This window comes from Streptomyces goshikiensis, assembly GCF_014650555.1.
Classification (GTDB): domain Bacteria; phylum Actinomycetota; class Actinomycetes; order Streptomycetales; family Streptomycetaceae; genus Streptomyces; species Streptomyces goshikiensis.
In genome coordinates this window covers 1,047,220-1,104,890 of record NZ_BMVE01000002.1, presented here as the reverse complement: position 1 = coordinate 1,104,890, position 57,671 = coordinate 1,047,220, and the positions used below count along the sequence as shown (strand labels likewise).

Below are 57,671 nucleotides of genomic sequence, written 5' to 3'. Positions count from 1 at the left end.
CTGTGCTCCTCCGGGTACGCTCCCGAACGCGAGCACTCCGTCAATCCGCTCGACCCGGACCTCGGAATCGTGTGGCCGGCCGACATCGAGCCGCTGCTCTCCGACAGGGACAAGAACGCCCCGACCCTGGCGACCGCCGAACGTCTTGGATTGCTTCCGACCTATCAGGCGTGGCAGGAACAGCAAAAGGCGGAGGCATAGGGCGTCCGAGCACGGCCGGCCGTACCGGAGACCGTTCCGGCGCAGGAGGCGCGGCCATGGTTCCTTTCCTCGCCGCCGCCTGAGAATCCCCCGCGGTTCGGAAGCGCCGCGCCGCCTCGCGGCAGACCGAAAGGCACTCCTCATCCTCGACATTCACGACACCGCATTCCTTGTGTTCGGATTACGGGTCCCGGGTCGGGGTGAATGCTGTCTGCCGCTGTGTCCGCGAGGCGATCGCCGGTCCGGCCGGTCCCTTCGGACAGCGTCTCCACCCCCCATATCGGCAATACATGCCCCGGAGGACCAACCGTGTTCGAGACACCGCCGAAACGCCCCAAGGTGAGGGGGATAATCCTCGCTGGGGGCAGCGCCACTCGACTGCAGCCGCTGACCGGTGCGCTTTCCAAGCAGCAGTTGCCCGTTTATGACAAACCCATGATCTACTATCCGCTGTCGGTACTGATGCTGGCCGGAATCCAGGACATCCTCATCATCTCCTCGCACCAGCACGTGGAGACGTTCCAGGTCATGCTCGGCGACGGCTCACGCCTCGGTATCCACCTCGACTACGCGGTCCAGGACGAGCCACGCGGTGTCGCCGACGCGTTCCTGGTCGGCGACAAACACATCGGGAACGACCGGGTGGCGCTCATTCTGGGCGACAACGTCTTCCACGGCCCCGGATTCTCCACCGTCCTGAAACACTCCCTCCAACGTCTCGACGGATGCGAACTGTTCGGTTATCCGTCCAAGTCGCCCGATCGCTACGGCGTCGCCGAGATCGACGAGCAGGGGAACCTGTTGTCGCTGGAGGAGAAACCGAGCCGTCCCCGCTCCAACCTCGCGGTCACCGGGCTGTACTTCTACGACAACGACGTGGTGGAGCTGGCGAAGGACCTCAAGCCTTCCACTCGCAACGAGTTGGAGATCACGGACATCAACCTCTCCTATCTGGAGCAGGGCCGGGCGCGGCTGACCCAGCTCGGTCGTGGATTCGCCTGGCTGGACATGGGGACCCACGACTCCCTGCTCCAGGCGGGTCAGTACGTCCAGCTGCTGGAACAGCGCCAGGGCGTACGCATCGCCTGCGTCGAGGAGATCGCACTGCGCATGGGCTTCATCGACGCGGACACCTGTTACCGGCTGGGTGAGGAGCTGAGCGCCTCCAGCTACGGGGGCTACCTCATGGAGGTCGCCTCGGGACTCGGGGCGACGCTCACCGGTTGATCACCCCTCCCCCACACAGCACGGCAGAAAGGCAGATCAAGGATGCGCGTCCTGGTGACCGGGGCGGCGGGCTTCATCGGCTCGCACTTCGTCAGACAGCTCCTGTCGGGCTCCTATCCGGAGCTGGCCGACGCCCACGTCCTCTCGCTGGACAAGCTCACGTACGCCGGGAACACCGAGAACCTCGCCGAGGTCGCCGGCCACCCCCGTCACACCTTCCTGCACGGCGACATCTGCGACCGGCCCACGGTCACCCAGGCACTGCGCGGCATCGACCTGGTGGTGCATTTCGCCGCCGAATCGCACGTGGACCGCTCGATCACGGACTCAGCCGCCTTCATCACCACCAACGTGCTGGGGACGCACACACTGCTGCGGTCGGCGCTTGAGGCGGGCGTGAGCCGCTTCGTCCACGTCTCCACCGACGAGGTGTACGGTTCGGTCCCCGAGGGCTCCTCGGCCGAAACCGACCCCCTGGACCCGAACTCCCCCTACGCGGCGTCCAAGGCCTCCTCCGACCTCCTGGCGCTCGCCTTCCACCGCACACACGGCCTCGACGTCCGGGTGACGCGCTGCTCCAACAACTACGGCCCCCATCAGCACCCCGAAAAGGTCGTCCCGCTCTTCGTGACCCACTTGCTGGAGGGCCTGCACCTTCCCCTGTACGGCGACGGCCTCCACCGGCGCGACTGGCTGCACGTGGACGACCACTGCCGGGGCATCGCCATGGTCGCCGGCCGGGGAAGGGCCGGAGAGGTGTACAACATCGGTGGCGGTACGGAACTGTCCAACGTCGACCTCACCCGTCGTCTTCTCGGCGTCTTCGGCGCCGACTGGTCCGTGGTGGACAGGGTGCCGGACCGGGCGGCGCACGACCGTCGCTACTGCGTGGACACCCGGAAGATCACCGAGGAGCTGGGATGGGCTCCCCGCGTCGCCTTCGAGCGCGGGCTCGCGGAGACCGTCGACTGGTACCGGGACAACGGCACGTGGTGGAAGGCGCTGAAACCGTGACGCCCGGAAGCGGATCACGCATGAGCGGAGGGTCCGCCGCGACCGCGCCCGGCTCCACCGACGCGGGCGACCTCTGGCTGCGCCGCTACCAGCCCGTCGCCGACCCCGCGCTTCGGCTCGTGTGCCTTCCGCACGCCGGCGGCAGCGCCAGCGCCTTCCTCCCCTTCACCCATCTGCTGCCGGACTGGGTCGAGGTGCTCGCCGTCCAGTATCCCGGGCGGCAGGACCGGCGCCTGGAGCCGTTCGTGGACACCGTCGACAGCCTGGTGACGCAGATCGCCGGGGCGCTCGGACCCTGGCTGGACCGGCCGGTGGCGCTCTTCGGCCACAGCCTGGGGTCGTTGGTGGCATTCGAGACCGCCCGCCGCCTCGCGGAACAGGCGCCGGAAAGCAGGGTGGCGCACCTGTTCGTCTCCGGCCGCGTCGCCCCGACCATCGCCCATCGGACCACCGCGCACCTCCTGAGTGACGACCGACTGGTCGCCAAGCTCGCCGAACTGCAAGGCACCGACCCCCGGGTGCTGGCCGACCAGGAAGTCCTGCGACTGGCCCTGCCCGCGATCCGCAACGACTACCGGGCCGCCGCCACCTACACCTGGCGCCCGGGGGCGCCGCTCTCCTGCCCGATCACCGTGCTGACAGGAAGCGCGGACCCCCACGTCCCCACCGACGGAGCCCTGGCCTGGCACCGGCTGACCACCGGGGAGACGGCGTTCCGTTCCTTCCCCGGAGGCCACTTCTACCTCACCGAGCACGCCGAAGCGGTGTGCCGGACGATCCGGACGGCAACCGGGCTCGCCATGCGGGCGCCCGCTCCCCTCAAGTCCTCCCGCCGCCCCGTATGACCGAGAGAGTGTCCATGACGTCTAGTTGTCCGGTCCACCAGACTCGCCCGTACCCCTTCTCCCTGCCCGAGGGCATCGCGCTGGATCCGCTCTACAGCCATCTGCGGGAGCACGAGCCCGTGTCCCGGATCCGTATGCCGTACGGGGGTGAGGCCTGGTTGCTGACCCGGCACGCCGACGTGAAGGCGGTCCTGGGCGACCCGCGGTTCAGCATGGAGGCCGGGGCCGGACGTGATGTGCCCCGGCCTACCGAGTACCCGCTGCCCGCCGGCGGTCTCATCTCCATGGACCCGCCCGGACACACCAGGCTCCGGCGGCTGGCCGGGAAGGCGTTCACCGCCCGCCGGGTGGAGGAACTGCGCCCGCAGGTCTCGCGGTTCACCCATGAGCTGCTCGACGGGATGGTCGCGCGCGACGAGCCGTCCGGTGAGATCATGGAAGATCTGGCGCTGCCCGTGTCGATCTCCGTGATCTGCAGACTGCTGGGCGTCTCCTACGACGACCGCCATCTCTTCCGCAACTTCTCCGAGGCGCTGGTCTCCTCCTCCCTGGGTCCCGCGGAATTGCAGCGGGTGACAGAGGGCTTCACCGCCTACATGGCCGAGCTGGTGGCCGATCGCCGCGCCCGGCCCACCGACGACTTCCTCAGCACCATGGTCCAGGCCCGCGACGAAGACGACCGGCTCTCCGAGGCCGAGCTTCTCATGCTGGGCGCCGGCCTGCTGATCAGCGGCTACGAGACCACCGCCACCCAGATCGGCAACTTCGTCCACCTCCTGCTCGACGACCGCCGGCTCTACGAGCGCCTGGTCGCCGACCCGGACCTGGTTCCCGCCGCCGTCGAGGAGCTGCTGCGCTTCACCCCGCTGAGCACCACGGACGGGTTCGCCCGCATCGCCCTGGAGGACGTCGAGATCGGCGGCACGCTCATCCGCGCGGGTGAGGCGGTCATCACCTCGATCGCGTCCGCGAACCTCGACGACACGGCGTTTCCCGGTGCCGCGTCCCTCGACTTCACACGCGCCCAGAACCCGCACCTCGGCTTCGGTCACGGCGCCCACTACTGCATGGGCGCCCCCCTGGCACGGCTTGAACTGCAGGTCGTGCTGAGCACCCTGGTCGAACGCCTGCCGGGGCTGCGGCTGTCCGTCCCCGCGAGCGAGCTCCGCTGGCGGACCGGCTCCCTCATGCGCACCCCCGAGGCGGTTCCCGTCACGTGGGGCTACCCCGCTGAGTGATCCGTCCCGAGCCGCGGCCGCCGCACTCCGGTTCCCAGGACGCGAAAGAACCCGACCGACTCGATGTGGGGTCCGAATTGACCAGCACGAAGTCCGCACCTGTCTCCTATCCCTTCAGCCGCTCGACGGGACTGGACCTGGACGAGGCGTACGAGCAGGCCCAGAAGAGCGCAGGACTCCTGTGGGTCCACATGCCGTACGGGGAGCCGAGCTGGCTCGTCTGCCGTTACGACGACGCGCGTTTCGTACTCGGCGACCGGCGGTTCAGCCACGCCGCGGAGGCGGAGAACGACGCACCGCGCATGCGGGAACTGCGGACCCCCAACGGCATCCTCGGCATGGACGCACCTGACCACACCAGGCTGCGCGGGCTGGTGACCAGAGCATTCACTCCGCGCCGCGTGGAGGCCATGCGGCCGCGTGTCAGGAAGATGACCGAGTCGCTGCTCCAGGACATGACGGCGCTCGGCGCACCTGCCGACCTCGTGGAGCACTACGCCGTCCCGATCCCCGTGGCGGTCATCTGCGGCCTGCTGGGCGTGCCCGAGGAGGACCGTGCGCTGTTCCGCGGCTGGTGCGACATAGCGATGTCCACCAGCTCGCTCACCGCCGAGGACCATGTGCGGCTGGCCGGCGAGTTGACCGGCTACCTGGCGGACCTGATCGCAGACCGCCGCGCCGCTCCGCAGGACGACCTCGTATCGGCACTCGTGGAGGCCCGCGACGCCGAGGGCCGGCTCTCGCAGGAGGAATTGGTCAACCTGATCGTCTTCCTGCTGTTCGCCGGACACGAGACCACGGCCAGCCAGATCAGCAACTTCGTCCTGCTCCTGCTCGAACAGCCGGACCAGTTGGCCCTCCTCCGCGACCGTCCGGACCTGCTGGACAACGCGGTGGAAGAGCTGACGCGATTCGTTCCGCTGGGCAGCCAAGCGGGGTTCCCGCGCTACGCCACCGAGGACGTCGAAGTGGGCGGGACCCTGGTGCGGGCGGGCGAGCCGGTTCTGGTCCAGATGAACGCGGCCAACCGGGACGCCCTGCGCTTCCGTTCGCCCGGCGTGCTCGACATCACCCGCGACGACGCCCGTCAGCACCTGGGTTACGGGCACGGTCCGCATCACTGCCTCGGTGCGTCCCTCGCGCGGCTGGAACTCCAGGAGGCGCTGCGGACCCTGCTCGACGGACTCCCCGGGCTGCACCTCGCCCAGGCCGTCGAGTGGAAGACGCAGATGGTGGTGCGGGGACCGCGCACGATGCTCGTGGCCTGGTGAGCGTTGAGACACGGACTGAGGCGAGCGGACCCGGCCTCACACGCGTATTCCGCCCGGGGCCGCGCCGAGGCCGTACGGACGGCGACCGGGTCGTGCCTACGGAGACGAATGCCCCTGCCCCTACGAGGACGGCAGCCTCAGCAGAAAGGACATGTGTCAGCATGCTGTTCGGCACAAGGAGAACGGGCCGCCAAACCCGGCGCGCCGTCGGCTACGCTCTCGCAGCCCTGTGCGTCGGCGGTCTCCTCACCGCCCCTTCCGCCACCGGCGCTCCGGCCGCCGGTCCCGGGACGCCGCGGGTGCGCAGCCTGGTGGCGAAGATGACCCTCGACGAGAAGATCTCGTTCGTCCACTGGACCACCGGGCCTGTGGGCGGGCCGACCATGACCGGCATCGGCTACCTGCCGGGCGTCCAACGACTCGGCATACCCGAGCTGCGCACCGCCGACGGCCCGGTCGGCATCCGCCTGCTCGGCGGTACCGCCACCGCCATGCCCACACCCGTGGCGCTCGCCTCCACGTTCGACGAACACCTTGCCGAGGAGTACGGCACCGTCCTGGGCCGGGAGGGACGAGCCCTCGGGCAGGACATCGTCCTCGGTCCCATGACCAACATCATCCGGGTGCCCCACGCCGGGCGGAACTTCGAGACGTACAGCGAGGATCCGCTGCTGTCGTCCCGGATGGCCGCCGACGAGGTCCGCGGCATCCAGGACCAGGGCCTGATGGCCACGGTCAAGCACTTCGCCGCGAACAACCAGGAGTACCAGCGGGAGACCATCGACGCCACCGTCGACGAGCAGACGCTCCAGGAGGTGGAGCTGCCGGCCTTCCGCAGCGCCGTCAAGGCGGGAGCCGCCTCGGTGATGTGCTCGTACAACAGCGTCAACGGCACGCACGCCTGCAGCAACGAGCATCTGTTGCAGGACGTGCTGCGCGAACAGTGGGACTTCCGCGGCTGGGTGCTGTCCGACTGGCTGGCGACCCACGCCACCAGCGACATCACCAAGGGCCTCGACCAGGAACTGGGCGTCGAGCTGGCCCTGGGCCAGCCGGTGCCGGACTCCAAGTACTTCTCCTCCGCGCTCAAGACGGCCATCGAGGACGGCAGCATCCCCGAGGCGACGCTCGACCGGTCCGTCATCCGCATCCTCGGCCAGATGGAGCGTTTCGGCCTGCTCGACGGCAAGGCGACCGAGCGCCCGCAGCGCGACCCCGAGGCCGGCCGTAAGACGGCCCGCACCATCGCCGAGAACGGCGGCGTGCTGCTGCGCAACGAGCAACGGACGTTGCCCCTGGCCGGCGGGAAGGCCGCGGACATCGCCGTCATCGGCAACAGCGCGAAGCACCCCAAGGTCACCGGTAACGGCAGCGCGCACGTCATACCCGACCGGGCGACCGCCCCCGTCGACGCCATCGAACGGCGCGCCGGCGACAAGGCCACGGTCGTCTACGAGCCGGGCGAGGACCTCGTCGGCGTGCCCGTGCCCGACAGCTCCCTCGCTCCCGCCTTCAAGGGCGGGAAGCAGTTGCAGCCCGGCGGCCAGGGCGTCTTCTACAAGGGCCAGCTCACCGTTCCCGCCGACGGTGACTACAAGATCGCCTTCAGCGCCGTCGGAGGGGTCGCCAACCTGCAGATCGCGGGACAGTCCGCTGTCCTCGGCACCGAGGCGTTCGGCACCGTCACCACCACGATGCATCTGACCCGCGGCACGCACGAGGTCACCATGAACGGGTGGGCCTTCGAAAAGACCCCACTGTCGGTGGAACTGAGCTGGGTCACTCCGGAGGCGGCCCGGACCGACTTCGACCGCGCCGTCGCGGCGGCGGCCAAGGCCCGCACCGCCATCGTCTTCGCCCAGGACGACAGCGCCGAAGGCGTCGACCGGACCTCGCTGTCCCTGCCCGGCCGGCAGGACGAGCTCATCGCGGCGGTCACCAAGGTCAACCCCCGCACGATCGTCGTCCTCAACACCGGTTCCTCGGTGCTCATGCCCTGGCTGCGCGACACCGCCGCCGTGCTGGAGATGTGGTATCCGGGACAAGAGGGCGCGGAGGCCACCGCCGCGCTGCTGTTCGGCGACGCCGACCCCAGCGGCCGGCTGACGCAGACCTTCCCCGCCACCGAGACCGGCCACCCCATGGCCGGCGACCCGCACCGCTACCCGGGCGTCGACGGCAAGGAGACCTACTCCGAGGGACTGGATGTCGGCTACCGCTGGTACGACCGGACCGGCGTAGCACCGCTCTTCCCGTTCGGGTACGGCCTGTCCTACACCACCTTCGCCTACAGCGACCTGTCCGTGGTGCGCACCCCCCGGGGACTCGACGCCACGGTCACGGTCCGTAACACCGGTGACCGCGCGGGCCGGGAGACCGTCCAGGTCTACCTCGGCGCCAGCCCGGACACCCAGGCTCCCCAGGCGCTGCGCAAGCTCGCCGGATTCGGCAAGGTCACCCTCGAACCGGGAGAGCAGCGGCGCGTCACCGTCCCCGTCGACGAGGAGCAACTGCGCTACTGGGACACCTCCGCCGGCAGCTGGCGGCTGGGCACCGGCCGGAGGACCGTGTACGTGGGGCCCTCCGCCGCCAAGACGTCCCTGACCACCCCCGTCACGGTGCTGCCCCGGTGACCGCCCCGCCGCGTCAGGGCGCCGTCCCGTCCCCGTTCCCTGGCAACCGAACCGAGCACCGGACGCAGACGATTGGACACGAAGGATGACCTCTCAAGCCTCCACCCCGGCCGATCCGGTCGCCACCTGCGCTCGCCCCGGCGCCGACCTCGCGGCAGCGGTCCAGACGGTGCGGCGCGCCCTGACCGCCGACGGCCACGTCGGCGCTGACGAGGCCCCGGCGGTCGCCCGCCGGCTCGTACAGCTGGCCGAGCACTACGGGAACCACCCGTTCACTCCCCTCGAGGACGTCCGCCGGTTGCTGGACGTCGACCGGGCTTCCTTCAGCCGTCTCCTCGGCTTCTTCGGTCTCGTCCCCCAGCTTCGGCACGCCGTGGAGACCGGGCCGGCGGGCAAGTACTGGCAGAACACCCTGCTGCCTCTGGAGCAGCGGGGAGTCTTCGACGCGGTACTGGCGCACAAGCCGGTCTTCCCGTACATCGTGGGCCTGTACCCGGGGCCGAGCTGCATGTTCCGCTGCCACTTCTGCGTCCGTGTGACCGGCGCTCGCTACGATCCGTCGGCGCTGGAGTCCGGTAACGCGCTGTTCGAGTCCGTCATCGACGAGATACCGGCCGGCAATCCGTACGCCATGTACTTCTCCGGTGGCCTGGAGCCTCTGACCAACCCGGGGTTGGGCGCGCTCAGCAGTCGTGCGGCGGCCCGCGGCCTGCGCCCGACGGTGTACACGAACTCCTTCGCGCTCACAGAGCGGACGCTGGCCAGACAGCCCGGGGTGTGGGATCTGCACGCGGTGCGCACATCGCTGTACGGGCTCAATGACGAGGAGTACGAGGAGACCACGGGCAAGCGGGCCTCCTTCGGCAGGGTCCGCGCCAACCTGCAACGCTTCCAGCAGCTACGTACCGAGCGGGAGAGCCCGATACGGGTCGGGCTCAGCTACATCGTGCTGCCCGGGCGCGTGCATCGCCTGCTCGACCTCGTCGGCTTCATCGCCGAGCTCAACGAGGCGGCGCCGGACCGGCCAGTGGACTTCCTGAACGTGCGCGAGGACTACAGCGGCCGGGGAGACGGCAGGTTGTCCGAGGCCGAGCGCACGGAACTCCACGAAGGACTCCTCGCCTTCGAGGAGCAGGTGAGCCGCCGGACCCCCACGTTGAACGTCGACTACGGCTACGCGTTGCACAGCCTGAGGACCGGCGCGGACGCCGAACTGCTGAGGATCAGGCCCGGGACAATGCGCCCGTCCGTGCATCCCCAGGTCTCCGTGCAGGTCGACCTGCTGGGTGATGTGTACCTGTACCGGGAGGCCGGGTTCCCGGATCTCGACGGAGCAGACCGCTACATCGCAGGCCGGGTGGGGCCGGGCACCTCCCTGGCGGAGGTGGTCGAGCGGTTCGTCAACGACGACCGCCGGATAGCGCCGCACGACGGTGACGAGTACTTCATGGACGGGTTCGACCAAGTGGTCACGGCACGGCTCAACCAGCTCGAGGCGGATGTCGCCGCGGGCTGGGGGGACACGCGCGGTTTCTTGCGGTGACGTGACCGCGACGGCCTGAGAATGAATTACCGAGCCTTCCGCTCCGCATGGCCGTGCATTTACCGATACCACCGAGATGAATCCTTGCCCCCCTCCCGGATAGCCGTTAGGGTCGGTTGAAGAATTTATTTCTCCGCTTGATTATCCAGCTGGGGGACATTGTGACTGTGCAGACTCACGAGCTTTACGTGGACCTCATAAAACGTGTCGTGACGAACACTATTTATGGGGATCACCCGACTTTCCCGGTCGGAATGAACGTCCTGGACAAGGATCTGGCGGACAGCATGCGTCCGGACGCGCCCGGCTCGGCCGTCGACCACGGGAGGTTCGACGCCGGCCACCGGGCCGAAGGTCTGGACGTGCCGACGGTCGCGCACACCATGATCGGCCTGCACCGCCTGGACAACATCCAGAAGTGTGTGGAGCAGGTGCTCCGGGACGGTGTTCCCGGCGATTTCATCGAGACCGGCGTGTGGCGCGGTGGCGCCTGCATCCTGATGCGCGCGCTCCTCAAGGCGCACGGCGTGGAAGACCGGAACGTATGGCTCGCCGACTCGTTCGCCGGTGTCCCCGTGACGTCCGAGGACAGTCACCCGCTCGACCAGGCCATGGAGTTCCACAACCTGAACTGGGTGCTGAGCTGCTCCGAGGAGCAGGTGCGGCAGAACGTCGCTCGCTACGGCCTGCTGGACGACCAGGTCAAGTTCCTGCCCGGCATGTTCGCCGACACGCTGCCGAATGCACCGATCGATCAGCTCGCGGTCCTGCGGCTGGACGGCGACCTGTACGAGTCGACCATGGACGCGCTGGTCAATCTCTACCCCAAGGTCTCCGTGGGCGGCTTCGTGATCGTGGACGACTACCTGATCCCGGCGTGCAAGCAGGCCGTCCATGACTACCGGAACGAACACGGCATCGACGAACCGATCGAGACGGTGGACGTGACAGGCGTCTACTGGCGCCGCGCGCACTGATCGAGTCCGTGCGCTCCTCTCGAACGTGCGCGACAGAGAGTTTCGTGCACTGCGGTCTCTGTCTCTTCGGCACGTCCGAATCCTTTGTGCCGGCCGCTGCCGGGTGCGCCTTTTCGCACGCACCGGGAAGGTATGACCATTGAAACGCAATGTCGGTGATCTCGCTGTATTCGGCGGTCCTTCGGCATTCCTGCAACCGCTTCACGTGGGGCGGCCCAACGTCGGTGACCGGGCCCGGTTCTTCGATCGCGTGAACTGGGCGCTGGACCACCAGTGGCTCACCAACGGCGGACCGCTGGCGCGGGAGTTCGAGCAGCGGGTGGCGGAGCTGGCCGGCGTGCGCTATTGCGTGTCGACCTGCAACGCGACCGTCGCCCTCCAGCTGCTGGCCCGCGCCGCGGATCTGTCCGGGGAGGTCATCATGCCGTCACTGACCTTCCCGGCGACCGCCCAGGCATTCCGCTGGCTGGGTCTGACCCCGGTCTTCTGTGACATCGACCCGGCCACCAGTTGCCTGGACCCCGCACTGGTCGAGGCGGCGATAACCCCTCGCACCAGTGCGATCGTTCCCGTCCATCTGTGGGGTCGTCCGTGCGCGGTCGACCAGCTCGCGAAGGTCGCGGCCGATCACGGCATCAAGCTGTTCTACGATGCCGCGCACGGGCTCGGCTGCACGGCGGAAGGGCAGCCGATCGGTGGCTTCGGGCAAGCCGAGGTGTTCAGTTTTCACGCCACCAAGGTGGTGAACGCCTTCGAGGGCGGCGCGGTGGTGACCGACGACGAGGAACTGGCCCAACGGGTCCGCGCGATGCACAACTTCGGGTTCGCCCAGGGACGCGTGTCCACGGAGACGGGCACCAACGGGAAGATGACCGAAGCCGCCGCCGCGATGGGCCTGACCTCACTCGACGCCTTCGAGGAGACGGTCCGCCGGAACGAGGCCAACTACGACGACTACCGGTCGGAACTCGCTGGTATCGCCGGGCTGAACGTCATGGAATTCAACCGTGCCGAGCGCAACAACTACCACTATCTGATCGTGGAGGTGGACGCCGCGGTGACCGGTGTCCACCGTGACCTGCTGGACTGGGTGCTCAGAGCGGAGAACGTGGTGTGCCAGCGGTACTTCTCCCCCGGATGCCATGAGATGGAGCTCTACCGCTCGGAGCGGCCGGTCACCCTGCCGCACACCGAACGGCTCGCGCAGAGGGTACTCGCCCTGCCCACCGGTCCCACCGTCTCCCGTGAGGACATCCGGCGGGTCTGTGACATCGTCCGGGTCACCCTGGAGCGGGGACACGAGGTGACCCGCAGAGCCGACGAGCGGGTGCCCTCCACGCTGGCCCCCTGATCAGGGAATCCCCTGCGGCACAGGCGCCGTCACCGGCACGCCCGCACCGAGGTCACCACGTGCCCCACCTGAGTTCACGGACGTCGTTCAGGAGGAACGAATGGCGCAGCCCGACAGGACCACCTTCTCCCTGGGTGGCGACCTTGCGGTTCACCGGATGGGATTCGGCGCCCTGCGGCTGACCGGCCCGGGGCACTGGGGTCCGCCGGAAGACCGTGAGGCGGCGATCAGCATGGCCCGGCTGGCCGTGGACCTCGGTGTGTCCTTCATCGACACGGCCGATTCCTACGGGCTGGGGAGCAGCGAGGAAGTGCTGGCCGCGGCACTGCGCCCGTACCCGGACGGCCTGGTGATCGCGACAAAGGCCGGACAGTGCCGGCCCCGTCCCGACCAGTGGGTGCCGTGCGGCCGGCCGGAGTACCTCCTCCAGCAGGCCGAGCTGAGCCTGCGCCGGCTGGGACTCGACCGCATCGACCTCTTCCAGCTGCACCGGATCGATCCGAAGGTGCCGGCGGCCGAGCAGTTCGGCGCGCTCAAGGAACTGCAGGACGAAGGAAAGATCCGGCACATCGGGCTGTCGAAGGTCACCGTCGCGGAACTGGAGGAGGCCCATGAGCACATCACCGTGGCCAGCGTGCAGAACCTGTACAACCTGACCGACCGGCACAACGACGAGGTGATCGAGTATTGCGAGAAGCACTCGATCGCGTTCGTCGCATGGCTGCCGATCGCCCGCGGTGAACTCGCGGCCGAGGGAGGCCCTGTGACCGACATCGCCACCGAACTGGAGGCGACTGCGAGTCAGGTGGCGCTCGCGTGGCTCCTGCACCGCTCCCCGACGGTCATTCCCATTCCCGGCACCAGCTCGCCCGCGCATCTCAGGGAGAACTTCGCGGCGGCGGACCTCGTTCTCACCGGTGACCAGTTGGCCCGGCTGAACGCGCTCGGGCGAACGCGACACGCCGATGAAGAGACCGGCTCCGGCGCCACGACGGCAGAGACGCGGCGCAGACCCCGGGCAGTCGGTGCCGGCAGGCGGGCGACGCCCGAGGAATCCTTTGCTTCTTCCAGTTCGAGAGAGAGCTCCGCAATGAGCTGCCGATGACGGCCACCACGGCCCCGTGCAGGACCGAGCTGCGGTGGCCGAAGCAATGAGTCCAGTCGGGTCCATACGGTCTCCGGGTCTTCCGGGATCAGCCGGGTACTCGCGATTTCTTTTGGGAGAACAGATGTCTGAGGAACATGCCGACTGGACCGTGTCCGACACCGTCGGCCTCAGCGCCGTGGTCAACTGCTCCGCACGCGCGGTGGAGTCGGATCGCCCCGACGGGCTGATCAACGACCCGCTGGCAGCCCGTTTCGTGCACGCTGTGCGGATACCGACGACGTTGCCCACACAGGTCGACGAGCTCAGAGGCTCCGGCGCGGCGGGCGCCATGGTGGCCTCCCGGTTCGGCGGCATCCGGGCCCGGGTGATGGACGACTTCCTGCTGGCAGCGAACGCGGCGGGCGTCGAGCAGGCGGTGATCTTCTCGCCGGGCTTCGACACGCGCGCCTACCGGCTGGACTGGCCGTCCGAAATGGACTTCTACGAAGTGGAGCAGCCCGGCCTGCTCGACCTGAAGGACAAGGTGTTGCGCGAGGCCCGCGCGCAACCCCGCTGCGCGCGGCACGCGGTCGGCGTCGATCCCCGGCGGGACGAGTGGGAGTTCTCCCTGCGCGGCGCCGGGTTCGACGCCACGAGGCCGACGGCGTGGGTGGCGGAGGGCATCCTGCTCTACCTCTCCGCGCAGGGCGAGGCAGACCTGTTCACCGCCGTCCACAAGCTTTCCGCGCCCGGCAGCCGACTGGCCATGCAGTACATGCCGGCGGAGCTGATCCACTGGTTCGCCAAGCACACGGCGCTGACCGACACGACCGCGACGCTGGGCACGGACATCGGCAGCGTCAACTGGAACACCGAACCCCGGCAGGCCGCGCCGGCCCGGCTGAAGGCCGCAGGCTGGGAGGTCCGGCTGGATTCCGTCATGGACCGGGGGCTCGCCCTGGGCGTGTCGCTGTACGAGGAGTTCAGCGCCGTGGGCGATGACGCCGGTATCGAGTTCCCGGTGTCCGACGAACCGGACGGCTTCCTGTTCGGCACGCTGCCCCGGTGACCGACACGGGTCCCACCGCGCGCGAACCTCCGCGCACAACGGGTCCCGTCAACGTCGCAACTGTCACCATCCGATCGGCAGCCGCCACGTCCCGATCGGCGTCGTCAAGGAGAGAACCGCGTTGGACCAGCAGGCGAAACTCGCCCCACAGATGAAGCACTACGAGGAGTTCGCCAGCGGTGAGATGCGCTGGCTGCCCTACCTGATGTTCTTCAGCCGGGCCGGCTACCAGTCCCCCGTGCTCACCACCGACTCCGGCGGCTTCCGGCCGACGGAGGTCGGAGACCAGCGCTACTCACTGCTCCAGGACCGCCCGTCCGGCGAGGTCAGCGTGATGCTGGGCGCCTCGCCCGCGTTCGGCTGGGGCGCGGTGGGCGACGCCAACACCATCCCCTCGCTGCTGGCGCGGGAGCCCGGCTCGCCACCGTGGCTGAACCTGTCGGCGTCCGCCTTCAACTCCACCCAGGAACTGCTGGTCTTCATGCTGCACCGGCACCAACTGCCGCAGATCCGGGACATCGTCGTGCTGGCCGGGCTCAACAACCTGGTGGTGGCCGGGCTGCCCGAGGCCGGCAGCGATTACGGCCAGTTCTTCTTCTCCGGCGAGTTCTTCACCCAGCTCGGCAATCCGGATCTGAAGAAGTACTACCAACAGCCCAAGTGGGCGGTGGGCCGACTGGCCCGGCGGCTGACCGGGGCCGAACCGGGACCGGACCGGACGCTCAGTCCGCTCGCCCGGTCCGAACTCGCCGCCGAGATACAGGCGCGCGATCTCGACCGGCTGCTGGAACTGGCCGCGCCGACCGGCGCGAAGGTGCATTTCATGCTCCAGCCGACGGCGACGTGGACGAAAAAGACCTTGTCGCCCGAAGAGAAACTGTTGATCGACGAGGTGAACATCGAGCGGTCCGCGCTCTGGACGATGTTCACTCCGATCCTGGGCGACGACGTCTACCGCGATTACCGCGACCGGCTCGCGGCGGTCTGTGCCCGGAGAGGCATCTCCTTCCTCGACGCCAGCGCACTGCTCGGCGGCGACGAGTGGCTGTTCATCGACCAGGCGCACATCACCGACGCGGGCAACAAACGGCTGGCGGCAGCCATCGGCGGAATGCTGACGCCCGGCGGAGCACGAGGAGAGTCCTGATGTGGCAGACGATCAAACGCTGGTTCCGGCGGCGTCAGAAGAACCGCAAGAACGACAGCTCGATCTACCCGATGTTCTGAGCAGACTCTTGGCCTGGGGAAAAGCTGTGACGAACGTCGAATACCGGGCGCTGTACGCCCGGGCGTTGGATCCCGAAGCCTGCCCGTCACCGGACACGGACCTGCCGATGGTCCGCGCGGCCATCGACCCGGCCGCCGGTCGACGGGACGAGCCGGAGCGGGACCTGGCCGGTCTCGTGGACGAGGCGTGCCGATGGGCAGCCGAACGCAGGCAGGGCTTCCGCTCCGTGCTTGACAGTCCGCACCGGGCGTCGGGCCTGCGCTGTGTGCTCGGCAACTGCGCTCCGCTGGCACTGTCGGCCGGGGCCTGGCTGCAGTGGCTGTCCAGCGCGGGCAACGCGGAGAGCGAGCTGACACTCACCCTGCTGCGGCTCTACTCCTCCGACCTCGGGGTGGGATATCCGTTGGCGGACAGGGGAAGCGCGTACCGGGCCGTACTACGAGCTCACCGCTTCAAGGACGAGGCGCCCGGAGCCCGGCTCGCCGCGAGCGACCAGGTCGAGAGCTTCAGCTTCCGACTGCCCGCCGTACTGCTGACGATGAGTCGGCTGCCCGACCGGTTCCGCCTTGAGCTCGTGGGGGCGGATCTGTGCCTGCGCGCGGTCGGCGTGCTCCCGCCGCTGGCCGCGCTCGCACCCGGGGACCTCCCGGTTCCGGTCGACACCTTCGACCTGGGCCGGGCCCGGACGCCGGACGAGCCGGTCCCGCTGGACCTGGCCCTCGCGGCGGCGCAGGCGCTTGTTGATCGCGGTGACGGGGACCGGGTGCGCCATGGATTCCGTTGGGCCGCCGAGGAACTGGCGCTGTGGTGTGACGCACTGGAGCAGGAGACGCGGCTGGCGACCCACCCGGACTACCCGGTGTGGCGGCTGATCTGGAACCGGGCCCGGCAGGCTTCCGTGTACCACGGGCAGTTCCCGCTGGAGGGCCGTCCGCTGGCGGAATGGTTCGCCGACGTCGACGCCGGGCCGAGCGGATTCCTGCGGGCGCTGGCCCGCAGCACGCTGGTGCGGCCGGGCGAGCCGGACCGCAGCCCGCTGGTGTGCGGACTGATCGGTGAGAAGGGACGCATGTTCCGCGTCTTCACCGAGCAGGAGATCGCGCTGCTCCGCGACTGGATCACGCACCTGCCGCAGGAGGGATCGGCCCTCGGCACCGGCGAGGACGCCGACGAGCGGCACCGGCGTCTGCGCGTCGCGCAGTGCTCCTGGCACCGGTCGGACACGATGATCGACGCCCGCCCCGCCCACGCGCCGGCCGCCGGCGACTTCGGCCGGCCCACTGCGCGATCGGCCTACCGGGCGCTGCTCAGCCGGACGGAGCCCCCCGGGCTGCGGCAGTTCGCCCACCGCTACGTCCGGCGCTGGCTGGCCCGCTCGCGTTTCCGCATGGACAAGGCGGAACGGGGGCTGCCCGCACGCTGGGACCCGGACAACGGGCTGCGCGGCTGGCTGGCCGCCGAACACGACCGGCACGGCGCGGCCTGGGCCACCCACGACACGCCGCTGCCCAGCCGGGAGGAGCTGGTCGAGTCGACGCTGCAGCTGGCACCGCTGATCCTGATCGACGGAGGCTGGCTGCAGGGCTACACCGACTACCGACTGGCCTCCTCCCCCGCCGGGCACTTCCTGTTCCAGACCTACTGGGACGAGCTGGGCAACGGGATCTGGCGGCAGAACCACCCCAAGATCTACCGGGACCTGCTCCGGGAGATGGGCGTCGAGCTGCCGCCGACGGACTCCGAGGAGTTCGCCGCGTGGCCCGGGTTCGACGACCGTTCCTTCGCGCTGCCCGTGTTCTGGCTGTGCATGGCCAAGTTCCCGCAGACCTTCGCCCCGGAGATCCTCGGGCTCAACCTGGCCATGGAACTGTCCGGGGTCGGCGGCAGCTATCGCGACGCCCAGGTGGCTTTGCGCCACCACGGGTTCAGCACCCAGTTCGTCGACCTGCACAACACCATCGACAACGTGTCCACGGGGCACTCGGCATGGGCGGTCGACGCGATCGACACGTTCCTCGCCGAACAGCCGGACCTGGCCGGGCGGCGGACGACCGACGCCGTGTGGCAGCGCATCCGGGGCGGGTACCGCTCCCTGAGCCCGCCGCAGGGGCTGGCGGCCGGGGTGTACGGCGCACTCACTGCAGAGATCGGTCGGAGATAAGGAGCTGGACCCGTGAGCACCACTGCCCTCGGCATCTCGTCCTACTACCACGACAGTGCGGCCGCCGTCGTCGAAGGCGGGCACATCGTCGCCGCCGCCCAGCAGGAGCGGTTCAGCCGGCGCCGGCACGACGCGGGCTTCCCGGCCCTCGCGGTCGCGTCCTGTCTGGCCGAGGCCGGCCGGAAACTCGACGACGTCGACGTCATCGCCTACTACGAGGATCCGCGGCTGAAGTTCTCCCGGGTGCTGGCCACCTACCTGGCCACGGCCCCGCGGGCGTGGAGCTCGTTCCGCCGGAGCATGCCCGAGTGGCTCGGGTGGAAGCTGCGCACGCTCGGCGTGGTCCACGACGAGCTGGCCCGGCTCGATCTCGGTGCCGTGCCGCCGATCCGGCGCTTCCGGCACCACGAATCGCATGCGGCCTCGGCGTTTCTGCCCAGCCCGTACGAGTCGGCGGCCGTGCTGTGCGTGGACGGCGTCGGCGAGTGGGCGACCACGACCCTGTGGCACGGTCGGGACCGGCGCGTCGAACCGCTGCGGGAGCTGCGTTTCCCCCATTCCCTGGGGCTGCTGTACTCGGCGTTCACCTACTTCTGCGGTTTCAAGGTGGATTCCGGCGAGTACAAGCTGATGGGCCTGGCACCGTACGGTCGGCCGGTGTACGCGCCGCTGATCCGGGAGAAGCTGGTCGACATCCGTCCGGACGGCTCGTTCCGGCTGGACACCGGCTACTTCGAGTTCCTCTACGGCCAGGTGATGACCGGGCGCGGGTTCGCCGAGCTGTTCGGCGGGCCGCGCCGCGAGCCGGAGGGGCCGCTGACAGAGCGGGAGTTCGACCTCGCCGCGTCCGTGCAGCTGGTCACCGAGGAGATCATGCTCAACCTCGCCGCCGCCGCACGGGAGCTCACCGGGGAGCGCCGGCTGTGCCTGGCCGGCGGGGTGGCACTCAACTGCGTGGCCAACGGCAAGCTGGTGGAGAGCGAGCTGTTCGACGAGATCTGGGTACAGCCGGCGGCAGGCGACGCGGGCGGAGCGCTCGGGGCCGCGCTGCTGGCCGCGAACGGGCCGCGCGACCACCTCGGTTCCGGCAGGGACGGCATGCGGGGCGCCCGGCTGGGCCCCGGCTACGACGCCGATCGGATCCAGGTCTATCTGGACGCCCAGGGGCTGCCGTACCGGCGCCTGGCGACCGACGAGCTGCGTTCCACCGTCGCCGGGCTGCTCGCCGAGGGCAAGGTCGTCGGCTGGTTCCAGGGCCGGATGGAGTTCGGGCCCCGGGCCCTGGGCGGCCGGTCCATCCTGGGCGACGCGCGCAACGCCGAGATGCAGTCCACGATGAACCTCAAGATCAAGTTCCGGGAGTCCTTCCGGCCCTTCGCGCCGATCGTGCTGGCCGAGCACGCCACCGAGTACTTCGACCTGCGCCAGGACAGCCCGTACATGCTGATCGTGGCGCAGGTGGCCGAGCAGCGCCGGCTGCAACAGGCCGGCACCGAGCACCTGCGCGGCCTGGACCTGCTCCGGGCGCGGCGCTCGCAGATCCCGGCCGTCACCCATGTCGACCACTCGGCCCGGGTACAGACCGTCGCGCAGGACACCGACCCGGACCTGCACGGGCTTCTCACCGAGTTCCACGCCCGGACCGGCTGCCCGGTGCTGGTGAACACGTCCTTCAACGTGCGCGGCGAGCCCATCGTGGCCACGCCCGAGGACGCCTACCGCTGTTTCATGCGCACCGACATCGACGCGCTGGCGATCGGCCGCTTCCTGCTGCTCAAGTCCGACCAGCCGCCGTGGCACGAGGACACGGACTGGCGTGGCCAGATCCCCCTCGACTGACCGACCGGCACAGAAAGGCCCCACCCCCATGACGTTCGCCAGGCATGCCCTGCTGACCCTGCTGCTCCTGCTGGCCTATCTGCTGGTGCTGGTGCTGGGCCTGCTGGGCCGGCTGTTCGGGGACCCGCTGCGCCGGCGTCCCGCACCGGCGTCGGCCGGCTACTGGCGACAGAGCCGCCGGTACTGAGCGGTGCCGACGCCACGACTATGCGAGGAGTGCTCGACCATGACATCCGACCGCACGCGGCTGATCCGCGAGATGGTGCGCATCCGTGTGGTGGAGGAGGTTCTCGCCGACTACTACCGGGACGAGCAGGAGATGCGCACTGCCATCCACTTCTCGATCGGCCAGGAGGCCACGGCGGTGGGGGTGCTGTCGGCGACCACACCACGGGACTGGGTGTACGCGGCGCACCGCACGCACGCCCCGTATCTGGCCAAGGGCGGCGATCTCCGGGCGCTGGTGGCAGAGCTGTACGGCAGGCAGGACGGCTGCTCGCACGGCCGGGGCGGGTCGATCCACGTCATCGACCAGTCGGTGGGATTCGCGGGCTCCGGGGCCATTCTCGGCGAGATGATCTCCGTGGCGGTCGGCACCGGCTGGGCGTTCGCCCGCAGCGGCGAATCCCGGGTGGCGCTGACCTTCTTCGGTGACGGCGCCACCGAGGAGGGCGTCTTCGCGGAGTCGCTGAACATCGCGGCGGTGCAGCGGATTCCGGTCGTCTTCGTCTGCGAGAACAACCTGTACTCGATCTCGTCCCCGCTGACGGCGCGACAGCCGGCCGGCACCTCGATCCGCGGCCGGGCCGAGGCGGCCGGGGTGCGCGCCGCCGCCGCCGACGGCAACGACGTCTTCGCCGTGCGCGAGGCCGCCGAGGCCGCACTGCGCCACTGCCGGGCGGGCAACGGCCCGTACCTGCTGGAACTGGCGACCTACCGTTGGCGCGAGCATGTCGGCCCGGGCTGGGACCACCACCACGGATACCGGTCGAAGCAGGAGATCGACTCCTGGATCGGGCGCTGCCCCATCCAGCGGGCGGTGGCCGAGGTGCGCGCCGAGGAACCCGGGATCGACGATCTCGTGCGGCAGTGGCAGGCCGAGTCGCAGGAGGAGATCCACGCCGCGGTGGCGTACGCCAAGGAGCTGCCGTTCCCCGACGTGGCGGGTCTGCTCGACGGCGCCTACCTGCCCGTGGGCCGATGACCGTGAACCGAGGCGTGGAAAGGGAGTTGGACATGCGCACGCTCACCTACTGGCAGGCGATCTCCGAAGCGACCGTGCAGTGCATGCAGGCCGACGAGCGTGTCCTCGTCGTCGGCGAGGGGGTGGATGACTTCCGCGGCACCTACGGCACGACCAAGGAGGCCTTCGCCCGGTTCGGTCCCGACCGGGTCGTGGACGTCCCCAACTCGGAGAACGCGACCGCCGGCCTCGCCGTCGGCGCCGCGGTGGCCGGCATGCGGCCGCTCGTCGTCCACACCAGGGCGGACTTCATGTTCCTGGCCATGGACGCACTGGTGAACCTGGCCGCGAAGTGGCGGTACATGTACGGCGGCGACAAGGGCGGCGCACCCGTGGTCATGAGGGGAGTCGTGGGTCGCGGCTGGGGGCAGGGCGCCACCCACTCCCAGAGCCCGCACGCGACCTTCGGCCACTACGCGGGGCTGCACGTCGCGACGCCCGCGACGCCCGCGGACGCCAAGGGGCTGCTCATCACGGCGCTCACCAGCGACACCCCGACGATACTGATCGAGAACCGGACCCTCTATCCGCTGACCGGCGAGGTGCCGGAAGAGATGACCCCCGTCCCGTTCGGCGTCGGCCGGGTGGCCCGTGCGGGCACCGACGTCACGGTGGTGGCAGCCTCCCTGATGGTGCACGAGGCGGAGCGGGCCGCCGAGCAGCTGTCCGCCCAGGGCATCAGCGTCGAGGTCGTCGACGTCCGCAGCATCCGGCCGCTGGACGACACGATCATCTGCGAGTCGGTGGCCAAGACCGGCCGGCTGGTCGTCGCCGACACGAGCTGGGCGCGCTACGGGTTCGCCGCCGAGGTGGCCGCCGTCGTGGCCGAGCGGATTCCGGAGGCACTGCGGTCCCCGGTCCGCAGGGTCACGCTACCTGACTGCCCGGCACCCGTTTCATGGCCGCTGGAGGAGGCGTTCAACCCCAGCGCCACCGAGATCGTCAAGGCCTGCCTGGCGGTGTGCGACACGACCAGGTCCGAACTGCCCGCCCTGGAGACTGTCACCGCCGGCTTCCAGGGCCCCTACTGAGCGGAGGACGAGGATCATGCGGCCACTTGCCTTGATCACCGGGGCGTCCCGCGGCATCGGGGCGGCCATCGCCTCGGCCCTCGCCCCCAGCCACAACCTGCTGCTGGGCGGTCGCGACGACGCCCTGCTGCGAGACCGAGCGGCCCGGCTTCCGCACGCGCGGCCCCTCGCCGCGGAACTGACCGACCATGCCGCCATGGCCGCGGTCGTGGCCGGCATCGAGCGCCTGGACCTGTTGGTGCACAGCGCCGGTGTCGCCACGCTCGGGCCGGTCGCCCGGACCCCGGCCCAGGTGTGGCGGGACACCCTGGAGGTCAACGTGATCGCGGTCGCCGAGCTGACCCGGCTGCTGCTGCCCGCCCTCCGGGCCGCGCGCGGACAGGTGGTGCTGATCAACTCCAGTGTCGGACTCGACGCCTACCCCAACTGCGGCTCCTATGCGGCCAGCAAGTTCGCCCAGCGGGCCTTCGCGGACGCGTTGCGCGCCGAGGAACCCGCCCTGCGCGTCACCACGGTCTACCCCGGCCGGGTGGCCACCGACATGCAGCGGTCCATCCGCGCCCAGGAGGGGGCCGAGTACGTGGCGGAGCACTACCTGCGGCCGGAATCCGTCGCGGCGGCCGTACTCACCGCGGTGACCGCCACGCAGGAGGCGCATGTGCAGGACATCAGCATCCGGGCCGTGCCCGCAGCCAGCCACGGTCATCTCCAATGAGTGGCTGAGCGGTGTCGATCGCGATGAGTCGAACGGGAAACTCCCTGCCGCTTCGGACCAGACTTGACACCATCACGAGCATGACGCCACACCCCCTGCTTGACGTCGCGCACGTGACCGCATTCGATGCCTACCTTGCGGACGTCGGAACGGTCTTTCGTACCTTCGCCGATCAGGACTCCGGATGCGTTTCGTACGGAGTCCTGATCGATGGACGCAAGTGGTTCGCGAAGAGCGCTTCGACACCTGCAGCAGTGTCCTCGCTGCGCCGAGCCGTCACCGTGCACGAAGCCGTCGCTCACCCTGCCATCACTCCCCTGCTGCACCACCTGACGACGGATGAGGGGGTGGCCCTCGTCTACCCCTGGGTGCCTGGCGAAGTTCTCTACCACCCCACGAGGTCCCGAAGCGGCGGCCGCACGGCGCCCGACAGCCCGATGGCCCGCTTCCGCAGGCTTCCGCTCTCCCAAGTCCACGACGCCCTGGACATCGTTCTGGACGCCCACCTCGCGGTGGAGGCCGCCGGACTCGTAGCCGTCGACCTCTATGACGGCTGCATGCTGTACGACTTCGAGGAACAGCGGATGAGGCTATGCGACCTGGACGAGTACCGACAGGGGCCATTCACGCTGAACACCGACCGGCTCCCCGGCTCCAGCCGGTACATGGCGCCGGAGGAGTTCGTACGAGGCTCGGTCATCGACGTCCGGACGACCGTGTTCAACCTCGGCAGAGCTCTGCGAATCCTCCTTGACGCTGGCGACGAGGAGGCTCAATGGCGCGGCACCCGCGGCCAACTGGGCGTGATCCAGCAAGCCACAGCAACGGATCCACAGACGCGGTTCCCCTCAGTGCGCTCGCTCGTCGAAGCCTGGTCCACAGCAACCTGACAGCCAGCAGGCGCATGCCGGGCCTTCAACCGGCGCGCGGCCTCCCAGAGAGGAACGAGAACAAGGTGATCACCAAGCGAAACGCACGGGCCATCCTGTTGGACGGCGACGAGCTCGTGCTGATCAAGCGGACCAAGCCCGGCCGGGACCCCTACTGGGTGACGGTCGGCGGCGGTGTCGAGACCGACGACGTGACCATCGAGGACGCCCTGCACCGAGAGGTGTTCGAGGAGCTTGGCGGCAAGCTCAGCCGTGCCGAGCTCGTGCACCTGATCACCGACTCGCTGGAGAACGGCCTCGGCGTCCAGCACATCTTCGCCGCGCGCCTGGACCAGATGGACATCAAGGCACGTACCGGCACCGAGTTCGACAACCCCGAGCGAGGCAGTTACGAGATCGTGCGCGTGCCGTTCACGGCCGAGGCGATCCGGCAACTCAACCTGATGCCGCCGGAGCTGGCGCACTTCGCGGCCATGAACGTTGAGGCCATCAAGTCCGTACTGGACACCCAGATCCGGGCATCCTGAGCGCTGCCATGGTCAACGATCGAGACACGCTTCCGGAATCGCACGATACGAGGACCTCCGCACGTCCGTCCAAGACAACCTTGGCTGCGAGCACGCTCAAGGCGCGTGCCACGTCTGGCAGCGCCCCGTGGAGAGGCCGTCCAGTCTTCGGAGGGCAAGGGCCCGCTTCTCACACGGTGATGGCTGTCGCTACGGAGGGGGTACGGCACTGGACCTTCGACTCGACGTTCGGCGCACGGAGGCGGCCGTCCGTCGCAAGCGACGCCGCTTGAGCCGAGCAGCCGGCCAGACCAGCTGCTCGGTACAACGCGTTGTACCGAGCAGCGCCGGCCTTCGAACGCCACGGAGAGCGTCTGGCGGGACATCAGCAAACCTGACGAGCTGCCATCAAAGTCAGCATTGGTCCTGGCAAAGCTGACCCCACCAGGTCACACATGGGAGCGCACGGAGCCACGGAACCAGCTTCCGAGAACCCCTGATGCGAGCCCCTCCGAAACGATCTCCGCGGGGTACCGAACATGCAGGTCAGCGCACCCGGCCTCGGGGTTTCAGGGGGACCGGGGGAAGGTGGGGGGGCGGGGATTGGGGGGCCGTCGTAGCCCTTTACCTCGCCGAAGCGGGTGCCTTCCATCCAGTCCTTGCGGGCTTGGACGATCTCCTCGTTGCTGCGGCCGATCCAATTCCAGAACGTAACACGAGATATCCGTCTTCGTGCAGGTCAGGAACGTGGTGGACCCTCCGGCGTCAGCAAAAGGTCAGCATTGGCGCCCGAGGAGTCCCGCACCGCATGGCAACGAAGTCACTCGCCCATGGCATGGGCACCTTCTACAAAGACTGCGAGCACGCCCAGTCCCGCTGGTCGAAGTGCCCGCACGAGTACAAGATCCGTTACCGCAGTGCGGCCGGGAAGCAGACGGAGGAGGCCGGCTTCTCCACCCAGGAGAAGGCCATCGCCCGCCTCACGACGGTCTACCAGGAGAAGAAGGCCGTTCCCAGGAACCAGAGCAAGGCCGAGCGCATCCAGAAGTACGGCGCGATGCAGTTCCGCGAGTACACCGCGGAGTGGAAGGCGGGCCAGCGCGACCTCGCCGAGTCCTCGCTCCGCACCCTGGAGTCCCTGCTCGAGCATCACACCCTCCCCACCCTCGGCAGTCGCCGGATGAGCACCTTCGACCACAAGGTCGTCGACGGCTTCATCCGCACCATGGAGCGCAACGGCGCTGGCCTCGCCACCCAGTCCAACGCCTTCGACAAGGTCAAGTCGGTCCTCCTGGACGCCTACCGCCTCGGCATCTACACCGAGAATCCCGTCCTGGGCGTCAAGCCGCCGCAGTACGACCCCGAGCGCGCGGTCATCCCCTCCCCCGCCCAGCTCCGCGACATACGCACTGCCGGTGACGACCGGTTCCTCCTGATCGCCGACCTGATGAGCGGCTGCGGCATGCGCAATGGCGAGGCCTTCGCCGTCAACCTCAACAACCTCGTCGCCGGCGACGTCTACCGGATCACCGAGCAGGTCAACCAGACCACCAAGACCTACGGCCGCCTCAAGCACCGCAAGCCCACCGACTACCGCGACGTCCCCCTCCCAGCCCGCGTCCGGGAATCCATCGAGTGGTACGCAGACAAGCACGGCACGGTCGACGGTTACCTCCTGCGCCACCCCATGGACCCCACGAAGCCGTACCTGGCCTACTACCTCCAGAACCAGTGGCAGCGCATCAAGCGCGCCGGCGAGGTCGAGATCCCCGACGGCATGGTGATCTACAGCCTCCGCCACTTCTTCGCGTCGAACTGCCTCACCAATGGCATTCCCATCACTGACGTCGCCGAGTGGATGGGCCACAAGAGCCTCGACATCACCTTCAAGATCTACCGCCACCTCATGCCCGGCTCCATCGGCAAGGCAGCCAAGATCCTGGACGTGGGCCTGGCGGCGTGACATTGTCCTTGGCCAAGCTGGGATGGAGAGCAGGCCGCACTGTCCAGGGGCCTCTCAGCGGAGGCGGGGATGTGCAGTTCCCGGAGTACCGGCTCGGCCCCGAAGCGGTCCAGGTGCTCGTCGATGAGCTTCGGAACCGTCGCCGGGTCGGGTCGAGCTCCTGGGCGAAAAAGCCGAGGGGGCTTAGAGGATCTCGCAGGACCGCCTGAGCTCGGAGTTTTCCTTGCGGAGCCTGGCCTGGCCCTCCTTCTCGGAGGTCGTCAGCCGGTCGTCGCGGTCGCCGTGATCGGCCTCGTCCTGACGGATCCAAGTACGCAGGGCCTCGTGGTGAACACCAAGGTCCCGGGCCATCTGACGGATCACCGGCTTCGGGTCGGCGGCCCGGTACGCGGCAACGGCTCGCTGCCGCAACTCGGGCGGGTACTTCATCTGAGCATCCATCCCAGAAGCTCCCTTCTCATGACCCGTCAGGCCATCTCCGACAACCTTCCGCATCTCGGGGTAATCTCATGCAAGAGCCAGCCAACATCAAAGGCCTGGGCAGGCTCCGCTACGTGGTGGAACAGACCTTCACCCTGATCCACCAGTTCGAGCGCCTGGCCGTCAGCTGGGAACGACGCCGCGACCTCCACAACGGCCTTGTCGCATTTTCCTGCTCACTCCTCTGCCCGCATCACCTCAAGAAGGCCAGCTCGTGATCGCGTTACGAGCACCAAGGGCAATAAGCGCTTCCAGTTGACTCTAGAAAAGTGGAGGCGACTTCTACCATTCACGGCGGTTGTCGAAGTTCCGATCCTCGCGAAGCGCCCCCTCAATCTCGACATTGGCACGATCTTGGAGCGCGGAGTAGAAACGGTCTTCAGGTGAGCCAGTGGTCAGTCTTCTACGAATTCGAGATGCTTGTTCGCGGACCTCTACATCCTGGGGGAACGGCTCGCCGGGTGAGGTTGACTTCGGTCCGGACATTCCGGCGCTCATGAGATAGCCACCAACCCGGTGGTACAGCTCGTTCGACTGCCGGGCGGCTGCCTGCAGCACGTCGGCCACGAAGTCGGGCTCATTCCAAAGGAGGCCGCGGTGAGCTCCGCTCAGGAGCGGGGCAATCGCCCAAATTTGTTTGGCATCGCCCGACCTGAAGGCTTTCAGGACGACATCGAGCACTTCGCGGTTGTACGTTTCACCTGCCACGATATTGAACAGCTTAACGCCGAATATCTCTCGCTGCCAGGGATGTTCCCGTTCCTGCTCAAACCAATGGATCAGTCTTTCTAGCAGGCCTGTGCGACGTGAGGTGCTCCTGAAGGGAAGGGAAGCTTTCCAAGAGAAAGGGAGAGGGATGTAAGAAGGTACTGGATCAGATTCCCACGATTCCAGGCGCTCCATAAGAATGTCAAGCGCTTCGTTCTCGTATTCCTCGGATAGGGCTGCGATGGCTGACTGGATCCGGTGGTCGTCTAGTGTCTGTGCTCTGATCAGCTCGAGGACACAGCCCGCTCGTTGGTCCGGAGTCATGTCGGACCATGAGATGGCGTCGGGGCCCACGAATGCCCACGCAAACTCCTTCGTTCCGGAGTGCAACGCAGAAAATTGGATAGAACAGAGCAGCGCGATCCCATCTGATTTCATCGAGGGATTTCGGACCATCCGAACCGCAAGACGGAGGACTGCGACGCGAACCGAGGCGTCACGGTGTCCGGCCAGTCGGCCAACCGCCGTGCTCTCCGACGCGCTTAGTGGATCGCCCGCTGCGACCCGTGCCACGCTCGCCTGGAGGACGGATCGGAGTACTGCGGGGCGGTCTGTGGCTTCCAATTCTGTCAAGAGTTGCTCGGCTATGAATGGAGAGCTGTCCCAGAGGGCCTTAAGCGCCGGTGCCAGGACGATGTCGACGGTTTTATCACCACGCTCCAGTGCTCCACGGATGACTGCCATGGAGAGCCCAGGGCGTCCTGCTGCAAAGCGGCCGATCAGGTGCGGACAGCCTGACGGATACTCGGCGAACACCTGTATGCCCGTCTCCAGGAGGTCGCACAGTACGTTCCCGACGGTTCCGTCATCCCATTGGGCAGTGGCTTCCTCAGCAGCCTCAGCGATACGGACCTGCCAGGCGCGTTCCGAAGCGACGAAGTCGTAGTCATCATCGACCAGTTGCCACTCGTGGCAGTCACTGTGCATCAACACGGCGATCCGGTGCGGCAATGAGTCCGGTAGGGAGTCAGAGACGCGACGCGCTGCCTCCGAGGTCGATGCGGCGCCGTACACCATGTGCCACAGGACCGATCGGTGTACGGCCAGCGACACCAGCGGGCCTGGCCCGACCTCCTGGGTCCGTGCGGCCAACTCTTCCAGAGCCTGTACCACCAAGTCCTCGAAGGACCCGCGCTGGTCCCTGAAGGCTTCCCCGAGGCTCCGCGCCGCGACCCCAGCCCGCACCGGATCCGAAGAGCTATAGGCGTCGAGGAGCACCTGGTAGGCACGAGCGCGTACGGAGGCCACACGGTCGGCCGCCAGAGGCAGGCGTGAGATGACGACCGTCCACCCCTCGGTCTCATGATGCTCTGCGACCGTTTCGAAGATTTGATCCAGCAGGGCGAAGGGCATACGGGAGGAGGCATCGACCGGCCCTGCTTGCACCCACCGGCCGACGGCATCGACGACGGCCTCCTGATAAAACAGCGGCTTGTCGGGGGTGTACGAGGCGAGGTCGCTGAGGAGGCGTAGCGCTGAGTACGGGGCCGAGTGGATCGGCCGCCCGTCTTGCTGTCCGACCTCCCACAGCAGGTCGAGCGCCTCCCCGAGGTGGTTCGGGTCGTGCGCGGTGGCCGCTAGTACCGGAGGGACAGCGTCCAATAGCCCCACCAGGGTCAAGCGGCCTGCCTCGACCGTTGTGCGGAGGAGATCGAGGGCACGCCTTGGCTGGAACGGGGCTACCTTGCGCACGACGGTCAGCAGCTGCCGGCGTACCTCGGTACTCCCGGCCGCGTACTCCTGCTTGAGGATGCGCCAGAGAGGTTCGACAGGCGACGGTTCATTGGGCCGGAGATCCTTCCATTGCCAGTCCACCCGCCCGGTGTTGACCAGCAGATTGATCAGCGGCTCGCCGTCAGTGTTGGCAAGAACGTCTTCGAGAAACCCGTTGGACCGCCCGCTCCGAGGATCAAAAGCGGCCTCGGCCAGAAGAACATCGCCAAGAAGGTCGGGCAAGATCCGGTACGAGGCACCCCGACGTGCCAGGAGCCCGATGTCCACCAAGCGGGCCAGCCTGGTCCGCACCAGGGCTGTCGAAAGGCCAAGCAGCTGCGCCATGGCGCTTGGAAAGTGTGGTGAGTCGAGGCGTACGGGTTGCAGAGCAGCCACGAGGTACAGCAGGCACCGGTCCTCATCGTGGGTGACCGAGCTTCCCAGAGCTTCTGTGATGAAAGCCTCCGTCACCTGCCGCCGCAGTTCGCCATCTCGCTGCAATCGCTCCGGATTGAGCTGCCCTCGCGCGATCTGTACGGCGCTGAAGACCAGGAGGAAAGGCGAGTCGCCCACGGCCATGGCGAGCCAGCGGGCCAGGTGCCGAGTCTCACCGCTGAGCGCCTGTGCCGCGAGGCTGGTGGCCTGCCGGGACGAGAGCTCGTCGAGTTCCCAGGTCGGAACCAGGGTGTCGTCCATCCGGAGCTGCCTGAACGCTGTTCTGATAGCAGCCATACCGGAGGGCCTAGTGGAAATGATGATCCTGGCTCGGGGCCGTTGACGGCAGAGGTCGCGGATGACATCCGATAGGTCGTCTGGACGCTGGTGAGCATCTTCGATGATGACGAGGAGGCTGGCGTCGTCGGGCAATCGCGCCGACACCTGATGGCCCACGGCTTCATAGGCGGGCAGAACCCGTACGACGCCCCCGGTGCGTAGGGCGAAGTCCGCAGCCAGAGCGTGCAGGACACGGCTTTTCCCCGCGCCGGCTGCCCCCAGCAGGATGCCCACACGCCCGGTGGCCCCATCGGTGTCCGCGGTAAGGGAGACCAGTTCCTCGACGAGCTCCGTACGGCCGACCAGGTCCCAGCGGTGGGAGAAGTAGGCGGCGGCGTGCGGATCGTCGAACGCCTCCTGCGCGGTGAGCCACGGATTGGACGAGGAGGTGTCCGGGAGGACGTGGTAAATGGCCTGGTTGCCGTTCTGAACGGCGTAGACGGTGCCGCCGTCGGCGGCCGTGTTCCGTTGGACAGGAGCACGGTCGTCATCTCCGGACGAACCGGATTCCACGCTCGTCGTGCTGTTGTCGTCCATCCTTCTTCTCTCCCCTCACAGCCCGCATAGTCTCGTGCGGCACACGACTGAGCCGACGGGCCCGAGCTGGTAGCCGCGCTCGTGCAGCTTCACTCGTCCAGCCGTTGCAGTGCGGTGGCACCTGGGTGCCGAGCCAGGGCGAGCCCGTCCACCACGGCTTGGAAGTGACTCCGGGCCGCAGCTGTCACCTCGTGATGCAGGTCTTTCAGCCAATCGACAAGGAGGAAACCAGAGGAGGCGACTGCTCCGAAGCGGTCGATGGACAGTTGCCGGACCCAGCGCAGACCGGGATCGACCTGTTCATGGATGGGCTGTGTTTTGAGGAAGCCGATGAGGTTGTCGAGGGCTGACCAGTCCTTGTCGACCTGAGCCGTCCAGTCCTCGATCAGGTCCGCCACAAGAGCGAGGGGGATCCACCGGCGTCGGGCCTCCCGCAAAGTGCCATCAAGGTCGCGGTCCATCATGGACACCACAGGGTTTGGGATGATCTCCCATCGCATCGTCCTGTAGTCGTGTCGTGCGAACCTGTGAGCGTCTTCGTCGTCCTGGTCCACGGCAACTGGCAGGGGCTGGGTGAGTACCAGCTCCATGAGGTACGGCCAGCTGGCGGCGAGGGGCCGCACGAGGTCGCTCTCGTACGTGGCGGCAGTCTTTAGGGCCTGCAACAGATGGCTGAACGCCGGGGGTGAAACGACCAGCCGATCGGCGAACCGGATCAGTACGGCCGGCTCGGCGTCGGCGGCGCGCAGGAGGGAGGCTCCCAGACCCGCTCCCTGTTCGGGGTGCCACTCCACACCCCGCACCTGCGCTGCGCGAACGTAAGCATCCAACAGGGGTCCACGCAACTCGTGTGCCAGGGCCCGGCAGCAGTGCGGGGTCCGAGCGGCCTCCAGAACTGCCGAGACCGCGGGCCGCAGCACCACCGGGTGCATGTCTTTCCCCTTGCGAAATACCAGAGCGGCGGCGAGAGAGGCCGAGGACGTGTCGCCCGTCGTGGGCGGGGACGGACTTGCCCTGGGCTCCAGCGACTGGCGGACGCAGGACTCCACCGCGCGCCAGGCGAGGCCGTGATGGCAGCGGAGGTGATCGGCTGAACACCTGGTGGACCAGAGCGGGCGCAACCCTTCGACGGCGTACTCGCGTACCTCGTGCATCGGGTGGGCAGTGCTGTGCACCACGGCGCCGGCCACACGTTCGGTGTCGATGGGAGGCGGCTCGCAAGCGTCGGCCGGGGGTGCGAGCAGACTCGGTAGGGCAAGGGCGGCCAGCCGGTTGCCGGCCCAGGGCTGAGTGGCGTTCGGACCATAGAGCGTATCGACGGGCTCGTAAACGGCTGCAGTCAGCACGTTGGCCGACCACTGCAGATCCTCTGCGACCAGCGCCCTGCCGATCGCTGCGGCATGTACGGCCGCAGCCGCTACCGCACACCATCCGTCGGACGCCCATCCCGATTCGTCGGTCGGCCCTCCGTGGAGCTCACGTGCTGTCCGAAGGTCGGCGGCGAGCCTGTCGGGATCGCGGAGGACCGGCGCGCTCACGCGGTACGGCAGCGACCGGTGGAGCGCGTAGCGATTGATCAACCCATACTTCAGCGAGGTGAGGTCGGCCTCCGCACGGTGGCGTTCCAGCACCGAGGCGTCGGCCTCCGACGCAAGCGCCTCGATCGCCACCTGGTCACCGTGCCGCACCAGTCTGAAGCGCTCCAGGTCGAGGTGGTCGGCCCAGGACTTGACGGTCGACCCGGCCGCGCCGTCCGGCGCGGCCGAGCGGAGCCGATCGGCCACTGCTTTCAGCCGCGCTACGGCCTGCCTGTTGTCCGCGTGTACGGCATCGGCGACCAGAGTCATCGCGATCTCGACCGGTGAATGCTTCAACCACCTGCCACCAGGAAGGTCATTGCCGCCCCGGAACATACTCCCGGCAACGATACGGCCGATCTCAAGCTCCCAGATTAGGGGGACAGCAAGGAACTCATCCAACTCGTCGGTGATCGTGTCCAGATGCCGCAGCAGGAGACCATACGCAAGACCGAGGCCAGCCAACGTTCCAACCCGGGCCAGGACCAGCCGGGCGGCGGAGGGAACGGTGTAGGCGCCGCGAGCGATTTCCCGTTCCAGCCAGCGTTCCAACGCCATCAGCGCACTCATACACGGCTGGTGACCGTCGAGTGCTCCCCGGTACCAGTACCAGGACCTGGAGGTACCCGCGTAGCAACGCGGGCCGGTGACCAGGAAATCGGCGGTCACACCAGGCTCGTCCGCCGTCGTTCTCAGCTCCTCCAGGGTGCCTGTGACCACGGCCTCGATCAGACGTAGTCCGTGCTCAGGGGCGGCCTGGAGCAACCAGAAGAACGGGCCGCGTGCCCAGTGGGCGGGGCTGCCGAGGAACTCGTGCTCCCCTATCCGCGGCCTCCGGGTGCGTCCGATGAATCGGCCCGGTCGATCAGAGTGCGGAAGATAGTAGGCCGAGGCCAGTTCGACAAGCAGATCGGGGTCGGTCATGGCCAGGCAGCCGGCGGCCTCAGTACGCTCTACGGCTGGCATGAGGCTGGCGGGGCGCGAGTGTGCGAGCTTTCTCAGCAGCGAAGCCCCGGTACCGGCGCGCTCGGCGCCGAGCAGCGTGAGTGCCTCGATGTAGGCGTCCGAGGGAAACTCCGGTACGTCCCGGAGCATGGCATCGCGCAGCAGAGCCCGCACCGTCCGATGCTTCGCGATGTCGGGCCCGAGTGCCTCCTGCAGGAACAGGCCGCGCAGCCATGCCAGCACGACCTCATCGCCCGAATCGGCGCGAGGGCGGGAGAGGACGCTCGTGTGCCGAATGATCCATTCGACCACGGGTCCTGCGACCAGCGGATCGCAGGACCCACCATCGCCGAAGCGCTGCAGGGTACAACGCAGCAGGCTGTTCAGCAGACTGGGCTCCCGGAGGAACTCCTCGGTCAAGGCGGAGAGGGCGTCGGAACACCAGTCGGCGGACAGGACCGCTTCCCAGAGGACGTCCTCCCAGCGCGCCCCGTGCCTCTCTGCGAGACGTACGAACTCCTGACGCGTCCGGTTCCAACGGGTGAGGAATCCGCCAGGCGCATCCAGATCGGGCCAGAGCCTCTCCTGGCAGTAGATCCGGGCGGCATGGACAGCCCATCGCGGGCCGGTGCCCTGCAGGAGCAGGAAGCCGTCGTCCAGCAGTAGGCGCCGGGTCGTAGCGAAGTCCCGCAGCAGGTCGTGAGAGAAGGCGTGCTCCTCGCCTGAGACCGTCGATACCTCGTCGAGCGGCGCCAGGATGCCGTCGGACCGCAAAGAAGCCAGAGCTGGGCCTGGTACCTCGGGTGGCCGCCTCCCCGTGAGCCGGGCCTCGGCCAGCGTGGCCAGGGTTCGGCCACGGGCCCCAGCCTCCAGACCAGCGGAGAGCTGTGCGCCGTTGTTGAGGACGAACGCGAACCAGACGTGCCGGTAGACATCGGCCTCGCTCCTCAAACGAGCCGGTAGCACGCCGCCACGCCCGGTGGAGCGCAACAGCAGATCGATGATCTTGAGCCTGCGGAGCAGCCAGCGGGACCGGTTGTCGTCAGCCATCTGGGCGAGGTGTGGTGCCGCACGGAGAACGTCGTCGATCTCCCGATCGTCCAGGGGCGGAACACTGGTCTCCGCTACTCCTCGGTGGCCTGCACGCGCCACCAGATCACGCAGCATCTCCGCAGCGTCATCACGGCTGACCAGCACCGGAAGCAAGCCCATACTGAGCGCTGCATCGACGGCCTCAGTGGTCAAGTCGTCGAAGCCTTCCTGGGCGGCCTCGGATCCGTCAAGGACAAGGACCCCCGAACGGGTCGGCTTCCCCGGTGCGCTGCCGTCCCGGTCCAGTGCCGCCGCGACGAGTTCCGCCAACCCGCCGGCGTACGGGGCCAACGCCGGAAGAGAGGCCGCCAATACCTGTACGGAGCGGTCACGCAGTTCATCGACCGCTCGGAGCACTAGAGCAGACTTGCCGACTCCAGGGGCCCCGCGGACGATGATGACTTCTTCCGGACGGTCGCTGACGAGTGCTTCGACGAGGCCGGTGAGTGCTCCCGGGCGGTCGACGGCCAGCTCCTGGTCCGGTCCGATGCGCAGTGTTCCCGGGACTCGCCGAAGGCTCCTCTCCCACTGGGTGAAGAGCAGTTTTCCTTTCGGCCCGACGAAGTACTGGTTGAACTGGTCACCGTTCTGCACCGCGTTGACGGTGCCGCCTGCCTCCGCGCGGTTGGCCTGTGTGGTCAGCTGGACAACGGAAGGGGAAGCCGGCCCGGACCGTGTCTCGCCCTCCGGCCTCCCGTCGTTACTCATCTGGGAGTTACCCGCGGTCCATTGGTGATGGACTGGTTGCCGTTCTGTACGGCGTTGACGACTCCCTTGCGGTCCGCTTTGTTGATCTGCCGCAGCGTCGGCCCGGGGGTGAGCGGGCCGACGACGGGCTCGGATCCATCAGCTGGGGCGGCCTCCACGAGGTCGTCCGGCAGCGCGGCGATGACAGCCATCGCAGCGGCTGCGGCATGTGAGGCTGCGATCTGCTGGCTGCCGCCGGCATCAGCCGACGCCTTGGCCCCGTTGGCGAGGTCGCTGATGCCCCGGATCGTCAGCGAGTCGACCTTCCCGAGGGCAGCTGCCGTTGCGAGTCCCGCACTCTCCATCTCAACGGCAACCGCGTCGTTGAAGACTCGGACGAGCCGCTCACGTAGTGGGGAGTCCATCGAGTTGAGGACCGTCTCGCCAGCTGCGACCGGCTTTACGTGGACCTCTGGTAGCCGGTCAGGTCGGTACGCAATCAGGCGGATCCGTTCCCGCCATGCCGAGCCGCGCAAACTGTGCAACGCAGTTTGCAGCAGGGCGTGCGAAGGGCTCCAGGCCGCTGGGCGGGCGAACTGCTCGTCGGGGCCGTGCTTGGACCCGTCGTACGCGTAGATCTTATCCGCGACCACGACGTCACCGAGCCTGACATCGGACTTCAGGCTGCCCGCCACCCCAACGAAGATGATCGCCAGAGGTGCGAAGGCTGCCCTAAGCTGCTCTGCGACCACGGCCGTCCGGAGGTTCCCCGGCCCCACTTCCGCGATGACGACCTGGCGTTCCGATCCGGTCACAGTACCAACCTCGCACCACGTGCCCTCGTGGATCACGCGACGCGGGTCGAGTAGGTGCTCGCGTACCGCGTTGTACTCAAGACTGATCGCCGTCAACACAACGACTGGGCTGATCAAGCCGAACTCGCCTTCGAGCAAAGGACTTTACCTCCGGGATCACGATTCCCAGCGAGCTTACCTCCGCCCACCGACAATTGTGCCCCACAGCAAGCCTCCACCCAGAGGAAGCGGCAGTTTGCGAGCAGCGGCGATGACGTCTGCCGGGTGGCTGAGCCAGACTGTCCGGACAGAATCTTGACTCTCAACACCAAGGGAACAAACGTGACTACGAGCGATGACCTCACTGTCGGCAAGCTGCTCCTGGCCGAGTACGACAGGGTGAAGGAGGAGCAGAAGACTCGAATAGGATTTCGGGACAATCTGCTCTACGTCACACTGGCGGCGATGGTGACAGTGCTGATCGGCGCGGCGCAGACACGCCAGCCCGCCTTGTTGCTGGCCCTGCCTGCAGCGACCTCCGTTCTCGGCTGGACCTATCTGGCGAACGATCAGAAGATCAGCGCGATCGGCCGCTATGTCCGTACTGATCTAGGGTCTCGCCTGGCGACGCTCACCGGCGAGCAAGAGAGCCCTTTCCGGTGGGAGTCTGCACATCGAGGGGATAGTCGCCGGAAGCAACGGAAGATCATCCAGTGTGCAGTTGACTTGATTACCTTCATCGCAGTTCCGATAGCATCTCTCGCGACGTTCTGGGTTTACGGTGCAGAGTCGTCCCTGTCGGTAATTATCTCCATTCTGGAAGCGTTGGCAGTCACCATTCTCGCTGTTCAGATAATCCAGTACGCGGATATCGCAGAGTAGAAGAATAGCCGACGAGCATAGGACCCATTCGCATTTCCGGCGACTGTCGGTCGCTCACCAGTTCGTAAATTCTCAGTGCATCTGAGCTCGATTGCCAGTTGTGGCACCATTCTTAGGTCGTTCACACAATTACGCCGTACTCAGGTGCGAGATTTATTCGAGGCGGTCGCTGCCTCGGCCCGGCAGGGGCACAAGGTGCAGCTGCGGATCCCGGATGGGCTCTACCCAGAACCGCGCTACGGCCCCGGTGCCCCCTGTTCAGGGTGGATGGGGACCTGTACGGCATGGCCCGGCCTTGCCCCGGCCTGCTCGTGCCGTCAAACGGGGTCGGCCAGCTGACGGTGTTCGACCGGAACGAGACCGAGGCCAAGCTGCTGGCTGGCGTGAAGTGCAAGGAGCTCGTGGTCTTCGATTTGCCGGAGCATGAGCAGCTCGTCTTCAGATAATCCGACCGCCCCGCGGCCAACAGGGCGCCAGAGGGCGGGCCGAGCACGCGCCGGACTGCGAGCATTGCCAACTGCACAGATTCACCTCGCTACAGTTAAGCACCAGTCGAGCCGTCTGCCCTGCCTGCTCTCCACCGGAGCGGTACGGGCGGAACAACAGTAAGTCCGTCCAGATCATCAATCACCTCAACGGCTTCATCAACGGGCCGTCACCTACGGCGGCGTACTCACCCATCTGCTGTCGTCGCGGCGTGCGCACCTTGGGTGCCGTGTTCAAGCTGAGAACCGGTGCTGTGCCTGGTGATCATTTAGGCACTGACTCGACGAAGCAGGGCAAGCCAGTGGCAGCCGCGCACCGGTATCGCCGCCGTGCGCGATATATGAGCTCCCTTCCGCACCAACTCTTACGAAGTCATCCTGGTGACATGGCGACCCTCCCGAGGCTCCCTGCCCCTCTTGCGCCGTCCCGCACGCCCTGCTGCCTACGAAAGGAATCGGGTACGGGTCGGTCAAGGACCACAAGGTCGAGCCCCGAGCACTGGTGCTATGTCCGGGCAGCATGGTCCACGTCGCTTACGCCGAGGCGCGGGCGTGGCAGCTCGAGTTCGAGCGAGCCCAGCAAGACGCAGCAGCGTCGGCCGCGTCGGATGAAGGACTCTTCTAGGGATGACGATCGGACAGCCGCCCCTATGCAACTCACCACAGCAACAACGAGGAGCACGCGAGGATGACCCACCCCAGCGTCCCGTCGGTCATCGCCACCTCCCGCCCCGACGATGAGAGTGTCGTGAGTAGCGGACAGGCGTCGCTGGATGGCAGCGCCGTCCCTGCGCCATGGGTAGCAGGTGCGGTTGTGGTTCACGAGGGGCGCGTCTTGCTCGTCCGGCGAAGTGTCGCTGAGGGCCAGCTCTCATGGCAGTTCCCGGCGGGCAAGGTCGAGCCGAGCGAGTCTTTCGAGGAAGCCGCCGTCCGCGAGACGAAGGAGGAGGCCGGGGTGGACGTGGTCGCCGTGGTCCCGCTGGGCGAGCGGGTACATCCGATCACCGGACGACGGGTCTCGTACACGGCCTGCGAGCTGGCCGGCGAGACCGCGCATGTCGCGGACTTCGACGAGATTGCCGAGGTCGCGTGGGTGACTCTGTCAGAGATCCCGCGATACATCCCGTACGGACTGTTCGAACCGGTCCAGCGGCACCTGGACGTCGTCCTTCAACCTTGACGTAGCTATCAGGACGAGAGCCGCTGCTGCTTGACCCAAGCCTGCACGTCCGAAACCTTGAACTGGATCTTCGCGTTGCGGCCAGCGCCGAACTTGTAGGGGGTAAGCCCCAGGCGTGGCGCTTCCCGGTAGACCCACTGGACGGACATGTTCAGGTAGGTCGCTGTCGACTTGGCGTCCATGAATTGCGGCGTCACGTGGCACTCCAGGGCTTACGTGAGGGATCAGAGCCCCGCGCCCTGACGTCCAGCAGCCTCGCAGCGGCCCTCGGGCTTGGTGAGGCCGTGCATCTCCGGTACATGGTCCTGAGCGAGCAGATGAGCGCGAGACCTTGGCGTGGACTGGGTGACTGCACTCAGGGCCGGTCATCGACACACGTGGGCTGACGCGGTGGATGGACTCCCACGCCCAGTCGCAGCCCAGGTCCATCTACGTGGCGTCGAGCCGCCCCCGGTGGTTGTGATGAGCGGTGAATCCCACATGCACCTCCATATCCATATGGCGAGTGACGTTCCATTGTCGATCGTCGACCTTGGTTGACTCCGCCGGAAAGGAGCAAGGGGCACCTGCGCCAGCCGCCAATCGGCTTCGGTTGAAGTCACGCGGAGGGGTGTGCACGGCCCTCCGCTGATACGTGCGCCGGACGGGTCCATCGTCAAGCACCGCGCGAACCAAGGGATCGCCGGCTACCTAGTGCCGTATCAGGCAACGTTCGCCCTGTCGACGACGGCGCGTAAGCGCCGGTCGTCGGCACGGCGGTTTCGCGAGATGAGCGACGGATCATGCTGCCTTGCTTTCTTGTGGCTGGCGTGATCGGTGCCGTCGAGGGTGAAGTAGCGCAGGGCGGTGAACTGGGCCTCGATGCGGTTGAGCCAGTGGTTCATCCGATCGGGGCGGTCGCCATCGTTCGACCCTCGGCCGCAGGAAGCCGCGTGGGTCCCTCAGCTACCGGAGGGCGACGGACTCTCTCCGGCTTTAGCGCGCGCGATGAAGAACATCGCCATCGTGACCGACTCAGGTGGAGCGACGCCGCCTGTCACAAGCATCCCCCTGGTTGCGGCATGCAGGACGAGGCCCTTGGCCTCCAGCCCAGCAATAGTGTTCGTGATGTCCCTTTTTGCTTCAACGACCTGAACATCGAACTCTTCGACGTGGGCGGAGATTTCCAGCCAGTCCTTGAACGTCTGGAGGGACTCCGCCATGAGGTACTCCTCCTCCTCGGTGACGTGCTTCGGCCCATCCGACGAATAAGACATCACGGACGCGGACAGGATCGGCCACAGGTCGCGCCCCGTCCTCATGAGGCGCGGTGATGGCGGCGCATCGGGGTCAGGAACGATTCGTACCGGCTGCGGCCTGGTCGACGACAGCAGGTCGATGACCCTGTCGATCTGCTCCTGGTTCAGCTTGCAGATCTCATCGACCAGGGTCCTGAGTCCCCACACCTCGATGATGACACCCGCGAACAGCGGTCGGAGATCGTTGTCTATGAACTGGTCGACCTCGCCCGGCAACGTGTCGTTGGTGAGGAAGCGCCACACCTTCACGTCCCGGTGCTCCCTGAGGCACCCCTCCAGGTCGCCGCGGATCTTGTTCTTCGTCTTGTCGATCCGCTCGCCGCGCGTCGCGTGCGCCGCGAAGAAGACCCGAGCCTTCGGACAGTACCCGTCGTTCTTGGTGTCTCCCTTCGGGCCAGCCGCCCGAACCGCTTGGTAGTCGCCGGGGTACAGCTCCAGACCGAGCCGGTCCATACAGTCCTGGAAGGCGTTGCCCTCAAGGAGGGCGAGCTGACCTGCAACGAGCTTCCTCATCGAATTGTCATCCACAGTGACCATTACCTCACGACCATGCATCCCATACAGCAGGGTTGGGGGATCAAGAAAGCCTGGAGGCGCTGTTGGATCTGGTGGGCAGCGCAATCAGGTGCCGCAGGTTGTTCTCGCCGGCCACCGCACCTACATCCTCGATCGGCGCCTACGCGCCGTCGTCGACAGGGCAACGTTGCCTGACACGGCGCTAGAGGCCGTCTGGCGGCACCGGCCAGAGCCACGCCTCAGGGGCTCTGGCGGACGCCCAGTACAGGCATCTCGCGCGGGGGTCCACGAGCCGGGGACTGGACGGTTTTCGGTCAACATTGTCCGACCCAGTGAGACACAGCCGGACTCAGGCGGACGCCGGCGAACGCAGACGGACGGGTTCTGTGGGGTTGCGCCTGGCCGGTCTGCATCCGGCCCTCGTTTTGACCGGAGCGAGCTGCGCAACACTTCACCTCATGCCGAGCTTTCAGCAGAGGAAGGCCGTGGGGGACGCCCACGAGCAGCGCATCGCCGAGGAACTGACCGCGCGCGGATGGGCGGTCAACCCGTGGGGGCAGGGAGTCCTCACCCATCCTGTTCAAGCCGCACTCCGGAAGACAGACAGCTCCCTTCGATGGACTCCCGACCTCCTTGCCGCCAAGGAGGGCCACGTTGCAATGATCGACTGCAAGAACAGCATGACCAGTCGGGCGACACATCGTCATGCGATCGAGAGCGCCGCGGTCCGCGCACACCTCCAGCTCGTCGCGTGGACCGTACTGCCCCTCTACTACGTGTTCGACAGCCTCGACGTCCTCACCCCGTACGACGCCCTCGCAGCGGGGCAGACCGGCCCCCACTCGGTCGCAGGTTCAGGGGCTCCGTATCTGCTCGTGCCTACGACGCGCTGTCGCACCTTCGACTCGACGTTCGGCTCGCGGAGGCGGCCGCCCGTCGCGAGGGACGCGGCCTGAGCTCAGCGCCCCGCCAGTCCCGCTGCTCGGTACAACACGTTGCACCGAGCAGCGTCGCGCTTCAAACGCCACCGAGAACCTCATGGCGAGACACCAGCGGGCCTGACGAACTGTCACCAAAGTCAGCATTGGGTCAGCATTAGTCCTGGCAAAGCTGACCCCACCAGGTCACACATGGGAAAGCACACAGCCGCGGAATCAGCTTCTGGGAAACCCGGCCGCGAGCCTCTCCGGAACGGTCTCCGCGGGACGCCACCTTCGCTCCGGCTGTTCTCGGGCCGATCGGCCCGGTCTGAAAACGTGCAGGTCAGCGTACCCGCCCACGCGCCTTCAGCGGCCCCGGCGGGAGCTGCGGCGCGGGGATCGGCGGGCCGTCGTAGCCCTTTACCTCGCCGAAGCGGGTGCCTTCCATCCAGTCCTTGCGGGCTTGGACGATCTCCTCGTTGCTGCGGCCGATCCAGTTCCAGAACATCACGATCTCCTCCTCGAACGGCTCGCCGCCCAGGAGCATCAGGCTCGCGTCCGAGGTTGCCCTGAGGGGGAGTTCGGTGCGGCCGCAGCCCAGGTAGAGCATCGAGCCCGGAAGGACCGGGACGTCGTCGACGCGGGCTTCGCCCGACATCGACAGGACCGCGTACTCGAAGTCCGGGTTGAGCGGAAGCCGGGTTTCGGTGCCCGACGCGAGGGTCAGGTCCGCGCCCACGATCGGGCTGTACGCGGTGCCCGGCGAGGTCGCCGTGTCCAGGGTGCCCAGGATGACCGTCGCGGTCAGGCCCGGCGCCGTCACGTGCGGCAGCTCCGCGTGGTGCTGGAAGTGGGGCTCCACGTCGCGGTGGGCGTCGGGGAGGGCCACCCACAGCTGGGCGCCGTGCAGGAAGCGGGCGTGCGGGCGCGGGCTCTCCTCCGAGTGGCTGATGCCGCGGCCGGAGGTCATCAGGCCCAGCTCGCGCGGGCGCACCGTCGCCAGGCTGCCCACGCTGTCGCGGTGCAGGACCTCGCCCTCGTGGAGCCAGCTCACGGTCTGGAGCCCCGCGTGCGGGTGGGGCGCGACCTGCATGCCGGGCTCGTCGGCGATGTCGTCGGGGCCGTAGTGGTCCACGAAGCACCAGGCGCCCACCATGCGGCGGCCCAGGTTCGGCAGGAGTCGGCGGACCTCGGTGGACTCACCGAGCTTGACCGTGCGCGGGCTCAGCAGCTCACGCACGGGCTCGGCCACGACGAAGCCGCGGCCGCCGCAGGTGGAGAGAGCGGGCTGGTGTTCGAGATTGCTCATACCGCACAACTTAGTACCGGGGGCCGGATCCGTTCCGTGGAATGTCCGGGCGGGCGGCCGTGTTGGAGGCAGCGGACACACCACCCGAACGGCGGAAGGGACGCCATGAACACGCCGACGGCGTACTACGAGCAGGGGACCGCGGCCGAGCGCTGGGAGCGGGGCCGGCTCTTCTTCGACGCGAAGGAGTACACGGCCGCCGCCCGCGTCCTGGACTCGCTGGCCGGCGAGGCCCCCGAGCAGCTCGCGCCCCGGCTGCTGCTGGCCCGCGCCTACTACCACTCCGCGCAGCTCACCCGCGCCGAGGGCGAGCTGCGCGCCATCCTGGAGCGCTGGCCGGTGGAGGACTACGCGCAGCTGATGCTCGGCCGGACCCTGGAGCGCCAGGGCCGGGCCGCCGAGGCCGCCCGGTACCTGCGCATCGCCGCCGCCATGGCCGGGGAGTTTCCCGAGGACGAGGGCTGAGCGGCGCCACCCGGGCCGTTCGTGCGTGGCCGGGCCCCGCCCTCGGTTAGCCTGGGGGCACGATGAACCGTCTGACCACGCCTTTCGGCTCCTACGAGCTCACCCGCTTCCCCGAGGACCCGCGCGACCGGCTCCGCGCCTGGGACGCCGCCGACGAGTACCTCCTGCGCCACCTCGACTCCGGTACGGGGGACCGCGGGCCGGTGGATCTGGCCGGCCGGCAGATCACCGTGCTCGGGGACAGATGGGGGGCGCTGACGACGGCGCTCGCCGCCCACCACCCGACGCAGATCACCGACTCCTCGCTGACCCGGTCCGCCACCGCGGCGAACCTGGACCGCGCCGGGATCGGGACCTCCAAGCGCACGGTGACGTTGCTGACCACGCAGGACGCCCCGCCGGAGCGGATCGACGTGCTCCTGGTGCGGGTGCCCAAGAGCCTGGCGCTGCTGGAGGACCAGCTGTACCGGCTGGCCCCGCACGTGCACGCGGGCACCGTGATCGTGGGCACCGGCATGGTCAAGGAGATCCACACCTCCACGCTGCGCCTGTTCGAGCGGATCCTGGGCCCGACGAAGACCTCGCTGGCCGAGAAGAAGGCCCGGCTGATCTTCTGTACGCCGGGCTCCCCCGCCGCCGCCCGCCCCGCGGCCGCGGACCCCTGGCCGCTGACGTACACGGCGGACGAGGACGCCGGCTCGGGCGCGGGCCTGACCGTGGTCAACCACGCCGGGATCTTCTGCGCCGACCGGCTCGACGTCGGCACCCGCTTCTTCCTGCAGAGCATCCCGACCAACACCGACGGCGCCCGTGTCGTGGACCTGGGCTGCGGCAACGGCATCGTGGGCACGGCGGTCGCGGTCGCCGACCGGGACGCCGAGGTGGTGTTCACGGACGAGTCGTACCAGGCGGTCGCCTCGGCGAAGGCCACCTTCCGCGCGAACGTCACGCACGAGCGGGAGCGGGCCGACTTCCTCGTCGGTGACGGCGTGGCCATGCTGGACCCCGGTTCGGTGGACCTGGTCCTGTGCAACCCGCCGTTCCACTCGCACCAGGCGACGACGGACGCGACGGCGCTGCGGATGTTCGCCCAGTCCCGCAAGGTGCTGCGGCAGAGCGGCGAGCTGTGGGTCGTGGCCAACCGCCACATGGGCTACCACACGCACCTGAAGCGGCTGTTCGGGAACTGCGAAGTCGCGGCGAGCGAGCCGAAGTTCGTGGTGTTGCGGGCCGTCAAGCGGGAGCAGCGCCAGCGGCCCATGTGACCTGCCGGTACGTCCTACACTCGGCCGCGTGGGCAGCCAGGTGGAACAGGACGCAAGCAGCGGCTCCGGGCGCTACCGCCGGGAGGACGTGGCGCGGGCGGCGGGCGTCAAGGTCCGCAACCTGCGCTACTACCAGGAGCGCGGGCTGCTGCCGCCGCCGCGCCGCGAGGGCCGGATCGCCTGGTACTCCGACGAGCACCTGGCCCGGCTGCGGCTGATCAGCGAGCTGCTGGGGCGGGGCTACACCGTCAACGGCATCGCCGAGCTGCTGCGCGCCTGGGAAGAGGGCGGCGGCCTGTCCCAGCTCCTGGGACTGGAGCGGGAGATGACCCGCGACTGGATCCAGGAGGACCCGGTCACCATGACCCGGGCCGAGCTGCGGGAGCTGTTCGGCCCGACGGTGACCGCCGAGGACACCCGGCGGGCGGCCGAGCTGGGTTACGTACGGATCGACGGGGACCGGATCACGCACCGGAGCCGGCGGCTGCTGGAGGCGACGCTGGCGCTGGTGCGCCAGGGGGTGCCGCTCGCGGAGATCCTGGACGCGGGGGACTTCGTACAGGCGCAGGCCGCCGCGCTCGCGGACCGGTTCGTCGGATTGTTCCGGCGGCATGTGATCGGCGCGGAGGGGCTGGAGGGACTTTCGGCCATGCAGCTGGATCACATCTCCTCGGCGGTGGCGGCGCTGCGGCCGGTGGCCGGCGAGGTCGTGGCCACCGAATTCGCGCGGGCGATGGGGCAGCGGGTGGAGGCGGAGGTCGCCGAACTGCTGCGCGGGGAGCGGTGACCCGCGAGTAGGAGTCGGCCGAAAAGCAGCGCTCGCACAACCTTGCCAACCACCATTGGCACTCTTACATTCAACTCGTCGGTAACAACGGTGCACAGCCGATATAAGGGACGATCTCATGGCAGATTCCCCGCACTTATCAGGCGAGTTGTCCACACCCGAAAGCGGAGCCGGCGGTGTTCGATGGCGCCGGTTCGCCCTTCTGACCGTACCCGCCATCGCGGTGACCGCGGGCCTCGGCATCGCCCTCGCGCAGGGCGCGCTGGCCGCCTCGTTCGCCGTCTCCGGGCAGCAGTTCAAAGTGTCGGCCAGCAGCCTGGAGGGCGAGGGCTTCGCCCAGTACGGCAGCGTGGACGTCAACGCCCGCAACGAGCTCATCCCGGTGGCGGTCACCGCCATCCGGGAGGCCAAGCTCCACGACCTGTGCCAGTCGGTGGTCACCACGCTCCCGGTGATCGGTGACATCTCGCTCAACCTCACCGCCGGCGGCAAGACGCCGGTCGAGGCGAGCAACCTGTTCGTCGACGCGACGCAGCTCTCCGGCGACGCGGTCTTCAGCAACATCGAGATCGGGCGCGACGCCTCCACCCTCGACAAGGGGCCGGCCGAGGCGCAGGGCATGCAGGACCTGTTCGCCCAGCAGGCGGACACCGTCAGCATCACCGGTCTCCACCAGACGGCGTGGGCGACCAACGCCGGAACCTTCAAGCTCTCCGGGCTGAGCATGAACATCAGCAAGGGCAAGAAGGAATGCTTCTGAGCCGCCGCCGGTCGCGGTCGCGGACCGAAGCGCGGTCTCGAACCGAAGCGCGGTCTCGGACCGAAGCGCGGTCTCGGACCGAAGCGCGGTCAGGGTCGCGGTCTCGGTCCTGGTCCTGGCAGCGCTGGAGGCGGTGGCGACGCAGCAGGCCGTTCTGGGGCGGGCTCCTCACCCTCCTCTCCGGGGCCTGGATCTGCGTCCTCCCGCTGGCACCGTTGAAGATCATGCTCCAGCAGGGCGTGGCGGGGATCCCGTCCGTCCTGATGGGAGCCGTCCTGATCGTGCTCGGCCTCACCGGCTGGTTCGCTCCCCCGCAACGCGTCCTGGCCGGGATCCTCACCACCCTCATCGCGACCGCCGCGCTGGTCCTGTCGAACCTCGGCGGGTTCCTGATCGGCACCCTGCTCGGCATCCTCGGCGGCGGCCTGATGTTCGCGTGGCAGCCGTACGCGGACCGTCGCGCCGGGAACCGGACCACAGAGAACCGGACCGCCGGAGGCTCCGCCTCGCCCCCGGCCGACGGCGAGCCCCGCACCCCCACCCCCACGCCCACCCCGCACCACGATCCCCAAGGAGCACAGCCATGAGCCGTACGCGCACCGCGCTCGCCCTCGGGATGGCCGCGGCCGGAGCCCTGTCGCTGGCCTCGGTCACCGCCACCGCCACTCCGTTACCGCTGGCCGGGTCGACCACCGTCACCCCGGCCGGGCATTCCTTCAAGGCCACCCTGAGCGGGAAGGCCACCCTCAAGGCCGGTTCGGTGACGGTGACCTGCAGCGTCTCCGCCTCCACCGGCACCGTCCCGGCGGCCCCCGGCAACCAGAACCCGGCCGGGGCGGTCTCCTCGCCGATCTCGCCGCCCACGTACAGCTCCTGTAGCTCCAGCATTCCGGGCGTCACCCCGACCGTGACGACGAGCGGCGCCTGGACGGTGTCGATGCAGAACGGCTCCCCGATCACCGCCACGATGACGGTGCCGGTGGGCGGCCTCGTCGTCCACACGACCGGCCTGGCCACCTGTACGGTCACCGCCGCCCCCACCGCCCCGGGCGCGGTCGGCGGCACCTGGGTCAACGGCGCCCCGCCGAGCCTGACCTTCACTAATGCGTCCGTCCCCGTCCAGGTCACCGGCACCTTCGGCTGCCCGACGAGCGCGACCTCCTCCACCTTCAACGCCGTCTACAAGGTCACCGACACGACCGACCCGACGCAGCAGATCACCGTCGGCCCCTGACCCACCCCGCACCACCGGGCCCGCCGCCCCCACCCACCCGGGGCGGCGGGCCCGCGCACGTGCGCGACGGCCGTGCCGGCCGCGCCGGGTGGGGAAAAATGCGTTGCACGCCGGGAGGGGGCGGAGGAGGGTCGGGGGATGTCACAAAGCACCGCTGAACCGCAGGCCGCAGACCGTACGACGCAGCGAGGGGTCGGTGACCTCTTCTCCTCCGACGGGCGGCTCATCGCCATCCCCCGCAGGGCCGCCCGCCGCGAGCAGTTGCTCGCGCACCTCACCGAGACCCTGTTCGCGCGGGACCGCGACTACACCGAGCCGGAGGTCAACGACGCGCTGCGCGCCGTGCACGAGGACTGCTCGGCGCTGCGGCGCTATCTGATCACCTCGGGTCTGCTCACCCGTACCCGGGACGGCAGCAGCTACCGGCGGGCCACGACCACCTCGTAGCGGGTCGTCAGCCGCCTCCCGGAGCACAGCACTTCGGCGGCCCGCCGGGCGCCCGCTCAGCCAGGGCCCGTACGGCCCGGGCGGCCCGCGCGGAACCGGATCAGGGCCCACCCCGCCAGGGTCAGGGCGGCGGCCGTCCCGGCGAGGGACAGCACGGTGGTGCCGGTGGAGGCGAGGGAGCCGTGCGGGGCGGGAGCGGGCGCCGCACCGGCCGCCGGCGGCTGCCCTCCGGTGCCTCCGACGACCGCCCCGGGCGCCGCCGTGGAGCCGGCCGGGGCGGGCGCGGGTGAGGCGGCGGGAGACGTCGCCGTACCGGGACCGGTCGGCGTACCGGCGGAAGCCCCCGGCGACGGGGCCGACGCGGACGGATCCGGCGAAGGCGAGGGGTGCGAGGACGGGTCCGGCGAGGGTGCGGGCGGTACGAACCGCTCCAGGCGGGTGATCGTCCCCTGCGCGGGGCTGCTCACCAGCACCACCTCCGCCCCGGGCTGCACGGCGAGGCTCGCCACCCCCAACTGGACCTGATTGCCCGGAAGTACGACGGGCCGTACGAGTTCGGTCAGATCGGCGGACCGGTGCACGGTCAGCGTTCCGTCGTTGTCGCTGCCCGGCAGCGAGGGGTCCCCGGCGTCCTGCCAGACCACGAACGCCTGCCCGGTCGCGGAGTCGAACCGCGCCGCGCGGGGCAGGTCCTTGCCGCTCAGGGCCCCGAGCCGGGTGCCGGTCGCCGCGTACACGACGACCGAGTTGTCCAGGCCCACCCACACGGCGCCGGTCTGCGGATCCACCTCGGTGAACCCGCCGAAGCCCTCGCCCGCCGGGAGTTCCACGGTCGCCACGACCGCCAGCCGCTCCGTATCGACCTTGTACAGGCGGCGGTTGGCGAAGTCCGTGAACCACACCGTCTTGCGCGCGGCGTCCACCGCGAAGGAGTCGCCGCCCTCCAGGGTGAGCGAGCGCCGTACCGCCGCCGTGGCGAGGTCCACCTCCGCCAGCACCGGCCCCTGCGCCACCAGCGCGGTGCCGGGGCCGGTGCCCGGGCCGATGTCGGTGACCGTCGCTCCCGCCACCCAGGCCCCGGCGGCCGCCTCGTCGCCGGTCCTGGCCGTGCCGATGCCGCGCAGCGGATAGCCGAACACGACGCCGTCGCCCGGGAGCGCGGCGCCGATCCGGGTGACGGCGCGGCGGGCGAGGGTGCCCGTGGGGCCCGGGATCCGGGTGACGGTGCTGCGTACGGAGCCGTCGGCGGGGTTCAGGACGTACAGCCCGCCTTCGTTGACGTCGGCGGTGTCCGCCAGGTCGTCGGAGCCTACGTACAGGTTCTTCGACTCGGGGTGCAGCAGCAGGTCACGGGGTTTGCCGGCGGTGGTGAACCGTCCCGCCTCCCGGTAGGTGACGCCGCCGGGCGCGGCCTGCGGTGACGGCGCCGCCGGTTCCGCTCCGGCGCCACCGGCCGTGACGGCCACGATCAGCGCGGCCGCGGTGGCGGTGGTGAACACGAGTGCTCCGGTGACGCGCGGGGCGTGGGGTTTCATGACTTCCTCGGCAGGCGGCGAACGGCGGCAGCGGCGGCGGACAAGGCCGTCGGAGCAGGGCTAGTTGAAGGCCACCGGGACGTGGACGTCGTACGTGCGGTTGCCCGAGTTGAAGTGGTCCGCGCGGGTGACGACGGCGCACTCGACCGTCTCGCCGCATATCTGGCCGTTGCCGAGGTCGGCCTTGACGTGGATCGTCACGCTGAAGGTGCCGCCCGCGCCGAAGCGCGAGGTGTTGGGCAGGGTCCCGCCGAGGACGTTGGAGACCCAGTGCGAGGCGCCGGTGGTGCCCGCCTGGTCCGAACCGCCGAGGCAGGGCGTCGGCTTGGCGGAGCCCGGCGCTCCGCTGACCGCGCACAGACTCACGTAGATGCCCTGCCCGGTGTTGTAGCCGCTGCCGGTGACCGTGATGTTCTCGCCGGCCGCGGCGGCGGTGCCGGGTGCGGTGAGGCTGAGCCGGTAGGTGGTCCCGCCGTCGGTGACGGTACGGGTGGAGGTGGCGGCGGAGGCGGAGCCGGCCACCCCGAGCGCGAGCGCGACGGCCGCGGTGGCGGCGAAGGCGGCGCGGGCCACGAGGCGGGCGGCGGTGCGGGGCGTACGGGGCAGGTGGGCGGCGCGCATGGGAAGACACCTCTCCGATGGGGAGCTCGATCAAGTTAGGCAAGGCTAACCTAAGCATGATCTTCGCCGAACCCCGCGCCGTCACCGCGGCCGGATACCGGCGCCCGCCGCCGGGACACCGCGCGGATCGCCATCGGGCACCGGGCGGGGCCGCGCAGCAGGGCCACGCAGCGGCTTCGCGCGGCAGGCGACGACCCGAAGCCCCGCCGAGGCGCCCGTCCCCCGCCCCCTCGATATGGCCGAAACCCCCACCACCACCCGGTTCCGCGCCCGCGCCGCGGAACCGGCCGTCCGCCCTACCCCCGGTACGCCTCCAGCAGCCTGAGCCAGATCTCGCTCACCGTCGGGAACGACGGCACCGCGTGCCACAGCCGCGCGATCGGGACCTCCCCCGCCACCGCGATCGTCGCCGCGTGCACCAGCTCGGCCGCGCCCGGCCCCACGAAGGTCACGCCGAGCAGGACCTCGCGGTCCAGGTCCACGACCATCCGGGCCCGCCCCCGGTACCCGTCGGCGTACAGCCCCGCGCCGGACACCCTGCCGAGGTCGTAGTCCACCGCCCGCACCCGGTACCCGGCCCGCCCCGCCTCCGCCAGGGTCAGTCCCACGGCCGCCGCCTCCGGGTCGGTGAACACCGCCTGCGGGAGCGCCTCCGTATCGGCGGTCGCCACGTGCGCTCCCCAGCGCGAGGTGTCGAGCTCACCGGACCCCGCCGCGCGCGCGGCGATGACGGCGCCCGTGATCCGGGCCTGGTACTTGCCCTGATGGGTGAGCAGCGCCCGGTGGTTGACGTCGCCCACCGCGTACAGCCAGTCGTGCCCCGGCACCCGGCAGCTGTCGTCGACCGCGATCCAGTCCCCCGGCTTCAGGCCGACCGTCTCCAGCCCGATGTCCTCGGTGCGCGGCGCCCGGCCCGTCGCCATCAGCAGCTCGTCGCCCTCCAGCGTCTCGCCGCCCTGCAGCACCACCCGTACGGGCCCGGTCGAGCCCTCCCGTACGACCGCCTCCACCGAGACCCCCGTACGGACCACCGCGCCGGCCTCGCGCAGCGCCTCGGCGACCAGCTCGCCCGCGAAGGGCTCCATCCGGGGCAGCAGCCCGGAGTCCCGCGCCAGCACGGTGACCTGCGAGCCGAGGCCCTGCCAGGCGGTGGCCATCTCTGCGGCGACCACCGAACCGCCGACGATGAGCAGCCGCCCCGGCACCTCCCGGGCGGACGTCGCCTCGCGGCTGGTCCAGGGCCGGGCCCCGGCGATCCCGGGCACGTCCGGGATCACGGCCCGGGTGCCGGTGCAGACGACCACCGCGTGTCGGGCGGACAGTACGTGATGCTCCCCCTCGGGGCTGGTGACCGCGACCTTCCGGGACCCGTACAGCCGTCCGTGTCCCCGGTAGAGGTGGACGCCGATCGAGCCGAGCCAGTCGAGCTGGCCGTCGTCGTTCCAGTCGTTGGTCCAGTAGTCGCGGTGCGCGAACACCGCGGCGGTGTCCAGCGGGCCCCCGACGGCCCCCGCGAGACCGGGGACCCGGCGCGCGTCCGCCCGCGCCAGCACGGGGCGCAGCAGGGCCTTGCTCGGCACGCAGGCCCAGTACGAGCACTCCCCGCCAACGAGCTCGCTCTCCACGAGGGCGGTGCTGAGCCCGGCGGCGCGGGTCCGGTCGGCGACGTTCTCGCCGACCGGGCCCCCGCCGAGCACTACGACGTCGTACTCCACGGCTTCGGTCATACGGACCAGTGTCACCGCAGGCCGGGCGCCGTGTCGCGCAATCTCAGGCCTCCGGCGTGCCGGACCCGGGCTCGCCGGCCGATGCCGCCTTGTCCTGCTCGGCGGCGATCTTGGCGCGGACCTCGTCCATGTCGAGCGCGCGGGCCTGGCCTATCAGGTCCGTCAGCGCGGCCTCGGGCAGGGCGCCGGGCTGCGCGAAGATGGCCACCTGGTCCCGGACGATCATCAGGGTGGGGATCGAGGTGATGTCGAAGGCGGCGGCCAGCTCCTGCTGGGCCTCCGTGTCCACCTTGGCGAAGACCAGGTCCGGGTTGGCGGTCGCGGCCTTCTCGTAGACGGGGGCGAACTGCAGGCAGGGCCTGCACCACCCGGCCCAGAAGTCGATCAGCACGAACGGGTTCTCGCTGACCGTCTGGTCGAAGTTCTCCTTGGTGAGCTCGACTGTTGCCACGGTTCTCCAGACCTCCTGAGTGGTTCCTGTGCTCGGTGAACGACGTACGCGCCCGGGGCATTCCTCAGAAGGGGTGGCCGGCCGGCGTGGCGCGGGTCGTGGTCCAGCGCAGCTCGGTGAAGGCGTCCAGGTTCGCCTCGCCGCCGAACCGCGCGCCCGTGCCGGAGGCGCCGACCCCGCCGAAGGGGGCCACGGCCTCGTCGTTCACCGTCTGGTCGTTGATGTGCGCGATCCCGGTCGGGATCCGGTCCGCGAGGGCCAGCCCGCGCGCCGTGTCCCGGGTGACGATGCCGAGGGACAGTCCGTACGGGCCCTCCGAGGCCAGCGCGACCGCCTCCTCCTCCGTCGCGAAAGACCGTACGGGCGCGACCGGGCCGAAGACCTCCTGCGCGTAGGCGGGGGTCTCGTCGGTGACCCCGGCGAGCACGGTGGGCCGGTAGAACAGGTCCCGGTGGGTGCCGCCCGCGACGAGCTTGGCGCCCTGCGCCGTGCTGGCCTCCACCAGCGCGTGAACCCGCTCCAGCTGGGCGCGGTCGATCAGCGGGCCCAGGTGCACGCGCTCGCGGTGGGGGTCGCCCACCGCGAGCTCCTCGGCCCGCGCGGCGAGCCGCTCGACGTACTCGTCGTACAGCGAGGCGTGGACGAGGTGGCGCCCCGCGGTCATGCAGATCTGGCCCTGGTGGAAGAAGGTGCCCCAGGAGGCCTGGGCGACGGCGGCCTCCACATCCGCGTCCCGGAGTACGACGAGGGCGGAGTTGCCGCCCAACTCCAGGTGCGCGCGCTTGAGGTGACGGCCCGCCAGTTCGCCGACGGCGCGGCCGCTGGCCGTGGATCCGGTGAAGGACACCACCCGTACCCGGGGGTCGGCGACCACGGCGGCCCCCGTCTCGCCGCCGCCGGGCAGCACCTGCAACAGCCCGGCCGGGAGCCCGGCGGCCGCGAAGACGGCGGCGAGCGCAAGCCCGCCGCAGACGGCGGTACGGCGGTCCGGCTTGAGCAGGACCGCGTTCCCGAGCGCGAGCGCCGGCGCGACCGAGCGGATCGACAGGATCAGCGGGGCGTTGAACGGGGCGATGACGCCGACCACCCCGGCCGGGACCCGGCGGGTGAAGGACAGCCGGGGCGCCTCGCTCGGCAGCACCTGGCCGACCGGGCGCGAGGCCAGGGCGGCGGCCTCGTAGCATTCCTGGGCGGCGACGTGCAGCTCGAAGTCGCCCTTGCCGGGTATAGAGCCGGACTCCCGCACGATCCATTCGCGCAGCTCGTCGGCGTGCGCGGCGAACAGGTCCCCGGCGCGGCGCAGCACCGCCGCTCGCTCCAGGTGGGTGGCCCGCCCCCAGCCGTCCTGCGCGGCCCGGGCGCGTACGGCGGCCTCCGCGACGTCGGCGGGCGCGGCGAGGCCGATGGTGGCGAGGGTACGCCCGGTCGCGGGTTCGACGACGGGGGCGGTACCGCCGGTGAGGGTGGGTCCGTCCTGCCAGAGCGTCGGGTCGAGGAGCGGCATGGCGCGGGGCCTCCGGTGGGGATCGGCGGGATCGGCGGGGGGCGGGCGCGGCGGGCGGTGGGGCGGCGGGCCGCGGCACGCGCCATCGTGCCAGACCGGGGGCACCACTTCTGTTCAGTTATTGGGCAGTTGACGGGACGCGATGACCGGAAACGATCGACCGGCGCGGGCGGGGCGGGGCCCGAACCCGGCCCCGCGCCCGCCTTCGATCCGCGTCTCCGACCCTCGCCTGCGCGCCTGCGCGCCTGCGCGTCTCCGCTCCGCCGCAGTCAGCCCTGGTCAGCCCCGGTCAGCCCCGGTCAGCCCCTGATCAGCCTCCGTCAGCGTTCGAGGACCAGCGCGATGCCCTGCCCGACGCCGATGCACAGCGCCGCCATACCGGTACCGGAGCCCGCCGCCGCCAGCTGGTGCGCGACCGACCCCGCGAGCCGGGCGCCCGACGCGCCCAGCGGGTGGCCGATGGCGATGGCCCCGCCACGCGGGTTCAGCACGGCGCGGTCCAGCTCGGGCCATGCCTCCAGGCAGCCCAACGCCTGCGCCGCGAACGCCTCGTTGAGCTCGAAGACCCCGAGGTCGCCCAGGCTGCGGCCGGCCTTGGCCAGCGCGTTCTGGACGGCCTCGACCGGACCGAGCCCGAAGAACTGCGGCTCGATCCCGGTGACCGCGGAGGCGCTGATCCGGGCGAGCGGCTCCCGGCCGGTGGCCGCCAGGCCCGCCTCGTCGGTCAGCAGCAGCGCGGCGGCGCCGTCGTTGAGCGGGGAGGAGTTCGCGGCCGTGACCGTACCGGTGCCGTCCGTCCGGAAGACCGGCTTCAGCCGGGCCAGCGCCTCGGGGGTGGAACCCTCCCGGACGCACTCGTCCCGGACCAGGTCCACGCCCGGGTACGGCACGACCTCCTTGTCGTACAGCCCCGCCGCCCAGGCGTCGGCGGCCTTGCGGTGGCTCTCCAGCGCGAAGCGGTCCTGCGCCTCCCGGCTGATCCCGTACTTCTCGGCGATGAGTTCGGCGCTCTCTCCGAGGGAGATCGTCCACTCCGCGGGCATCCGCGGGTTGGTCATCCGCCAGCCGAGGGTGGTCGACCACATCTCCTGGTGACCGGCGGGGAACGCCCGCTCCGGCTTCTGGACCACCCAGGGGGCCCGGGTCATGGACTCGACCCCGCCCGCGATCGCCACCGAGGCATCGCCGAGCGCGATCGCGCGGGCGGCCTGGATCACGGCTTCGAGGCCGGAACCGCAGAGCCGGTTGACGGTCACACCGGGGACGGTCACCGGGAGCCCGGCGAGCAGTACGGCCATCCGCGCCACGTCGCGGTTGTCCTCGCCCGCGCCGTTGGCGTCGCCGAAGACCACATCGTCGATGCGGGCCGGGTCGAGGTCGGGCGTACGGTCCACCAGCGCGCGGACCACGTGCGCGGCGAGGTCGTCCGGCCGGACCTTGGCGAAGGCGCCGCCGAACTTGCCGATCGGGGTGCGGACGGCGTCGACGACGTACACGTCGCGGACGGTGCGGATGCTCATCGGGGCTCTCCTGGGCGGATCCGTACGGGCGGCGGCGCGGCCGGTGCCGGGATGGGCACCGGGGGACGACGCCGGGACGCCCGGTAGGGCGCGCCCGAAGTCTCCGTCCGCCGACGACCGACTGTCAACGCTCCCCTGAGCCGACCTGGGGGAACCGATCCCGGCCTGACGAGGCGACCGCCGGTCGGGGGCGGGGGCGGGCCGGGCCTGCTGGGCCGGGGTGGGGTGGGGTGGGGCGGTTCCGGCAGCGGCGGGGCGCGGAGGGTCAGGTTGAGTCTCGGTGGAGGGCCATGGCCGTCATCAGGTCGTGCCGTTGTGTGAGCTCCGACGGCTCGCGGACCGCCTGGTCCACCAGCGAGGCCAGGTGGTCACCGGTCGGCATCCCGATCTGCACCGTGCTCAGCCGGGGCCGCAGCAGCCGCCCGATGAGCAGGTCGTCGGCGCCGATGACGGCGACGTCCTCCGGCATCCGCAGCCCCTCGTCCTGGAGGGCCCGCATGAGCAGCATCGCGTACTCGTCGTTGTACGCGAACACCGCGTCCAGGCCGAGCGAACGCCACCGGGCGGCGAGCCCGGCGGCCGACTCCTCGGTGTAGGACATGGCGAGCTGTTCGATGCCGATGTCGATGCCACCGGCCTCGGCGGCCGCGGTCACTGCGGACCGGGCTCCCGCCAGCCGCGGCGCGGAGAACAGCTCCAGGCCGGCCTCCTCCGGGACGACCACGCCGATCCGGCGGTGCCCCCGCCCGATCAGGTGCTCCGCGGCCCGCGCGCCCACCTCCGTCTGGTCCATGCCCAGCGCGTGCGCACCCGGCACTCCCACCGGTCCCAGGGTTATCACCGCGCGCGCCCCGGCCCGCTTGAGGGTAGCGACGTTGTGCGCGGACAGGGCGATCTCGCCGAGGGAGATCACCGCGACGGGCCGCAGCTCGGCCCAGGCGCGCGCCGCCTCGTCCCCGCTGAGCCCGAGGCTGCCGTACTGGACGACGGTGTAGTCGAGGCGGCGCAGGGCCCACTGGAGCTCGTTGAAGAAGGCACTGTAGAGCGGGCCCACCGGCACCTGCGAGATCGGCAGCAGCACGATCCGGGTGTGCCCGGCACGCAGGCTCCGGGCGGCGGCGTGCGGGACGTACCCGAGTTCCTCGGCGGCCTCCCGGACCTTGCGCCGGGTCGGCTCGCTGATGCGTACGGCTTCCGCGTTGTTCAGGACGTACGAAACCGTCGCGCGGGAGACGCCGGCGAGGCGGGCCACGTCGGCGCTGGTCGGCACGGGGGACGGGGTGGCCGGTGCCGGCGGGATGGTCCGCCGCTGCGTCGACTTCGGCGGCTTGGGTGGCTTGGGTGAATTCGACGGCTTCGGCGGCTTCGATGACTGAGACATTGCCGTGGCATCCTTCCAGACCCGTTGCGGCCCGGGGCTGACAGATGGCCGGAAATGGGTGCTGTGGAGTGGTTACACGAGTCATTGGCACGAGTAATGCTGCTGTCGCGGCTCGTTCACCGAAGTGCGCGCTTACGTGTCCCGCCGTGCCGTCGCCCCGTCGTATGCGTCGCATGCGTCGCAGCCTGTGTCCGGGGCGGGCACGTCGCCCCGCGAACAGGGCTCCGACTTCGGCCTGATCGCGGGGGTCTCCGCGCTCTTCGCCACCTCGCCGGCGGGCCGGATCTAGTCAGGGCCGGACCTCCCCCGTTACTGTCTTCCTACCGATCGGTAACTGGGGAGGTCCGATGTCGGTTCCGTCTGTTTCCACACGCGCCGGCTTGGTGGAGATGGCGACCGCCCTCGCCGAAGGAGCCGTGTCCGCGCGCCAGTTGACCGAGGACGCCCTGGTCCGGATCGAGGCTGCGCAGCCCTTCCTCAACGCCTTCCGGATCGTACGCGCCGAGGCCGCGCTCGCGGAGGCCGACGCCGCGGACCGGCGGCTGGCCGCGGGCGAGCGACTGCCGCTGCTCGGGGTTCCGCTGGCCGTCAAGGACGACATGGACGTGGCCGGGGAGCCGACCTCCTTCGGCTGCGCCGGGGAGTTCCCGCCCAAGTCCGCCGACAGCGAGGCGGTACGCAGGCTGCGCGCGGCCGGCGCCGTGGTGCTGGGCAAGACCCAGACGCCGGAGCTGGGGCAGTGGCCGTTCACCGAGGGCCCGGCCTTCGGGGACACCCGCAACCCCTGGAACCCGGACTACACCCCGGGCGGTTCGTCCGGCGGTTCGGCGGCCGCCGTGGCCGCGGGGCTGGTCCCGGCGGCGCTGGGATCCGACGGGGCGGGCTCGGTACGGATCCCCGCGGCCTGGACCCACCTGGTGGGCGTGAAACCGCAGCGGGGACGCATCTCCACCTGGCCGGAACCCGAGTCGTTCCACGGGCTGACGGTCAACGGCGTGCTGGCCCGTACCGTCGCGGACGCGGCGCTCCTGCTGGACGCCGCCGGCGGCCCCGACCCCGGCGACCTGCACCGCCCGCCGCAGGTGTCCGCCGTCGAGGCCGCCCGGCGCGCGCCGCGCCGCCTGCGCATCGCGCTGTCCTTCGGCATGGCCTTCACCGCGACGGCCAAGAGCCTGGACCCCGTGGTCCGTTCGGCGGTGGAACGGCTCGCCGGGCGGCTGGAGGCGCTGGGCCACGAGGTGGTCCCGGAGGACCCCCGGTACGGTCCGATCGGGCTGACCTTCACCCCCCGGGCCACCGCGGGCGTACGGGACCTCGCGTCCCGGGTGCCCGACCCCGCCCTGCTGGACCCCCGCACGCGGGAGGCGGTGCGTACGGGGCGCCTGCTGGGCGGGCTCCCGCTGCGGATCTCCCGCCGGGCGGAGGGAGCACTGCGCCGCCGGGTCGGGGAGATCTTCGGCCGCTTCGACGTGGTCCTCACGCCGACGACGGCCACACCACCGCTGCGCATCGGGGCCCTGGCCGGACTCGGAGCGCTGGACACCGACCGGGCGATGATCGCCGCGTGCCCGTACGCCTGGACCTGGAACGTCCTGGGCTGGCCGGGGATCAACATCCCCGCGGGCTTCACCCCGGACGGCCTCCCCCTGGGCGCCCAACTCCTCGGCCCGGGCCACTCGGAGCCGCTGCTGCTGTCACTGGCGGCACAGGTGGAGGCGGAGGAGGCGTGGGGCCGGCACTGGCCTGCGGGGGCGGGGGCCTGAGGGGTTTTCGTCGGGCGGGGTCGAACCGTGCTGGGGGCTTCCCGCCAGTCTCACTGTCCTTCCGGTTCGGTCCGGCCCGTCAAGGGCGCTCCCTTCGGTCGCGTCGCTTCGCGATGGCCTTCGGCCACCCTTGACAGCCCGGCCCGCCCCGGAATGCCAAAGACTGTCGGGAAACCCCCAAAGAACGGTCAGGGGGACCATGACCACCCAGCCGCACTGAGA

50 protein-coding genes and 1 pseudogene (1 of these 51 running past the window's edge) are annotated in these 57,671 nt (G+C 69.4%); 35 read left to right on the top strand and 16 right to left on the bottom strand.

The genetic code is table 11. From position 1 onward, the window contains the following. The 21 genes from gerF to IE248_RS09975 all read left to right on the top strand — a co-directional run. Positions 1–201, top strand: the final stretch of a protein-coding gene (gene gerF, locus IE248_RS10075) for a dTDP-4-dehydro-6-deoxyglucose 3-epimerase GerF (protein WP_190030446.1). It extends 390 nt beyond the left edge of the window; the window shows 201 of its 591 coding nt (coding positions 391–591); its start codon lies beyond the left edge, outside the window; it ends in the stop codon at positions 199–201. Between the two features lie 339 nt (positions 202–540). Next, on the top strand, positions 541–1,428 hold the full coding sequence (gene rfbA, locus IE248_RS10070) for a glucose-1-phosphate thymidylyltransferase RfbA (RefSeq protein WP_063781072.1): 888 nt from the start codon (positions 541–543) through the stop codon (positions 1,426–1,428). A gap of 42 nt (positions 1,429–1,470) precedes the next feature. Next, positions 1,471–2,442: a dTDP-glucose 4,6-dehydratase gene (rfbB, locus tag IE248_RS10065; RefSeq protein ID WP_190030445.1), complete on the top strand. Its 972-nt coding sequence runs from the start codon at positions 1,471–1,473 to the stop codon at positions 2,440–2,442. Between the two features lie 20 nt (positions 2,443–2,462). Beyond that, positions 2,463–3,287, top strand: coding sequence for a thioesterase II family protein (locus IE248_RS10060; RefSeq protein ID WP_190030444.1), 825 nt, complete (start codon positions 2,463–2,465; stop codon positions 3,285–3,287). Positions 3,288–3,301: 14 nt separating this feature from the next. After that, positions 3,302–4,525, top strand: a complete 1,224-nt coding sequence (locus tag IE248_RS10055; RefSeq protein ID WP_190030443.1) for a cytochrome P450 — start codon at positions 3,302–3,304, stop codon at positions 4,523–4,525. A gap of 77 nt (positions 4,526–4,602) precedes the next feature. Further along, complete coding sequence (locus IE248_RS10050) at positions 4,603–5,796, top strand: cytochrome P450 (RefSeq protein ID WP_190030442.1); 1,194 nt, start codon at positions 4,603–4,605, stop codon at positions 5,794–5,796. A gap of 161 nt (positions 5,797–5,957) precedes the next feature. Further along, complete coding sequence (locus tag IE248_RS10045; protein ID WP_190030441.1) at positions 5,958–8,429, top strand: beta-glucosidase family protein; 2,472 nt, start codon at positions 5,958–5,960, stop codon at positions 8,427–8,429. Between the two features lie 85 nt (positions 8,430–8,514). Further along, complete coding sequence (gene desII / locus IE248_RS10040; protein WP_190030440.1) at positions 8,515–9,972, top strand: dTDP-4-amino-4,6-dideoxy-D-glucose ammonia-lyase; 1,458 nt, start codon at positions 8,515–8,517, stop codon at positions 9,970–9,972. Positions 9,973–10,109: 137 nt separating this feature from the next. After that, positions 10,110–10,949, top strand: a complete 840-nt coding sequence (locus IE248_RS10035) for a TylF/MycF family methyltransferase (RefSeq protein WP_229895212.1) — start codon at positions 10,110–10,112, stop codon at positions 10,947–10,949. 139 nt (positions 10,950–11,088) lie between these two features. Further along, positions 11,089–12,300, top strand: a complete 1,212-nt coding sequence (locus tag IE248_RS10030) for a dTDP-4-dehydro-6-deoxyglucose aminotransferase (RefSeq protein WP_190030439.1) — start codon at positions 11,089–11,091, stop codon at positions 12,298–12,300. Positions 12,301–12,400: 100 nt separating this feature from the next. Beyond that, on the top strand, positions 12,401–13,405 hold the full coding sequence (locus IE248_RS10025; RefSeq protein ID WP_190030438.1) for an aldo/keto reductase: 1,005 nt from the start codon (positions 12,401–12,403) through the stop codon (positions 13,403–13,405). 124 nt (positions 13,406–13,529) lie between these two features. Continuing rightward, positions 13,530–14,456, top strand: a complete 927-nt coding sequence (locus IE248_RS10020) for an SAM-dependent methyltransferase (protein WP_190030437.1) — start codon at positions 13,530–13,532, stop codon at positions 14,454–14,456. Between the two features lie 121 nt (positions 14,457–14,577). Next, positions 14,578–15,603, top strand: coding sequence for an SGNH/GDSL hydrolase family protein (locus IE248_RS10015; protein WP_190030436.1), 1,026 nt, complete (start codon positions 14,578–14,580; stop codon positions 15,601–15,603). A gap of 106 nt (positions 15,604–15,709) precedes the next feature. Next, a complete protein-coding gene (locus tag IE248_RS10010) occupies positions 15,710–17,845 on the top strand; it encodes an iron-containing redox enzyme family protein (RefSeq protein WP_229895211.1) in 2,136 nt (711 codons plus the stop codon). A 12-nt stretch (positions 17,846–17,857) separates the two neighbouring features. Beyond that, on the top strand, positions 17,858–19,684 hold the full coding sequence (locus IE248_RS10005) for a carbamoyltransferase family protein (RefSeq protein WP_190030434.1): 1,827 nt from the start codon (positions 17,858–17,860) through the stop codon (positions 19,682–19,684). Between the two features lie 28 nt (positions 19,685–19,712). Beyond that, complete coding sequence (locus IE248_RS10000) at positions 19,713–19,871, top strand: hypothetical protein (RefSeq protein ID WP_181384401.1); 159 nt, start codon at positions 19,713–19,715, stop codon at positions 19,869–19,871. A gap of 39 nt (positions 19,872–19,910) precedes the next feature. Further along, positions 19,911–20,888: a thiamine pyrophosphate-dependent dehydrogenase E1 component subunit alpha gene (locus IE248_RS09995; RefSeq protein ID WP_190030433.1), complete on the top strand. Its 978-nt coding sequence runs from the start codon at positions 19,911–19,913 to the stop codon at positions 20,886–20,888. Between the two features lie 32 nt (positions 20,889–20,920). Then, positions 20,921–21,958: an alpha-ketoacid dehydrogenase subunit beta gene (locus IE248_RS09990; protein WP_190030432.1), complete on the top strand. Its 1,038-nt coding sequence runs from the start codon at positions 20,921–20,923 to the stop codon at positions 21,956–21,958. Between the two features lie 16 nt (positions 21,959–21,974). Then, the gene (locus IE248_RS09985; protein WP_073796616.1) at positions 21,975–22,673 is read left to right on the top strand and encodes an SDR family oxidoreductase; all 699 of its coding nucleotides are present in this window, start codon (positions 21,975–21,977) and stop codon (positions 22,671–22,673) included. A gap of 80 nt (positions 22,674–22,753) precedes the next feature. After that, positions 22,754–23,563 (top strand): protein kinase family protein, encoded by an 810-nt coding sequence (locus IE248_RS09980; RefSeq protein ID WP_190030523.1) that lies wholly within the window; start codon positions 22,754–22,756, stop codon positions 23,561–23,563. A 14-nt stretch (positions 23,564–23,577) separates the two neighbouring features. After that, entirely contained in the window at positions 23,578–24,090 is a 513-nt protein-coding gene (locus tag IE248_RS09975) for an NUDIX hydrolase (RefSeq protein WP_190030431.1), read from the top strand. Between the two features lie 525 nt (positions 24,091–24,615). Here the strand turns inward: IE248_RS09975 and IE248_RS09970 are convergent. After that, positions 24,616–24,784, bottom strand: a pseudogene (locus IE248_RS09970) (pirin); the annotation flags it as partial. 120 nt (positions 24,785–24,904) lie between these two features. Between IE248_RS09970 and IE248_RS09965 the strand changes: the two are divergent. After that, complete coding sequence (locus IE248_RS09965) at positions 24,905–26,032, top strand: tyrosine-type recombinase/integrase (RefSeq protein WP_190030522.1); 1,128 nt, start codon at positions 24,905–24,907, stop codon at positions 26,030–26,032. 183 nt (positions 26,033–26,215) lie between these two features. Here the strand turns inward: IE248_RS09965 and IE248_RS09960 are convergent, their stop codons facing one another. Next, a complete protein-coding gene (locus IE248_RS09960; RefSeq protein ID WP_190030430.1) occupies positions 26,216–26,473 on the bottom strand; it encodes a transposase in 258 nt (85 codons plus the stop codon). A 113-nt stretch (positions 26,474–26,586) separates the two neighbouring features. On the opposite strand from IE248_RS09960, the gene IE248_RS09955 reads away from it, so the two are divergent. Continuing rightward, a complete protein-coding gene (locus tag IE248_RS09955) occupies positions 26,587–26,730 on the top strand; it encodes a hypothetical protein (RefSeq protein ID WP_190030429.1) in 144 nt (47 codons plus the stop codon). A 64-nt stretch (positions 26,731–26,794) separates the two neighbouring features. On the opposite strand, the gene IE248_RS09950 is transcribed toward IE248_RS09955, so the two are convergent. The 3 genes from IE248_RS09950 to IE248_RS09940 form a co-directional block, all read right to left on the bottom strand. Further along, entirely contained in the window at positions 26,795–30,304 is a 3,510-nt protein-coding gene (locus tag IE248_RS09950) for an ATP-binding protein (RefSeq protein ID WP_190030428.1), read from the bottom strand. Positions 30,305–30,393: 89 nt separating this feature from the next. Next, positions 30,394–34,512 (bottom strand): hypothetical protein, encoded by a 4,119-nt coding sequence (locus IE248_RS09945; protein ID WP_190030427.1) that lies wholly within the window; start codon positions 34,510–34,512, stop codon positions 30,394–30,396. 110 nt (positions 34,513–34,622) lie between these two features. Beyond that, positions 34,623–35,558 carry a 5'-methylthioadenosine/S-adenosylhomocysteine nucleosidase family protein gene (locus IE248_RS09940; protein ID WP_190030426.1) on the bottom strand — a complete coding sequence of 312 codons (936 nt, stop codon included), beginning with the start codon at positions 35,556–35,558 and terminating at the stop codon, positions 34,623–34,625. A 156-nt stretch (positions 35,559–35,714) separates the two neighbouring features. Here IE248_RS09940 and IE248_RS09935 point away from each other — a divergent pair, with 156 nt between their 5' ends. The 3 genes from IE248_RS09935 (at position 35,715) to IE248_RS09925 (ending at position 37,946) form a co-directional block, all read left to right on the top strand. Next, the gene (locus IE248_RS09935; RefSeq protein ID WP_229895209.1) at positions 35,715–36,281 is read left to right on the top strand and encodes a hypothetical protein; all 567 of its coding nucleotides are present in this window, start codon (positions 35,715–35,717) and stop codon (positions 36,279–36,281) included. Between the two features lie 263 nt (positions 36,282–36,544). Continuing rightward, positions 36,545–36,727, top strand: a complete 183-nt coding sequence (locus IE248_RS09930; RefSeq protein ID WP_190030425.1) for a hypothetical protein — start codon at positions 36,545–36,547, stop codon at positions 36,725–36,727. Positions 36,728–37,454: 727 nt separating this feature from the next. Further along, on the top strand, positions 37,455–37,946 hold the full coding sequence (locus tag IE248_RS09925; RefSeq protein WP_190030424.1) for an NUDIX hydrolase: 492 nt from the start codon (positions 37,455–37,457) through the stop codon (positions 37,944–37,946). A gap of 8 nt (positions 37,947–37,954) precedes the next feature. On the opposite strand, the gene IE248_RS09920 is transcribed toward IE248_RS09925, so the two are convergent. The 3 genes from IE248_RS09920 to IE248_RS09910 form a co-directional block, all read right to left on the bottom strand. Continuing rightward, the gene (locus tag IE248_RS09920) at positions 37,955–38,143 is read right to left on the bottom strand and encodes a helix-turn-helix transcriptional regulator (RefSeq protein WP_190030423.1); all 189 of its coding nucleotides are present in this window, start codon (positions 38,141–38,143) and stop codon (positions 37,955–37,957) included. Positions 38,144–38,647: 504 nt separating this feature from the next. After that, positions 38,648–38,830 (bottom strand): hypothetical protein, encoded by a 183-nt coding sequence (locus IE248_RS09915; RefSeq protein WP_229895208.1) that lies wholly within the window; start codon positions 38,828–38,830, stop codon positions 38,648–38,650. Positions 38,831–38,887: 57 nt separating this feature from the next. Next, positions 38,888–39,757: a hypothetical protein gene (locus tag IE248_RS09910; RefSeq protein WP_190030422.1), complete on the bottom strand. Its 870-nt coding sequence runs from the start codon at positions 39,755–39,757 to the stop codon at positions 38,888–38,890. A 662-nt stretch (positions 39,758–40,419) separates the two neighbouring features. Between IE248_RS09910 and IE248_RS37255 the strand changes: the two genes are divergently transcribed. Then, positions 40,420–40,716 carry a hypothetical protein gene (locus IE248_RS37255; RefSeq protein ID WP_229895207.1) on the top strand — a complete coding sequence of 99 codons (297 nt, stop codon included), beginning with the start codon at positions 40,420–40,422 and terminating at the stop codon, positions 40,714–40,716. Positions 40,717–41,023: 307 nt separating this feature from the next. Here the strand turns inward: IE248_RS37255 and IE248_RS09900 are convergent, their stop codons facing one another. Next, positions 41,024–41,989 (bottom strand): pirin family protein, encoded by a 966-nt coding sequence (locus IE248_RS09900; protein WP_190030420.1) that lies wholly within the window; start codon positions 41,987–41,989, stop codon positions 41,024–41,026. A 105-nt stretch (positions 41,990–42,094) separates the two neighbouring features. On the opposite strand from IE248_RS09900, the gene IE248_RS09895 reads away from it, so the two are divergent. From IE248_RS09895 to IE248_RS09865, 7 genes are all read left to right on the top strand, one after another. Beyond that, entirely contained in the window at positions 42,095–42,454 is a 360-nt protein-coding gene (locus IE248_RS09895) for a tetratricopeptide repeat protein (RefSeq protein ID WP_190030419.1), read from the top strand. Positions 42,455–42,516: 62 nt separating this feature from the next. Next, positions 42,517–43,719: a methyltransferase gene (locus IE248_RS09890; RefSeq protein WP_073772859.1), complete on the top strand. Its 1,203-nt coding sequence runs from the start codon at positions 42,517–42,519 to the stop codon at positions 43,717–43,719. A 28-nt stretch (positions 43,720–43,747) separates the two neighbouring features. Beyond that, entirely contained in the window at positions 43,748–44,506 is a 759-nt protein-coding gene (locus tag IE248_RS09885; RefSeq protein WP_229895206.1) for a MerR family transcriptional regulator, read from the top strand. A 118-nt stretch (positions 44,507–44,624) separates the two neighbouring features. Beyond that, complete coding sequence (locus IE248_RS09880) at positions 44,625–45,266, top strand: DUF6230 family protein (protein WP_047960781.1); 642 nt, start codon at positions 44,625–44,627, stop codon at positions 45,264–45,266. Further along, on the top strand, positions 45,257–45,853 hold the full coding sequence (locus IE248_RS37250) for a DUF6114 domain-containing protein (protein ID WP_229895205.1): 597 nt from the start codon (positions 45,257–45,259) through the stop codon (positions 45,851–45,853). Before IE248_RS09880 ends, IE248_RS37250 begins: the two co-directional genes overlap by 10 nt. Next, positions 45,850–46,500: a hypothetical protein gene (locus tag IE248_RS09870; RefSeq protein ID WP_100580158.1), complete on the top strand. Its 651-nt coding sequence runs from the start codon at positions 45,850–45,852 to the stop codon at positions 46,498–46,500. Before IE248_RS37250 ends, IE248_RS09870 begins: the two co-directional genes overlap by 4 nt. A 138-nt stretch (positions 46,501–46,638) precedes the next feature. Beyond that, positions 46,639–46,947 carry a DUF2087 domain-containing protein gene (locus tag IE248_RS09865; RefSeq protein ID WP_037798669.1) on the top strand — a complete coding sequence of 103 codons (309 nt, stop codon included), beginning with the start codon at positions 46,639–46,641 and terminating at the stop codon, positions 46,945–46,947. Positions 46,948–47,003: 56 nt separating this feature from the next. Here IE248_RS09865 and IE248_RS09860 read toward each other — a convergent pair whose 3' ends face one another. The 7 genes from IE248_RS09860 to IE248_RS09830 form a co-directional block, all read right to left on the bottom strand. Continuing rightward, complete coding sequence (locus IE248_RS09860; protein WP_190030418.1) at positions 47,004–48,482, bottom strand: YncE family protein; 1,479 nt, start codon at positions 48,480–48,482, stop codon at positions 47,004–47,006. A gap of 60 nt (positions 48,483–48,542) precedes the next feature. Continuing rightward, entirely contained in the window at positions 48,543–49,103 is a 561-nt protein-coding gene (locus tag IE248_RS09855) for a hypothetical protein (protein WP_073796642.1), read from the bottom strand. A gap of 296 nt (positions 49,104–49,399) precedes the next feature. Then, positions 49,400–50,830: a dihydrolipoyl dehydrogenase family protein gene (locus IE248_RS09850; protein ID WP_190030417.1), complete on the bottom strand. Its 1,431-nt coding sequence runs from the start codon at positions 50,828–50,830 to the stop codon at positions 49,400–49,402. A 43-nt stretch (positions 50,831–50,873) separates the two neighbouring features. After that, a complete protein-coding gene (locus IE248_RS09845) occupies positions 50,874–51,281 on the bottom strand; it encodes a thioredoxin family protein (protein ID WP_073796644.1) in 408 nt (135 codons plus the stop codon). Between the two features lie 64 nt (positions 51,282–51,345). Next, positions 51,346–52,785 carry an aldehyde dehydrogenase family protein gene (locus IE248_RS09840; protein ID WP_190030416.1) on the bottom strand — a complete coding sequence of 480 codons (1,440 nt, stop codon included), beginning with the start codon at positions 52,783–52,785 and terminating at the stop codon, positions 51,346–51,348. 320 nt (positions 52,786–53,105) lie between these two features. Then, positions 53,106–54,305 carry a thiolase family protein gene (locus IE248_RS09835; RefSeq protein ID WP_008740314.1) on the bottom strand — a complete coding sequence of 400 codons (1,200 nt, stop codon included), beginning with the start codon at positions 54,303–54,305 and terminating at the stop codon, positions 53,106–53,108. A 265-nt stretch (positions 54,306–54,570) separates the two neighbouring features. Continuing rightward, positions 54,571–55,686, bottom strand: a complete 1,116-nt coding sequence (locus tag IE248_RS09830; protein WP_229895204.1) for a LacI family DNA-binding transcriptional regulator — start codon at positions 55,684–55,686, stop codon at positions 54,571–54,573. Between the two features lie 347 nt (positions 55,687–56,033). On the opposite strand from IE248_RS09830, the gene IE248_RS09825 reads away from it, so the two are divergent. Continuing rightward, positions 56,034–57,449 carry an amidase gene (locus IE248_RS09825; protein WP_190030415.1) on the top strand — a complete coding sequence of 472 codons (1,416 nt, stop codon included), beginning with the start codon at positions 56,034–56,036 and terminating at the stop codon, positions 57,447–57,449. Positions 57,450–57,671 lie beyond the last annotated feature (222 nt).

Coding starts and splice junctions, on each gene's coding strand:
- rfbB (WP_190030445.1), top strand. CDS start 1,471: ATGCGCGTCCTGGTGACCGGGGCGGCGGGCTTCATCGGCTCGCACTTC.
- IE248_RS10060 (WP_190030444.1), top strand. CDS start 2,463: ATGAGCGGAGGGTCCGCCGCGACCGCGCCCGGCTCCACCGACGCGGGC.
- IE248_RS10055 (WP_190030443.1), top strand. CDS start 3,302: ATGACGTCTAGTTGTCCGGTCCACCAGACTCGCCCGTACCCCTTCTCC.
- IE248_RS10045 (WP_190030441.1), top strand. CDS start 5,958: ATGCTGTTCGGCACAAGGAGAACGGGCCGCCAAACCCGGCGCGCCGTC.
- desII (WP_190030440.1), top strand. CDS start 8,515: ATGACCTCTCAAGCCTCCACCCCGGCCGATCCGGTCGCCACCTGCGCT.
- IE248_RS10025 (WP_190030438.1), top strand. CDS start 12,401: ATGGCGCAGCCCGACAGGACCACCTTCTCCCTGGGTGGCGACCTTGCG.
- IE248_RS10020 (WP_190030437.1), top strand. CDS start 13,530: ATGTCTGAGGAACATGCCGACTGGACCGTGTCCGACACCGTCGGCCTC.
- IE248_RS10000 (WP_181384401.1), top strand. CDS start 19,713: ATGACGTTCGCCAGGCATGCCCTGCTGACCCTGCTGCTCCTGCTGGCC.
- IE248_RS09995 (WP_190030433.1), top strand. CDS start 19,911: ATGACATCCGACCGCACGCGGCTGATCCGCGAGATGGTGCGCATCCGT.
- IE248_RS09990 (WP_190030432.1), top strand. CDS start 20,921: ATGCGCACGCTCACCTACTGGCAGGCGATCTCCGAAGCGACCGTGCAG.
- IE248_RS09985 (WP_073796616.1), top strand. CDS start 21,975: ATGCGGCCACTTGCCTTGATCACCGGGGCGTCCCGCGGCATCGGGGCG.
- IE248_RS09980 (WP_190030523.1), top strand. CDS start 22,754: ATGACGCCACACCCCCTGCTTGACGTCGCGCACGTGACCGCATTCGAT.
- IE248_RS09975 (WP_190030431.1), top strand. CDS start 23,578: ATGCCGGGCCTTCAACCGGCGCGCGGCCTCCCAGAGAGGAACGAGAAC.
- IE248_RS09965 (WP_190030522.1), top strand. CDS start 24,905: ATGGGCACCTTCTACAAAGACTGCGAGCACGCCCAGTCCCGCTGGTCG.
- IE248_RS09960 (WP_190030430.1), bottom strand. CDS start 26,473: ATGGATGCTCAGATGAAGTACCCGCCCGAGTTGCGGCAGCGAGCCGTT.
- IE248_RS09950 (WP_190030428.1), bottom strand. CDS start 30,304: ATGGACGACAACAGCACGACGAGCGTGGAATCCGGTTCGTCCGGAGAT.
- IE248_RS09925 (WP_190030424.1), top strand. CDS start 37,455: ATGACCCACCCCAGCGTCCCGTCGGTCATCGCCACCTCCCGCCCCGAC.
- IE248_RS09915 (WP_229895208.1), bottom strand. CDS start 38,830: ATGAACCACTGGCTCAACCGCATCGAGGCCCAGTTCACCGCCCTGCGC.
- IE248_RS09910 (WP_190030422.1), bottom strand. CDS start 39,757: ATGAGGAAGCTCGTTGCAGGTCAGCTCGCCCTCCTTGAGGGCAACGCC.
- IE248_RS37255 (WP_229895207.1), top strand. CDS start 40,420: ATGATCGACTGCAAGAACAGCATGACCAGTCGGGCGACACATCGTCAT.
- IE248_RS09900 (WP_190030420.1), bottom strand. CDS start 41,989: ATGAGCAATCTCGAACACCAGCCCGCTCTCTCCACCTGCGGCGGCCGC.
- IE248_RS09895 (WP_190030419.1), top strand. CDS start 42,095: ATGAACACGCCGACGGCGTACTACGAGCAGGGGACCGCGGCCGAGCGC.
- IE248_RS09890 (WP_073772859.1), top strand. CDS start 42,517: ATGAACCGTCTGACCACGCCTTTCGGCTCCTACGAGCTCACCCGCTTC.
- IE248_RS09880 (WP_047960781.1), top strand. CDS start 44,625: ATGGCAGATTCCCCGCACTTATCAGGCGAGTTGTCCACACCCGAAAGC.
- IE248_RS37250 (WP_229895205.1), top strand. CDS start 45,257: ATGCTTCTGAGCCGCCGCCGGTCGCGGTCGCGGACCGAAGCGCGGTCT.
- IE248_RS09870 (WP_100580158.1), top strand. CDS start 45,850: ATGAGCCGTACGCGCACCGCGCTCGCCCTCGGGATGGCCGCGGCCGGA.
- IE248_RS09865 (WP_037798669.1), top strand. CDS start 46,639: ATGTCACAAAGCACCGCTGAACCGCAGGCCGCAGACCGTACGACGCAG.
- IE248_RS09860 (WP_190030418.1), bottom strand. CDS start 48,482: ATGAAACCCCACGCCCCGCGCGTCACCGGAGCACTCGTGTTCACCACC.
- IE248_RS09855 (WP_073796642.1), bottom strand. CDS start 49,103: ATGCGCGCCGCCCACCTGCCCCGTACGCCCCGCACCGCCGCCCGCCTC.
- IE248_RS09850 (WP_190030417.1), bottom strand. CDS start 50,830: ATGACCGAAGCCGTGGAGTACGACGTCGTAGTGCTCGGCGGGGGCCCG.
- IE248_RS09840 (WP_190030416.1), bottom strand. CDS start 52,785: ATGCCGCTCCTCGACCCGACGCTCTGGCAGGACGGACCCACCCTCACC.
- IE248_RS09835 (WP_008740314.1), bottom strand. CDS start 54,305: ATGAGCATCCGCACCGTCCGCGACGTGTACGTCGTCGACGCCGTCCGC.
- IE248_RS09830 (WP_229895204.1), bottom strand. CDS start 55,686: ATGTCTCAGTCATCGAAGCCGCCGAAGCCGTCGAATTCACCCAAGCCA.
- IE248_RS09825 (WP_190030415.1), top strand. CDS start 56,034: ATGTCGGTTCCGTCTGTTTCCACACGCGCCGGCTTGGTGGAGATGGCG.